Source organism: Pseudomonas sp. D2002 (assembly GCF_013385735.1).
Lineage (GTDB): Bacteria > Pseudomonadota > Gammaproteobacteria > Pseudomonadales > Pseudomonadaceae > Aquipseudomonas.
This window is the reverse complement of the sequence record NZ_JACAPL010000015.1, coordinates 226,199-283,869: the sequence shown is the minus strand read 5'-3', so window position 1 is coordinate 283,869 and position 57,671 is coordinate 226,199. Positions and strand designations below refer to the sequence as shown.

At 59.9% G+C, this 57,671-nt stretch carries 46 protein-coding genes (2 of these 46 running past the window's edge); 18 read left to right on the top strand and 28 right to left on the bottom strand.

Annotated features, from left to right (window positions below):
* On the top strand, window positions 1-1,933 hold the 3' portion of the coding sequence (locus HX783_RS26400) for a TonB-dependent receptor (RefSeq protein WP_177018812.1). 188 nt of this gene lie to the left of the window's left edge; 1,933 of the gene's 2,121 nt are visible here — the last part of the coding sequence; its start codon lies off the left edge, out of view; the stop codon is at window positions 1,931-1,933.
* Between the two features lie 301 nt (window positions 1,934-2,234).
* On the opposite strand, the gene HX783_RS26395 is transcribed toward HX783_RS26400, so the two are convergent.
* The 8 genes from HX783_RS26395 to HX783_RS26360 form a co-directional block, all read right to left on the bottom strand.
* A complete protein-coding gene (locus HX783_RS26395) occupies window positions 2,235-2,780 on the bottom strand; it encodes a DUF2058 domain-containing protein (protein ID WP_003230516.1) in 546 nt (181 codons plus the stop codon).
* 25 nt (window positions 2,781-2,805) lie between these two features.
* Window positions 2,806-3,639 (bottom strand): nucleoside triphosphate pyrophosphohydrolase, encoded by an 834-nt coding sequence (gene mazG, locus HX783_RS26390; RefSeq protein ID WP_159958730.1) that lies wholly within the window; start codon window positions 3,637-3,639, stop codon window positions 2,806-2,808.
* A 154-nt stretch (window positions 3,640-3,793) separates the two neighbouring features.
* The gene (relA, locus tag HX783_RS26385) at window positions 3,794-6,037 is read right to left on the bottom strand and encodes a GTP diphosphokinase (protein WP_159958732.1); all 2,244 of its coding nucleotides are present in this window, start codon (window positions 6,035-6,037) and stop codon (window positions 3,794-3,796) included.
* Window positions 6,038-6,174: 137 nt separating this feature from the next.
* Window positions 6,175-7,527: a 23S rRNA (uracil(1939)-C(5))-methyltransferase RlmD gene (gene rlmD / locus HX783_RS26380; RefSeq protein WP_177018811.1), complete on the bottom strand. Its 1,353-nt coding sequence runs from the start codon at window positions 7,525-7,527 to the stop codon at window positions 6,175-6,177.
* The gene (gene cysM / locus HX783_RS26375) at window positions 7,527-8,429 is read right to left on the bottom strand and encodes a cysteine synthase CysM (RefSeq protein ID WP_159958736.1); all 903 of its coding nucleotides are present in this window, start codon (window positions 8,427-8,429) and stop codon (window positions 7,527-7,529) included. The genes rlmD and cysM overlap by 1 nt, the downstream gene beginning before the upstream one ends.
* A gap of 107 nt (window positions 8,430-8,536) precedes the next feature.
* The gene (locus tag HX783_RS26370) at window positions 8,537-14,452 is read right to left on the bottom strand and encodes an NEL-type E3 ubiquitin ligase domain-containing protein (RefSeq protein ID WP_177018810.1); all 5,916 of its coding nucleotides are present in this window, start codon (window positions 14,450-14,452) and stop codon (window positions 8,537-8,539) included.
* A 71-nt stretch (window positions 14,453-14,523) separates the two neighbouring features.
* A complete protein-coding gene (locus tag HX783_RS26365) occupies window positions 14,524-15,114 on the bottom strand; it encodes a tRNA-uridine aminocarboxypropyltransferase (protein WP_177018809.1) in 591 nt (196 codons plus the stop codon).
* 6 nt (window positions 15,115-15,120) lie between these two features.
* Window positions 15,121-16,014: a LysR family transcriptional regulator gene (locus HX783_RS26360; RefSeq protein WP_027603788.1), complete on the bottom strand. Its 894-nt coding sequence runs from the start codon at window positions 16,012-16,014 to the stop codon at window positions 15,121-15,123.
* 160 nt (window positions 16,015-16,174) lie between these two features.
* On the opposite strand from HX783_RS26360, the gene speB reads away from it, so the two are divergent.
* From speB to HX783_RS26340, 4 genes are read left to right on the top strand one after another with little or no spacing between them, the layout of a single operon-like run.
* On the top strand, window positions 16,175-17,125 hold the full coding sequence (speB, locus tag HX783_RS26355) for an agmatinase (protein WP_003210733.1): 951 nt from the start codon (window positions 16,175-16,177) through the stop codon (window positions 17,123-17,125).
* The gene (locus HX783_RS26350) at window positions 17,125-17,547 is read left to right on the top strand and encodes a nuclear transport factor 2 family protein (RefSeq protein ID WP_159958742.1); all 423 of its coding nucleotides are present in this window, start codon (window positions 17,125-17,127) and stop codon (window positions 17,545-17,547) included. The genes speB and HX783_RS26350 overlap by 1 nt, the downstream gene beginning before the upstream one ends.
* Before the next feature lie 21 nt (window positions 17,548-17,568).
* Window positions 17,569-19,101, top strand: coding sequence for a cytosine permease (locus HX783_RS26345; protein WP_177018808.1), 1,533 nt, complete (start codon window positions 17,569-17,571; stop codon window positions 19,099-19,101).
* Between the two features lie 24 nt (window positions 19,102-19,125).
* Window positions 19,126-20,508, top strand: a complete 1,383-nt coding sequence (locus HX783_RS26340; protein ID WP_177018807.1) for a sodium:solute symporter — start codon at window positions 19,126-19,128, stop codon at window positions 20,506-20,508.
* A gap of 75 nt (window positions 20,509-20,583) precedes the next feature.
* Here the strand turns inward: HX783_RS26340 and HX783_RS26335 are convergent, their stop codons facing one another.
* The 3 genes from HX783_RS26335 to HX783_RS26330 form a co-directional block, all read right to left on the bottom strand.
* Window positions 20,584-22,686, bottom strand: a complete 2,103-nt coding sequence (locus HX783_RS26335; protein ID WP_177018806.1) for an FAD-dependent oxidoreductase — start codon at window positions 22,684-22,686, stop codon at window positions 20,584-20,586.
* 385 nt (window positions 22,687-23,071) lie between these two features.
* Entirely contained in the window at window positions 23,072-23,194 is a 123-nt protein-coding gene (locus tag HX783_RS30090) for a PA1414 family protein (RefSeq protein WP_256347311.1), read from the bottom strand.
* Window positions 23,195-23,335: 141 nt separating this feature from the next.
* A complete protein-coding gene (locus tag HX783_RS26330) occupies window positions 23,336-24,229 on the bottom strand; it encodes a LysR family transcriptional regulator (protein ID WP_177018805.1) in 894 nt (297 codons plus the stop codon).
* Between the two features lie 103 nt (window positions 24,230-24,332).
* Between HX783_RS26330 and HX783_RS26325 the strand changes: the two genes are divergently transcribed.
* Window positions 24,333-25,532, top strand: coding sequence for a YbfB/YjiJ family MFS transporter (locus HX783_RS26325; RefSeq protein WP_177018804.1), 1,200 nt, complete (start codon window positions 24,333-24,335; stop codon window positions 25,530-25,532).
* Here HX783_RS26325 and HX783_RS26320 read toward each other — a convergent pair.
* From HX783_RS26320 to HX783_RS26310, 3 genes are all read right to left on the bottom strand, one after another.
* The gene (locus HX783_RS26320; RefSeq protein ID WP_177018803.1) at window positions 25,444-26,886 is read right to left on the bottom strand and encodes an NCS1 family nucleobase:cation symporter-1; all 1,443 of its coding nucleotides are present in this window, start codon (window positions 26,884-26,886) and stop codon (window positions 25,444-25,446) included. The genes HX783_RS26325 and HX783_RS26320 overlap by 89 nt on opposite strands.
* A 198-nt stretch (window positions 26,887-27,084) precedes the next feature.
* Window positions 27,085-27,483: a DUF2177 family protein gene (locus HX783_RS26315; protein ID WP_177018802.1), complete on the bottom strand. Its 399-nt coding sequence runs from the start codon at window positions 27,481-27,483 to the stop codon at window positions 27,085-27,087.
* A 52-nt stretch (window positions 27,484-27,535) separates the two neighbouring features.
* Window positions 27,536-28,372: a S1 RNA-binding domain-containing protein gene (locus tag HX783_RS26310; protein WP_028617391.1), complete on the bottom strand. Its 837-nt coding sequence runs from the start codon at window positions 28,370-28,372 to the stop codon at window positions 27,536-27,538.
* Between the two features lie 323 nt (window positions 28,373-28,695).
* On the opposite strand from HX783_RS26310, the gene HX783_RS26305 reads away from it, so the two are divergent.
* The 3 genes from HX783_RS26305 to HX783_RS26295 all read left to right on the top strand — a co-directional run bounded on the left by HX783_RS26305 (window position 28,696) and on the right by HX783_RS26295 (window position 30,738).
* A complete protein-coding gene (locus tag HX783_RS26305) occupies window positions 28,696-28,875 on the top strand; it encodes a hypothetical protein (RefSeq protein WP_003193095.1) in 180 nt (59 codons plus the stop codon).
* Window positions 28,876-29,082: 207 nt separating this feature from the next.
* Window positions 29,083-29,805, top strand: a complete 723-nt coding sequence (locus HX783_RS26300; RefSeq protein ID WP_159958756.1) for a TorF family putative porin — start codon at window positions 29,083-29,085, stop codon at window positions 29,803-29,805.
* Between the two features lie 66 nt (window positions 29,806-29,871).
* A complete protein-coding gene (locus HX783_RS26295; RefSeq protein ID WP_177018801.1) occupies window positions 29,872-30,738 on the top strand; it encodes a DUF6279 family lipoprotein in 867 nt (288 codons plus the stop codon).
* Between the two features lie 112 nt (window positions 30,739-30,850).
* On the opposite strand, the gene HX783_RS26290 is transcribed toward HX783_RS26295, so the two are convergent.
* Complete coding sequence (locus HX783_RS26290) at window positions 30,851-31,240, bottom strand: transcriptional regulator (protein WP_177018800.1); 390 nt, start codon at window positions 31,238-31,240, stop codon at window positions 30,851-30,853.
* 154 nt (window positions 31,241-31,394) lie between these two features.
* On the opposite strand from HX783_RS26290, the gene HX783_RS26285 reads away from it, so the two are divergent.
* Window positions 31,395-31,670 (top strand): hypothetical protein, encoded by a 276-nt coding sequence (locus HX783_RS26285; protein ID WP_177018799.1) that lies wholly within the window; start codon window positions 31,395-31,397, stop codon window positions 31,668-31,670.
* A 48-nt stretch (window positions 31,671-31,718) separates the two neighbouring features.
* Here HX783_RS26285 and HX783_RS26280 read toward each other — a convergent pair whose 3' ends face one another.
* The gene (locus HX783_RS26280; RefSeq protein ID WP_053257387.1) at window positions 31,719-33,065 is read right to left on the bottom strand and encodes a DEAD/DEAH box helicase; all 1,347 of its coding nucleotides are present in this window, start codon (window positions 33,063-33,065) and stop codon (window positions 31,719-31,721) included.
* 193 nt (window positions 33,066-33,258) lie between these two features.
* Between HX783_RS26280 and HX783_RS26275 the strand changes: the two genes are divergently transcribed.
* A complete protein-coding gene (locus tag HX783_RS26275; RefSeq protein WP_177018798.1) occupies window positions 33,259-34,557 on the top strand; it encodes a mechanosensitive ion channel family protein in 1,299 nt (432 codons plus the stop codon).
* A gap of 110 nt (window positions 34,558-34,667) precedes the next feature.
* Here the strand turns inward: HX783_RS26275 and HX783_RS26270 are convergent, their stop codons facing one another.
* The 3 genes from HX783_RS26270 to HX783_RS26260 form a co-directional block, all read right to left on the bottom strand.
* Complete coding sequence (locus HX783_RS26270; RefSeq protein ID WP_177018797.1) at window positions 34,668-35,534, bottom strand: carboxylate/amino acid/amine transporter; 867 nt, start codon at window positions 35,532-35,534, stop codon at window positions 34,668-34,670.
* Between the two features lie 203 nt (window positions 35,535-35,737).
* A complete protein-coding gene (locus HX783_RS26265; protein ID WP_177018796.1) occupies window positions 35,738-36,337 on the bottom strand; it encodes an FMN-dependent NADH-azoreductase in 600 nt (199 codons plus the stop codon).
* 151 nt (window positions 36,338-36,488) lie between these two features.
* Window positions 36,489-36,803, bottom strand: coding sequence for a 3-phosphoglycerate kinase (locus HX783_RS26260; RefSeq protein ID WP_159958770.1), 315 nt, complete (start codon window positions 36,801-36,803; stop codon window positions 36,489-36,491).
* 49 nt (window positions 36,804-36,852) lie between these two features.
* On the opposite strand from HX783_RS26260, the gene HX783_RS26255 reads away from it, so the two are divergent.
* The 4 genes from HX783_RS26255 to HX783_RS26240 all read left to right on the top strand — a co-directional run bounded on the left by HX783_RS26255 (window position 36,853) and on the right by HX783_RS26240 (window position 41,076).
* Window positions 36,853-37,776, top strand: a complete 924-nt coding sequence (locus HX783_RS26255; RefSeq protein ID WP_177018795.1) for a LysR family transcriptional regulator — start codon at window positions 36,853-36,855, stop codon at window positions 37,774-37,776.
* 14 nt (window positions 37,777-37,790) lie between these two features.
* Entirely contained in the window at window positions 37,791-38,594 is an 804-nt protein-coding gene (locus HX783_RS26250; protein WP_177018794.1) for an alpha/beta fold hydrolase, read from the top strand.
* Window positions 38,595-38,597: 3 nt separating this feature from the next.
* On the top strand, window positions 38,598-39,161 hold the full coding sequence (locus tag HX783_RS26245) for a peptidylprolyl isomerase A (RefSeq protein WP_016979352.1): 564 nt from the start codon (window positions 38,598-38,600) through the stop codon (window positions 39,159-39,161).
* An 82-nt stretch (window positions 39,162-39,243) separates the two neighbouring features.
* On the top strand, window positions 39,244-41,076 hold the full coding sequence (locus HX783_RS26240; RefSeq protein WP_177018793.1) for an ABC transporter ATP-binding protein: 1,833 nt from the start codon (window positions 39,244-39,246) through the stop codon (window positions 41,074-41,076).
* A 354-nt stretch (window positions 41,077-41,430) separates the two neighbouring features.
* Here HX783_RS26240 and HX783_RS26235 read toward each other — a convergent pair whose 3' ends face one another.
* On the bottom strand, window positions 41,431-42,555 hold the full coding sequence (locus HX783_RS26235; RefSeq protein WP_177018792.1) for a GNAT family N-acetyltransferase: 1,125 nt from the start codon (window positions 42,553-42,555) through the stop codon (window positions 41,431-41,433).
* Window positions 42,556-42,837: 282 nt separating this feature from the next.
* Here HX783_RS26235 and HX783_RS26230 point away from each other — a divergent pair, with 282 nt between their 5' ends.
* Window positions 42,838-44,160: a putative porin gene (locus tag HX783_RS26230; RefSeq protein ID WP_159958780.1), complete on the top strand. Its 1,323-nt coding sequence runs from the start codon at window positions 42,838-42,840 to the stop codon at window positions 44,158-44,160.
* A gap of 119 nt (window positions 44,161-44,279) precedes the next feature.
* Here the strand turns inward: HX783_RS26230 and HX783_RS26225 are convergent, their stop codons facing one another.
* The 5 genes from HX783_RS26225 to aceK all read right to left on the bottom strand — a co-directional run bounded on the left by HX783_RS26225 (window position 44,280) and on the right by aceK (window position 52,428).
* The gene (locus HX783_RS26225; protein ID WP_177018791.1) at window positions 44,280-44,513 is read right to left on the bottom strand and encodes an anti-sigma factor; all 234 of its coding nucleotides are present in this window, start codon (window positions 44,511-44,513) and stop codon (window positions 44,280-44,282) included.
* The gene (locus HX783_RS26220) at window positions 44,507-45,121 is read right to left on the bottom strand and encodes an RNA polymerase sigma factor (protein WP_177018790.1); all 615 of its coding nucleotides are present in this window, start codon (window positions 45,119-45,121) and stop codon (window positions 44,507-44,509) included. Before HX783_RS26220 ends, HX783_RS26225 begins: the two co-directional genes overlap by 7 nt.
* A gap of 129 nt (window positions 45,122-45,250) precedes the next feature.
* Window positions 45,251-46,372 carry a beta-ketoacyl-ACP synthase III gene (locus HX783_RS26215; protein ID WP_177018789.1) on the bottom strand — a complete coding sequence of 374 codons (1,122 nt, stop codon included), beginning with the start codon at window positions 46,370-46,372 and terminating at the stop codon, window positions 45,251-45,253.
* 236 nt (window positions 46,373-46,608) lie between these two features.
* Window positions 46,609-50,520, bottom strand: coding sequence for an ATP-dependent RNA helicase HrpA (gene hrpA, locus HX783_RS26210; RefSeq protein ID WP_177018788.1), 3,912 nt, complete (start codon window positions 50,518-50,520; stop codon window positions 46,609-46,611).
* A 198-nt stretch (window positions 50,521-50,718) separates the two neighbouring features.
* Window positions 50,719-52,428, bottom strand: a complete 1,710-nt coding sequence (gene aceK, locus HX783_RS26205) for a bifunctional isocitrate dehydrogenase kinase/phosphatase (RefSeq protein WP_159958788.1) — start codon at window positions 52,426-52,428, stop codon at window positions 50,719-50,721.
* A 388-nt stretch (window positions 52,429-52,816) separates the two neighbouring features.
* On the opposite strand from aceK, the gene HX783_RS26200 reads away from it, so the two are divergent.
* Both HX783_RS26200 and HX783_RS26195 read left to right on the top strand, forming a co-directional pair.
* A complete protein-coding gene (locus HX783_RS26200; protein ID WP_177018787.1) occupies window positions 52,817-54,442 on the top strand; it encodes a methyl-accepting chemotaxis protein in 1,626 nt (541 codons plus the stop codon).
* 64 nt (window positions 54,443-54,506) lie between these two features.
* Window positions 54,507-55,403 (top strand): DMT family transporter, encoded by an 897-nt coding sequence (locus HX783_RS26195; RefSeq protein WP_177018786.1) that lies wholly within the window; start codon window positions 54,507-54,509, stop codon window positions 55,401-55,403.
* Window positions 55,404-55,463: 60 nt separating this feature from the next.
* On the opposite strand, the gene rfbC is transcribed toward HX783_RS26195, so the two are convergent.
* The 3 genes from rfbC to rfbD all read right to left on the bottom strand — a co-directional run.
* Window positions 55,464-56,009 (bottom strand): dTDP-4-dehydrorhamnose 3,5-epimerase, encoded by a 546-nt coding sequence (gene rfbC / locus HX783_RS26190; protein ID WP_177018785.1) that lies wholly within the window; start codon window positions 56,007-56,009, stop codon window positions 55,464-55,466.
* A 101-nt stretch (window positions 56,010-56,110) separates the two neighbouring features.
* Window positions 56,111-56,995, bottom strand: coding sequence for a glucose-1-phosphate thymidylyltransferase RfbA (gene rfbA / locus HX783_RS26185; protein WP_177018784.1), 885 nt, complete (start codon window positions 56,993-56,995; stop codon window positions 56,111-56,113).
* A gap of 2 nt (window positions 56,996-56,997) precedes the next feature.
* A protein-coding gene (rfbD, locus tag HX783_RS26180) for a dTDP-4-dehydrorhamnose reductase (RefSeq protein WP_177018783.1) crosses the window boundary here: on the bottom strand, window positions 56,998-57,671 show its 3' portion. It continues 223 nt past the right edge of the window; only the last 674 of its 897 coding nucleotides appear in the window; its start codon lies beyond the right edge, outside the window; it ends in the stop codon at window positions 56,998-57,000.

Sequence of the window (57,671 nt, the reverse complement as noted above, 5' to 3'; positions counted from 1 at the left end):
AGACCAGATCCGCCAGCAGACAGGTGCGGGACGCCGGGTTGCGGATATCCTCGGGCAATTGGTGCCGGGTATTGCGCCCTCCAGTGGTGGCATGAGCAACTTCGGCCAGACGCTTCGCGGGCGCAACACGCTGATCCTGATCGATGGCGTGTCCCAGAACGCCACGCGCGACAACTTCCGCCAGCTCAACAGCGTGGCACCGGAAAGCATCGAGCGTATCGAGGTTATCTCCGGCGCGAGCAGTGTCTACGGTGCAGGTGCGTCAGGCGGCATCATCAACATCATCACCAAGCGCAACAAAGGTGAAGACCTGGCCTTCAGCAGCAAAATCGGCATGACCGCCGGCAACAATTTCAGCCACAAAGGGTTCTCCTACGAGGGCTTCCAGAGCGCAACGGGCCGTCAAGGCCCTGTGGACTGGTACCTTTCGGGCAACTACGTGCAACGCAACGATCAGTTCGACGGCAACGGAAAACGCATTCCCCAGGACACGTCCCAGGGCAGCAACATGGACACCGACACCTATGACCTGCAAGGTCGCTTCGGCTACGAGCTGGATGACGACAAGAAGATCAGCCTGTCGCTGCAAGACTACAAAGACGAACAAGACACGCGTTACACCAAGGACCCACGTAACGCCGGTACCGCCGTCGCAGTCAAAGGCCTGGACCTGGACGACCAACCCTTCACCCACAACCAGGCGGTCAACCTTAACTACACCGACAAGGATTTCTACGGCCAGGGCCTGCAGGTCGAAAGTTACTGGCGGCGTGCCGACGCGTTGTTCTTCCCGGATCTGTCGCGTGGCCGCGCCGGGATATCCGACAACAACAGCGTGCAGGATGTCTACGGCCTGCGCGCGGCGATCGATACGCAAATGCCGGACATCGGCCCGGCCACCGGCAACCTGGTCTGGGGTGCCGACTATGACCATGAAACCTCACGCCAGCGCGGCGACCAATACCGCGTCAACGGCCTGACCTACACCAAGACCGGCACCACGTTCGAAATGGGCCCGGACATCGCCACCGCCACCAAGGCCATCTTTGGCCAATTGTCCTACGACATTGGTGACTGGACCCTGCGTGGCGGCGTACGCCGCGAGTGGATCCAGAGCGAGGTTTCCGACAGCATCGCTTATGGCGAGATCGTCCAGACCGGCAATCGCGCGACACTGCCGGGCGGCACGCTCAAGTACGATGACACCCTCTATAACCTCGGTGCTGTGTATCACCTGAGCGAAAACCAGGATGTGTTCGTCAACTTCAGCCAGGGCTTTTCCCTGCCGGATATCCAGCGCTTCCTGCGTGACGTGAACAGCAAGTACGACATTCAAAACCTGAATGCCCAGGCGCTGAAGGTCGACAGCTACGAGCTGGGCTGGCGTGGCAATTGGGACAAGTGGCTGGCCAACGTCACGGCGTATGAAAACACTTCGGACGTCACCCAGTTCTATGACGCCAATGACCGGGTACTGCGCCTGATCAATCAGAAAGAGCGTGTGCGCGGCATTGAAACCAGCCTGACGTACAACTTCACCGATCAATGGTCGGTAGGCGGTACTTACGCGTACGCCAAAGGCGAGACCCAGCAGAACGGCAAATGGATCGACCTGCCGGCCACACGTATCTCACCTGCCAAGACCACCGCCTTTGTCGGCTACGACCGTGGCGACTATAGCCTGCGCCTGCAAGGCATGCGCCTGGCTGACTATGACGCCGCGTTCAAAGACAACAACGGCCGCGACATCAAAGGCTACACGCTGGCCGACCTGTTGGGTTCGGTAAGGTTGCCGGTAGGTCGCCTCGAAGGTGCGGTGTACAACCTCACCAACCGCAACTACCAGAACATGTTCGCCCAGGCCAACGCGCGTGCGCCGTACCCGAATGCCGAAGGTCGTACCTTCAGCCTGAGTTACGCAGTGGATTGGTGATCGGCTGACGCTACTGGTTAAAACACAAACCCCGCCTTTTGAGCGGGGTTTGTTATTTTTGGGGGGGCTTCGCCCCCCCAACGCAGGGCAAACCTTAATGCCGTTCATTTAAGCAAACGCAATGCTTAAAGCAGCGAAGATCAAATGTGGGAGCGGGCTTGCCCGCGAAGACGTCGGCCCAGCAAGCATTGATATTGACTGACCCACCGCTTTCGCGGGCAAGCCCGCTCCCACAGGAGTTTTGCGCTTAACTGAACGGCATTAGGGCAAGCCTGCTTGCCTCGCTACTGTTTCTAGAGCCTTACCACATCAGATCATCCGGGATCTGGTAGGCAGCGTACGGATCATCCTCATCCGGCACTTGGCTTTCAGTCAGGATGTTGAGCTGCACGATACGCTCCGGCGCACGTTCCTGGATCTTCAGCGCCGCTTCACGCGGGATGACTTCGTAGCTGCCACCGTGATGCACGATCGCCAGGGAGCCGTTGCTCAGTTTGTTGCGCATCAAGGTGTTGACCGACAGGCGCTTGACCTTCTTGTCGTCGACAAAGTTGTAGTAGTCCTCGGTCGTCAGCTTGGGCAGGCGCGAGGTCTCGATCAATTGTTTGACCTGGGCCGTACGGGCCTTGGCCTCGGCTTTTTCCTGCTGCTGGCGGTTCAGCTCCTGATCGCGCTTGACCTTCTCGGCGTGCGCCTCGGCAGCCAAACGCGCCTGGGTGTCATCAACTTCGGCCTGGCCTTTATGGACCAGGCGCTGCTGCTTCTGCTTCTCTTTGCCGACCTGCTTGGCCTGCTTTTGGTTAACCAGACCTGCTTTGAGCAACTGGTCGCGAAGGGAAAGGCTCATGGTGCTTACTCACTTAGGCAACTGCTCAACCGCAGCTGGACACATTCTTTTCCTGACGTTTGGCTTCGCCCCACAGGGCGTCCAACGTTTCGAGGGTGCAATCTTCTATGGATTGGTGCGTGTCGCGCAATGCCTGTTCGATAAATCGGAAACGTCGTTCGAACTTGGCATTGGCGCCACGCAGCGCGGCTTCCGGGTCAACCTTGAGATGACGGGCCAGGTTGACCGCCGCAAACAGCAGGTCACCGACTTCATCGGCGATGGCCACCGAGTCGTTATCGGCCATGGCTTCGAGTACTTCATCCAGTTCTTCGCGCACGTTATCCACTACCGGCAAGGCGGCCGGCCAGTCGAAGCCGACCTGGCTGGCGCGCTTTTGCAATTTGGCGGCGCGCGACAGCGATGGCAAGGCCATGGGCACATCATCCAGCAGGGATAATTGCTGAGGCGCCTCGGACTTTTCCGCACGCTCTTCAGCCTTGATCTGCTCCCAGCGCGCCTTGACCTGCTCTTCGCTCAACTGCGGGATATCCAGCGGCGCGTAAAGATCGCCGGTAGGGAACACGTGGGGATGGCGACGGATCAGCTTGCGGGTGATGCTGTCGACCACCCCGGCAAATTCGAAGCGCCCTTCTTCCCGCGCCAGCTGGCTGTAATACACCACCTGAAACAGCAGGTCGCCGAGCTCACCTTGCAGGTGATCGAAGTCACCGCGCTCGATGGCGTCGGCGACTTCGTAGGCTTCTTCCAGGGTGTGCGGGACGATGGTGGCGTAGGTTTGCTTGATGTCCCACGGGCACCCGTATTGGGGATCGCGCAGGCGGTTCATCAGGTGCAGCAGGTCTTCAAGTGAATACATCAGTCTCTTTCCGCCGAGGTGAGAACGCTGAAGATCGAATGTGGGAGCGGGCTTGCTCGCGAATGCGGTGTATCAGTCAGTACATAGTTAACTGAACCACCGCTTTCGCGAGCAAGCCCGCTCCCACATTTTCAGTCCGCGTTCATCCAGCTACTCATGGGGTACGATTACGCCGCGTCTCAATGATGTTCGGCAACTGGGAAATGCGCCCCAGCAACCGCCCCAGTGCGTCCAACCCCGGAATCTCGATGGTCAGGGACATCAACGCAGTGTTGTCCTCTTTGTTCGAGCGGGTGTTGACCGCCAGCACGTTGATCCGCTCATTGAGCAGCACTTGCGACACGTCACGCAGCAAACCGGAGCGGTCGTAGGCGCGGATGATGATGTCCACCGGGTAGGTGAGCACCGGCACCGGGCCCCAACTAACCTGGATGATGCGCTCCGGCTCGCGCCCGCCCAGTTGCAGCACCGAGGCGCAATCCTGGCGGTGAATGCTCACGCCACGGCCTTGAGTGATGTAACCGACGATGGCATCCCCCGGCAACGGCTGGCAGCAACCGGCCATTTGCGTCATCAGGTTGCCCACACCCTGGATCTGGATATCGCCACGCTTGCCCGGTTTGTAGCCGGTGGCTTTGCGTGGGATCAGCTCCAGCTGCTCGCTGCCGCGCTCCGGCTCGACCAGCTGTTGCGCCAGGTTGACCAGCTGCGCCAGGCGCAAATCGCCGGCGCCGAGGGCGGCGAACATGTCTTCGGCGATCTTCATGTTGGCCTTTTCGGCCAGCTTGTCGAAGTCCACCTGTGGCAAGCCCAGGCGGGCCAATTCACGTTCGAGCAGGGTTTTACCGGCGGCGACGTTCTGGTCGCGCGCCTGCAATTTGAACCAGTGGACGATCTTCGCCCGTGCCCGCGATGTGGTGATGTAGCCCAGGTTCGGGTTCAGCCAGTCGCGGCTCGGCGTGCCGTGTTTACTGGTGATGATCTCGACCTGTTCACCGGTCTGCAGGCTGTAGTTGAGCGGCACGATGCGCCCGTTGATCTTGGCGCCCCGGCAGTTGTGGCCGATTTCGGTGTGCACGCGGTAGGCAAAATCCAGCGGCGTAGCGCCCTTGGGCAAGTCGATGGCGTGCCCGTCGGGGGTGAAGATATAGACGCGATCCGGCTCGATATCCACGCGCAGCTGTTCGGCCAGGCCGCCGATGTCGCCGAGTTCTTCGTGCCATTCCAGCACTTGGCGCAGCCAGGAGATTTTCTCTTCGTACTGGTTGGACCCGGCCTTGACGTCGGTGCCCTTGTAGCGCCAGTGCGCGCACACCCCAAGCTCAGCCTCTTCGTGCATGGCGTGGGTGCGAATCTGCACTTCCAGCACCTTGCCCTCGGGGCCGATCACCGCGGTGTGCAGCGAGCGATAGCCGTTTTCCTTGGGGTTGGCGATGTAGTCGTCGAACTCCTTGGGAATGTGCCGCCACAAGGTGTGCACGATACCCAGCGCGGTGTAGCAGTCGCGCATTTCCGGCACCAGCACGCGCACGGCGCGCACGTCGTAGATCTGGCTGAACGCCAGGCCCTTGCGCTGCATTTTGCGCCAGATCGAATAGATGTGTTTGGCCCGGCCGCTGATGTCGGCGTCGACGCCGGTGGCCTGCAACTCGGAACGCAGCTGGCCCATCACGTCGGTGATAAAGCGCTCACGGTCGAGCCGCCGCTCGTGCAGTAGCGTGGCAATCTGTTTGTATTGATCGGGTTCGAGGTAACGGAAGGACAAGTCCTCCAGCTCCCACTTGATATGGCCGATGCCCAGGCGGTGCGCCAGTGGCGCGTAGATATCGAAGACTTCGCGGGCGACACGGTTGCGCTTTTCGTCGTCGGCGGTCTTGACCGCACGGATCGCACAGGTGCGCTCGGCCAGCTTGATCAGCGCGACGCGCACGTCGTCGACCATGGCCACGAGCATTTTGCGCAGGTTCTCGACCTGGCCCTGGGTGCCCAGCACCATGGATTGGCGCGGGCTGAGGCTGGCGCTGATGGCGGCCATGCGCAGCACGCCGTCGATCAGCTTGGCGACCACAGCGCCGAAGCGCTGGCTGACCAGCGGCAACGCAATATGCCCTTCGCGTACGCCGCGATAGAGCACGGCGGCGATCAGCGAATCCTGGTCCAGCTTGAGATCGGCGAGGATCTCGGCGATTTCCAACCCGGTGCGAAAGCTTGAAGTGCCTTCCGCCCACAGGTTCTTGGCCGCATTGTTCTGTTGCTCGGACTCACGAGCGAACTCGCAAGCGGCCTTCAAGGCTTCACGGTCCAGTGCCGGGTCGACACTGACGGCATGATCCAGCCATGCCTCGAGATTGATACTGCCGTCGGTGTTGATCGGCTGGTGTGCTCTCACCTGTACCATCTTGCTTACCTTCCCTACGACGCACCTTTGATGCGCCAAAAATCATCGCTGACCTGCTTCATAACCTTAGGCTACGTACAACTCCCTGACAGGTCACGGCCCAGGAGACTACAGGCCAGTCGGATTAAACGGGCATCCTAGCCCGCTTCAAATAACGCCATGGCCTCGACATGAGCTGTCTGTGGAAACATGTCGAGGATCCCGGCACGTTTTAGCCGGTAGCCTTGCTTGACCAACTCAACCGTGTCCCGCGCCAGCGTGGCCGGGTTGCAGGACACATACACCAAGCGCTTCGCGCCCAGGGTGGCGAGCTTGCGCACAACCTCCAGGGCACCATCGCGGGGTGGGTCCAAGAGTACCGCAGAAAAGCCCTGTTTGGCCCATTCCGCGTCGGTCAAAGGCTGGGACAAATCGGCCTGAAAAAACTGCACGTTATGCAAATCGTTGCTGACGGCGTTCTGCGCCGCCCGGTCCACCATGGTCTGCACGCCTTCTACCGCGACCACTTCGCGCACCTGCTTGGCCAGCGGCAGGGCAAAGTTACCCAGCCCGCAAAACAGGTCCAGCACCCGCTCGTCTGGTTGTGGCGCCAGCCATTCCAGGGCCTGGGCAACCATCGCCGCGTTGACGCCGGCGTTGACCTGCACAAAATCGCCCGGCCGATAAGCCAGTTCCAAATCCCACTGCGCCAACCGATAACCCAAAGTCAAATCCGCGTCGACCGGCTCCGGCTGGCCCTCGCCATGCAGCCACAACTGGGCTTCATGGAAGGTGCAAAATTCTTTCAATACCTGCAGGTCCGCCTCGGACAACGGCGCCATATGCCGCAGCAACACCGCAATCGACGAGCCGCTGAACAGCTCCACGTGCCCCAGTGCCTGAGGTTTACTCAGGCGGCGCAACATGTTCGGCAAACGCTGCATGATCGGTTGCAAGGCCTGTACCAGCACCGGGCAATCATCGATGGCGACGATGTCCTGGCTGGCCACGGCGCGAAAACCGACCTCCAGTTTTTTCGCTTTGGCATCCCAGCGCACGGCCACGCGGGCGCGGCGTCGGTAACCGAACTCCGGACCACTCAAAGGTGCAGCCCACTCTTGCGGTTCGACACCGGCCACACGCGACAGTTGCTCGGCGAGCATGCGCTGTTTCAGGGCAAGTTGTTCGTCATGGGGCAAGTGCTGCACGCTGCAACCGCCGCAGCGGCCAACGTGGGCACAGGGTGCCGGGCGGCGCAGTTCGCTGGCCTTGAACACACGCTCGGTGCGTGCCTCGACCACTTTGCCGTGGGCGCCCAATACCCGCGCTTCGACCTCTTCGCCGGCCAGCGCGCCATTCACAAACCAGGTGCGGCCTTCGAAGAACACAATGCCACGACCGTCGTTGGCCAGGCGCTCAATGGTCAGGCGTTGTTTCTTGCCGACCGGAATCTGCGGGGCCCGGCTGCCGCCCGTCGGTTGGAAGCGCAGGCCTCTCTCGTGCTTGGCCATCAGTTGGGTTCATCGAAGATGCCGGTCGACAGGTAACGGTCGCCTCGGTCACAGATGATCGCGACGATCACCGCGTTTTCAACTTCTTTGGACAAACGCAACATACCGGCCACGGCGCCACCGGAGGACACGCCACAGAAGATGCCTTCTTCGCGCGCCAGACGGCGGGTGGTGTCTTCGGCTTCACGTTGGGCCATGTCGATGATGCGGTCCACGCGCGTCGCGTTGTAGATCTTCGGCAAATACTCTTCGGGCCAGCGGCGAATGCCGGGGATGGCCGCGCCTTCCATCGGTTGCAGGCCGACGATCTGGATCGCCGGGTTCTGCTCCTTGAGGTAGCGCGAGTTGCCCATGATGGTGCCGGTGGTGCCCATCGAGCTGACAAAATGGGTGATGGTGCCGTGGGTCTGGCGCCAGATCTCCGGGCCGGTGCTGGTGTAGTGCGCCTCGGGGTTGTCACCGTTGGCGAACTGGTCCAGCACCACGCCACGGCCTTCGGCAGCCATGCGCTCGGCGAGGTCGCGGGCGCCTTCCATGCCTTCTTCCTGGGTGACCAGGATCAGCTGGGCGCCATAGGCGGTCATTGCCGCCTTGCGTTCGGCGCTGCCGTTGTCGGGCATGATCAACACCATCTTGTACCCCTTGATCGCCGCGGCCATGGCCAGGGCGATGCCGGTGTTACCCGAGGTGGCTTCGATCAGGGTGTCGCCGGGCTTGATCTGCCCGCGCAGTTCGGCGCGGGTGATCATCGACAGCGCCGGGCGGTCCTTGACGGAGCCGGCCGGGTTGTTGCCTTCGAGCTTGAGCAACAGGGTATTGCTGGTTTCACCCGCCATGCGTTGCAAGCGGACCAGGGGCGTGTTGCCGACGCAATCGGCGATTGTAGGGTACTGCAAGGTCATGGCGTATTCGCAATCCAGACTGCGGGGGCGAACATCATACCGGGAAAGGCTGGCGGGCCATATCACGCAAAGTGTGGTGCTTATGGCTTAAAGGCATAAGCAGCCAGTCAGCTGTTCACGAAAGCCATCCATTCGTTGCGGGTCAACTCACGCACCAGACCGGTCTTGGCGTTGTTCATATGCACAGCGAGGGTTTCGATATAGTTTTTGTATTCGGCTTCGTTCATTTCGCCAGTCTCCACTTTGGCCGTGGCCAGTTCCAGCGCGCGATGGAATTGCTCGAGCGCTGCCTCAAAGCGCTGCGAATACTTGCGCTCCAGGAACGCCACCCAATATTCCCCATCCTCAAGTTTTGCCGGCCAGTTGAACTGCGATTCATCACGCAGAATACGTCGACGTAATTCATTCACGGAATCGGCGTCTGGCACGGCAGTCGCTGTGGCAAATCGCCCGGGCAGCGCAAGGGGCAAGTCGAGGCTGGCGGCCAGGGCCAGTCGAAAGGCCAGAATGTGCACACAGATTTCGCGATCGGTCGGCAGCTCCAACGCACCCTGCACGTAATAGCGGATGGAGGCCAAGCGCCGCAGCGCCCGGTAATAATTAATGAAGTCAGGGCCTGCATTGGCTACGTTTCCCGAGAGCATCTGCACCGGCAACATAGCCAGTTCGAGGTCATTGAGGCTCAACAGCCACCCATCGATCCCTCCGCTCATATCACCCAGGCGCTCCTCAAAAAGGATTCGGCGCAGCCGGCCATTATGATTGGCCGCCTCAATCAGATTCCAGACGCGCTGTGTAAGGTTCTGGCGCAAGGCTTGATGCTCCGGGGCAATCAACGGGGGATAAGACGACAGGTGCCACAACAGGTTGAAAAACCGATCGGCCATTCTCTCGCCCGCCAACAGTTGCCATTCAGCGCGCCATTGCGCCATTTCATTGAGCGGGACCGCCACCAGCCAACGCTCAACCGAAGGAAGCGGGAATTCGCCATTGCCCCACAAGCCAAAATAGATGTCTTGATAACCCGGTCGTCTACGGTAACTGCTGAGCCGTTGCAACGTTCCCGGGGAAAGATCGTTGCCCCGAAGATTCATGGCGCGGTGCACTGTTTCATGCAAGAAGAGATCGATCTGCGTAAGCACCTTGATAGCGTTGTCGCGCAAATCGAAGGTGCGAAGATTTTCCAGCGTCACCGCGCCCAGCGGCAAAACATTGATTTGTGTATTCCGCAGTTTGAGGACCCGCAATTGCTCCAGGCCATACAGGTTCAATCGTTGCCCCCGCCCCAAAGAGTTATGGGACAGGTCCAGCTTGATCAGGCGCGTCATGCTCTGCAGGTTACTGACATCCCAAAGATTTGGCCGAATCAGGTTGTTCGATAGATACAGCCGCTTCAAATACCAAAGCTGCGACACCTCGTGAGGGATGTGGACCAGACGATTACCGTCGAGATAAAGCGTGCGCAGCGCGGGAAAGCGTCGGAGGAAATGCCTCGGCAATGCTTGCAGTTGGTTATTGCTGAGGCTCAGTTGCATCACATGACCAAAGTGGGCATTTATCTCAGGCAACTCATTCAGGTTCAGGTCATCCAGAGACAGCTCGAACACCACGCCTCGCGTGGAATCCTCTTTGCGCCAGCAAGCCTGAATTCGCTCAGCGGCCTCGCGCCGCGCGGCCTGCTGAGCAGCCTCTGGCGCCTGCGCAGACCAACGTTCAAGCGCGCCCTTCAAAGCCGCTCGCTCCTGGAAAAGTGTATCAATGGCCGTGTCGCGCTCGCTCACGGAATCACTCAGGTTTTCCAGTATCTTAAACACTTCCTCATCAGTTTTAGACGGAAACAACTCACGCATACGCGCCACTTGCTGGCGATCCACCGGGCCCCACCCATCACCACCGCTCAACGGGTAACCCATCCGCCCGTCAGCCATACGGCGCGGCGGGTTGTACCAGGCAGGCCAGCCTATCCCCAGCAACGCGTCGACCGACTCCCCTTGGGGTTCCTGACGATGGCCGATCTCCTGCAACAACTCTTCGACTCCGCCCACGTGGGTGTAGCCCAACGCCTGGCGTTCCCGAGGCGGCAGCGCGGCTAACAAAACAGGCAGGAAAGCCCCAGGGCTTCCCACCGATTGCCGAGTGCCGTCCGTTTGAGGGGCGTACGCCTGATAATGACCGGCCACCGGCTCCAGCACGCGTTTGAGCGCTGCATCGACGGGGCCGATGCTGTCGAGCAGTCGCGCCTGCGCCCGCACTTCAACCCGCAAGTGCCGTGGCCAGCCGTCGATATCCGGCAAGGTGTGCAGGATCAACTTCGCACTGTCGTGGCTTGCTGCTGCGGGAAGAAACAGCCCCTCTAAAGCCCGGGCCCTGCGCAACTGCTTGAGCCACCAACGGATATAAGGGGTGAGGGTCAAGGGCACGCGGCCAGCCTCCAGGCTCTGCACCTCGTCGGCCGAGGCCTGATGTACCAGGCTCTCGGCTACCGTCGCCGTCAAGCCGATAAAGTGATGCTGCAGCCGCTGCGCCAGTGGGTCTGAAGAACGTTTATGACACAGCGCCTCGAAAAAATTCCGTTCCATCTGCGGCGGGTCTATTTCGACCTTGGACTCCAGCACCGTGACCTGATCGACGCGCGACGCTCCCGCCACCCCGACCAGCGCGTCGGCGGCCTCAGGCCCAAGCTCACCCAGCAGCTCAGCGTAAAAACCCTGCCCTTGCGCCACGCCCGCCTTGACCCGCTGCTGAATCGTGAACCGCTCAATCGTCTCTAACAGCAGCACGGGGGGGCGCTCATTACGCACATGCACCCGCCGCAGGATGCCCGGCGTCACCCCGCTGATGGTTTGGATCTGCGCAATGGCATCCGGCGACAACGAGCGCGTCACCGGCCCGAGGCGCCAAAACGGTTTCTGCCCATCCCACGTCAGCGGGTTTTCCCACTCGTGGCGCCAGGCGCCGACGCCGTTGCTGACCAATACCGGTGCGTAAGCATCTTCCAAAGAGGAATGACGAATTCGCCACGGCTCAAGTGTGCTCGCCCGGTCGACTTTGAAATACTGGCTATCCAGGAACAGGTAGCGATCCGGCCCCAGGCTGTAGAGGCCCAGAGCATCTGGCGCGGGCAGCCTACTCGGCATATCGGCGCTGCTGGCGTACTGCGCAATCTCGCGCTGGCGAGGATAAAACGAGCCATCGGCTGCGCGATTACGCAACAGGGCCTGGGCCACCTGGTAGCGGAACTCGGTGATTGCCTGTTGCTGATTCCACCCCAGTACAGAAAGACCCAGTTCGGAGATCTGGCTGACGATCGCCGCGTAAAAACTGTCGGCGCCGGTCACTGTGGCACCCACCCGGCGCTCTGTGGGGTCGTAAGGTGCAAATTGACCTTGATCCTGATCGATGACCACCAGCGTCCGGTCCTTTGGCCCCCGCAAACTATAAGGCACGGCTTGTCCCTTGGGGCTGACAACCAACGCCTGGCCGGTAAAGCCACGCAATACGCCAGCGGCGAACTCTGCGGCCCAGTGCTGCGTCTGTCGGTCGAACCGCCGCGGATGGAGGAGCCCATCGACAATGGCCTCGCGGCGCCCCACTTGATGGGCGGCACGTAATGCGCTGTAAAGTGCTTCGGGTTGCAGTTGCGAATGCAACAGTTGGGTTTGCTGGTGCGCCGACAGCGGGTGTTCACGCAACACCTCCAGTAACCGCGCCAGGCTCAATTGCGGGTGCAAAGCCTGTAGCTGTGTAATCACGGCGGGGGCGGGATGCGCTTGGCCGATACGGTCAGGCAACAGGTTGCGCACTGACGCGCCGGCGCCACTCGGCATTGCCCGGCTGGCATCGGCAAAGCGAGTGAGTGCGTCGAACAAATCGAATTTCAAGGTGTTGGCCAAGGCCGCGAGCTGCTGACGAATCGGTTGTTCGCCTGCGGGAAAAATAGCCGGCAACATGTCCACTATCGCCTGGGGTAAGTGCAGCGCAATGCGGCGTGGCGTGGCGTAGGCAAATTGATAGTTTTCCAACTGAGTCACGGTCACCACCTGCGTCGTTGGGCGGGTGGCGTCTTTGCTATAGCGTCGAATCTCCTGGCCTTGGTGGTTTTCAATGCTCAAGGCGGTGCCCACGGGCCAGGCCTCCAACTGGGTCAGCAAAGGTGCCAGGACCTGAACGGCACCGACGGGGCCGGGACCACGGGCATCCTCCCCGTCAATCACCCAGTCGATCAGCCTGTCGGCGTTGAACCGGTGCACGGCCTCGACCAGCGACGCTGACGGCGGCGCGCCTTCCCAGACCTGCTGCAAGGCGTCCCGCGACGTGCCGCTCGCGTCAAGCACAGCCTGCATATCCCGCGCCGCGGCGGGCTGGCTGCCAAGCATTCTTTCGAGCAGTTGAGGGTTCGTCAGCTGCTGGGCATCCGGGGCGGCATGACGCCGCTGGGACAGTTGGCGATACAACCGTTGGTGGCGACGCTGCACGCTCATGGCCAGGCGGGTATGCAGGCGCGCACTGATGAGTAAATCGGCCAGGTCGACAAACCCCTGGAGCAACTCATCTGGCTGACCTTGCAGCGCCTGGTGCCCACCGTCGATCAAGGCGCGCTCCATCGCCACAAACAGCGCGAACGCACGTACCCGCCCCAAGCCTTTCAACGCCCCTGGCACCGGGGTCAAGAGCAGCGTGATAATTTCACTGATCAGCGTCTGGGCAAGCTCGATCATGGTCGGCATAAAACCGGGAGTTTCGTTGGCCAGCTCTTTGAGGTTGTCTGCACAGCGCTGGACGTAGAAGTTGCTCAAGCTGACCAGGGGCACCTGTTGTACCGTTACACGCACATAACCGATTTTCTGGACTGTGCCGAGCGTGGGAATGGCTTGAGCCAACCGATAGAGCAGTCTGGCGAATGCCTCCGTAGCGCCCGCGAAGTCAGGCGGCGGCCCGGCCTTGACGATATTGATCAACCGCGCGCTGTCACGCAGCGACATGGCTTGATAAAGCCAGTCGACCTTGCCCTTGCGGTAAAAGCCGTGGAACGCAACGTAAAACTCTTCGCACGCCTCGCGGTGACTGTCATGGTGGCGCAGAGAGCCGCCGGGGCGGTTCGGGAAAAAACTGAAGGCTCCCGGGCAATCACTGACGGCAAAAACCAGATGCGGGATGCTCAGGTAGTCACCCGCAGGCTCACTCACGTATTGACCGGTCAGGCCTACGTGTTGAGGTATCCAGCTGGTGTTATCCACCCCATGGGGGATAAACAGCCGCATTTCCTCCACTCTCCCCCAGCGCACTTCACCCGCTAACGCGCGCTTCACTTGCTGATACTGGTGCCGGTCGACCCGACTGGCCGCCGTATCTCTAAGCGCTTCGATCAAGGCAAATTCGAGCTCGGCCGTCGCCAACGCCATGATGCCGCGCCCCAACGAACCGTTGGCCTGCAGTGCTCGTTGCAATTGCGTGTTGAGCTGCGCGCCAATATCGAGCCTGCGCACCAGTGCGATGAACTGGGCGGCAGTGGCGCTGACGCCGTCGTCCAGGTAACTGGCATCGGCAAGGCCTGTACGGCCAGGAAAGGTCCAACCGGTCAGGCCGTCGTAGTTCAAGCAGGCCGCATCCCACAAGGTCAGGCTGGCGACCTTTATCGCCCCCTCAGCAGCGCCGCGCTGTTCGCCGCCCGATGCTTTATAACGGGTGTAAATGCGCGTGACGGTGGGGTCGATATCCTGACCGGTCAGCTTCTTCAACTCAGCGCGCAGTTCGCTCCCTGCGCGTTGCTCAAATGCCTCGGTCAGTTGCTGGACAGCCTTCTCCAGGGAGTGCTGGGCATCGACCCAAGCCTTCTGCAGGCGCACGTACTCGAACGTTTCCTGTTCATTGAGCACACCAAAAAAACTGCCGAACTTCTCCCGCATGGCGTCCAGGCCTTGCAAAGCCGACCACTCGGGGGCAGCCATCAATACGGTTTGTTGCGCCGCTATGTATTCGCGCAGCGAGTCCTGCGGCGTACTGCTGGTAATCGGCTCGACCATTTCTGTGTTCCTGAAAAGGTCAGCCTATCGCGCGCCCTGCGTCTATTCGGGTAGTTATGTAGCGCTCGGCATCAGCCATGGTTTTTTTCGAAAACCCCAGGCCCCATTGCCGCTATCTGGCCTTCGATCAACGCGTCGAAAGGCGTGAGCAACGGCTCGAATGAAGCCGGTGCTTCCAGCACCTGCAATGCTTGCGCGATAGCCTCCACGGTGGATAAGGCGCCAGGCCCTGGCGCCTTGCGCAGTCGATAGCGCGACACGCTGTCGCCCGCCAGCATCACCCGTGGCAATGCAGCCAGTAAAGGATTGAGGTGCAGCAATTTGCGCGCCTTGCGCCAGGTGCCATCAGGCACCACCAACAACAGCGGTGCGTCGTCAGGCGCATAGGCTTGCAGAGGCTGGGCGTCGTCAGCAGGAAACAGCAGGCGCGCCTGATAACCAGGCGGGTTCAATAACGTCGCCAGGTCGTCGAACACTTCGCCCACCACCAGCTGCGCATTGTTCAACCCCAACGCCGCCAATCGCGCGGTGTTGAGTGCGTGGTTGACTTCACTCGGGTGCTGCAACAGCAACACGCGAGTACGGCTGTCGAGGCTGGGAATCAGCGCGCACAGGCAGTGAGTGGCAGGCCTGAGGCAACGGGAACACTGGGGTCTGGACATGGTTTTTCAGGCCTGATTGAGCTGGGCTTTGAGTAAGTCGCGAAAGGTTTGGATCAGCGGTTCACGGCTACGGCCACGGCGCATGATCATCGAGAACGGCGCCTGATAGCCGAAGGTTGCCGGCAGCAGCACGCGCAGGTCGCCCTTGTCGGCCCACGCCTGGGCGTAGTGCTCGGGCAGGTAGCCGATATAGGCGCCGGACAGCACCAGAATCAGCTGCGCCTCCATACTTTCCACGGTTGCCGCGCTGTGTTTGAAGCCGTGGCGCGCCAACTCGGCCTGGCTCCAGTAACCGCGCCCGACCATGCGTTGCTGGGTGATCACTTGTTCGGGAATACGCCGTTCGCTGAACAACGGGTGCCGGGTGCTGCAATACAGCCAGTGCTGCTCACGGTACAGCGGCATGTAGATCAGCCCGCTCATGCGGTTGGAAAAGGCGCCGATGGCCAAATCCAGGCGGTTGTCCTGCACGCCCAGTTGCAGCTCATAAGGGCTCATCACCGACAAATTCAGGTGCACCGCCGGGTGTTCCAGGCTGTACGCGCCGATCACTTCAGCAAAGGGCAGCGCCTTGTCGCTGACGGTGGAGTCGAGCACGCCGAGCTTAAGGGTGCCGCGCAACTCGCCTTTCAGCGCGGCGGCGTATTGCTCGAAACCTTCCAGCTCGCCCAGCAGGCGCAGGGTTTCCTGATGGAACAGCTCGCCTTTGCTGGTCAGGCTGAACCCACCACGCCCGCGATGGCACAACACCAGGCCCAAGGCCGATTCGAGCTGGCTCATGTAGGTGCTGATCGCCGAGGTCGACAGGTTGAGTTCATGTTGGGCGTTGGCGAACCCCTGGTGCCGCACGACGCTGACGAAGATGCGCAAGAGTTTCAGGTCGGGCAAGGCGTTGGCCATGGGGTCTCCGAGGAACACAGATTCCTACATTTGAGCTGAGTTTACCTCAGCCATTAGTTTAGAAAAATCTGAACTAAGTATTTGCCTCTGCCGATTCTTCCCGCCCGGGGCTTTTCGCAGAATCGGCCCCTAATAAACAAAACAACGATGAGGCAATCCCGTGGACAAGATTTTTCACCAACCACTGGGCGGCAACGAAATGCCGCGCTTCGCCGGCATCGCCACCATGATGCGACTCCCCCACTTGCAGTCAGCCAAAGGCCTGGATGCCGCCTTTGTCGGCGTGCCCCTGGACATCGGCACCTCGCTGCGCGCCGGCACCCGCTTCGGGCCGCGTGAAATCCGCGCCGAATCGGTGATGATCCGCCCTTACAACATGGCCACCGGCGCCGCGCCGTTTGACTCGTTGTCGGTTGCCGACATCGGCGATGTGGCGATCAATACCTTCAACCTGCTCGACGCCGTGCGCATCATCGAAGAAGCCTACGATGAGATCCTCGAGCACAATGTGATCCCAATGACCCTGGGCGGCGACCACACCATCACCCTGCCGATCCTGCGGGCGATCCACAAAAAACACGGCAAGGTCGGGCTGGTGCACATCGATGCCCACGCCGACGTCAACGACCATATGTTCGGCGAGAAAATCGCCCACGGCACCACCTTCCGCCGCGCGGTGGAAGAAGGCTTGCTCGATTGCGACCGCGTGGTGCAAATCGGCCTGCGCGCCCAGGGCTACACCGCCGAAGACTTCAACTGGAGCCGCAAACAGGGGTTCCGTGTGGTCCAGGCTGAAGAATGCTGGCACCACTCTCTCGCGCCACTGATGGCCGAAGTGCGCGAGAAAGTCGGCGGCGGCCCGGTGTACCTGAGCTTTGATATCGACGGTATCGACCCGGCCTGGGCACCCGGCACCGGCACACCGGAAATCGGCGGGCTGACCACCATCCAGGCCATCGAGATCATCCGTGGTTGCCAGGGCCTCGACCTGATTGGTTGCGATCTGGTAGAAGTTTCGCCGCCGTACGACACCACCGGCAACACCTCGCTGCTCGGCGCCAACCTGCTGTACGAGATGCTCTGCGTACTGCCCGGCGTGGCGCACCGCTGATGAGCGCGCACGAGGTGCTGCAAGCCGCGGCCGACCTGGTCTCGGCCTTCGCCCGCAATGACCGCGCCGCCTACTTCGGCGCGTTCACGGCGGATGCCAGCTTCGTGTTCTACACCCTCCCCCAGCCGTTGCTCAGCCGCGATGCCTACCAGGCAGTGTGGGACAGCTGGCGCCGGGACGAGGGGTTTGAGGTGCTGTCGTGCACCTCAAGCAACGCCGTTGTCAGCCTGCAGGGTGACGTGGCGATTTTTATTCATGACGTGGCCACCGAGCTGCGCATGAACGGGGAGCAATTTTTTAGCCAGGAGCGCGAGACCATTGTCTTTAAACGGCAAGGGGCAGACGCACAACAAGAACAAGGCCTGTGGCTGGCCTGTCACGAACATTTGTCCGCTATGCCGGAAGGGCTGCCGCCCCATTAGCCAATGTGATCGGAGCTGATCATGAATAATAAAAACAACGATAAAAGTATTCGAAAGATAGAAACCAACGGGGTCGAACAGATCCCGGACCACGAACGTACCGCCGGGCCCAAGGATCTGTTTCGTCTGATCTTCGGCGGTGCCAATACCTTTGCCACCGCCGTGCTGGGCTCATTCCCCGTGCTGTTCGGCTTGTCGTTCCAGGCCGGTGTCTGGGCGATTGTGCTGGGCGTGCTGGTGGGCGCGGTGATCCTGGCGCCGATGGGCCTGTTCGGGCCGATCAATGGCACCAACAACGCCGTGTCTTCCGGTGCGCACTTTGGTGTCCACGGGCGGATTGTCGGCTCGTTTCTGTCACTGCTGACGGCGATTGCCTTCTTCTCACTGTCGGTGTGGAGTTCAGGTGATGCACTGGTCGGTGGTGCGAAACGGCTGATCGGCCTGCCGGAAACCGACCTGACCCTGGGCCTGGCCTACGGTCTGTTCGCCCTGCTGGTGCTGACCGTGTGCATCTATGGCTTTCGCTTCATGCTATGGGTCAACCGCATCGCGGTGTGGGCAGCGAGCCTGCTGTTCCTGCTGGGTATCTTCGCCTTTGCACCGGCCTTCGACAGCCACTTCGCCGGCACTGTCGCGCTTGGCCAGACCGGCTTTTGGGCTGCCTTCATCGGCGCTGCGCTGGTGGCCATGAGCAACCCGATCTCTTTCGGTGCGTTCCTCGGCGACTGGTCGCGCTACATCCCGCGTGAGACGCCGAAAATGCGCATCATGCTGGCCGTCGTCCTGGCCCAGATCGCCACGTTGATCCCGTTCCTGTTCGGCTTGGCCACCGCGACCATCGTGGCGATCAAGGCACCGGACTACATCGCCGCGAACAACTACGTCGGCGGCTTGTTGGCCGTGGCACCGAGCTGGTTCTTCCTGCCGGTGTGCCTGATTGCGGTGATCGGCGGCATGTCAACTGGCACCACCTCGCTGTATGGCACGGGGCTGGACATGTCCAGCGTGTTCCCGCGCCTGCTGTCGCGGGTCAAGGCCACGCTGCTGATCGGGGTGATGTCGATTGCCTTCATCTTTATCGGACGTTTCGCCGCCAACCTGGTGCAGAGCGTGTCGACCTTCGCCGTGCTGATCATCACCTGCACCACGCCGTGGATGGTGATGATGATCATCGGCCTGATCGTGCGCCGCGGCTTCTATTGCCCGGATGACTTGCAGGTGTTCACCCGCGGTGAGACCGGCGGGCGCTACTGGTTCAGCCATGGCTGGAACTGGCGCGGGCTGGGGGCCTGGATCCCGAGTGCGTTGGTGGGCCTGTGCTTCGTCAACCTGCCGGGGCAGTTTGTCGGGCCGCTGGGCAACCTGGCCGATGGCATCGATATCAGCTTGCCGGTAACGCTGGGGCTGGCGTCGGTGGTGTACCTGAGCTTACTGCGCCTGTTTCCGGAACCAGCGGCTGTTTATGGCCCCCAGGGGCCGCTTCGCAGCCCAGCGGGAGCAAGCTCCCTCGCCACAGCAAGCTCCCTTCCTGCAGAAAGCGCCTCAATAGCCTAAAAAAATAATCGGAGACCCGCCGTCATGGCTTTGGATTTATTCGTCGTACTCATCTACGCCGCCGGCATGCTCGTGCTCGGCTATTACGGCATGCGCCGCGCCAAGACCCACGAAGACTACCTCGTCGCCGGTCGTAACCTGGGCCCGTCGCTGTACATGGGCACCATGGCTGCCACCGTGCTGGGCGGTGCGTCCACCGTCGGCACCGTGCGCCTGGGTTATGTCCACGGCATTTCCGGCTTCTGGCTGTGCGCCGCACTGGGTGCCGGGATCATCGCGCTGAACCTGTTCCTGGCCAAACCGCTGCTGAAGCTGAAGATCTTCACCGTCACCCAAGTCCTGGAAAAACGCTACAACCCCATGGCCCGTCAAGCGAGCGCAGTGATCATGCTGGCCTACGCGCTGATGATCGGCGTGACCTCGATCCTGGCCATCGGCACCGTGCTGCAAGTGCTGTTCGGCCTGCCGTTCTGGGTCTCGGTGTTGCTGGGCGGTGGCGTGGTGGTGGTGTATTCAACCATCGGCGGCATGTGGTCGCTGACGCTGACCGACATCGTGCAGTTCGTGATCAAGACCGTCGGCCTGATGTTTATCCTGCTGCCGATCTGCCTGTACCGCGTCGGCGGCTGGGACCAACTGGTGGCCAAGCTGCCGGCGTCGAATTTCAGCTTCACCGAAATCGGCTGGGACACGATCATCACCTACTTCATGATCTACTTTTTCGGCATCCTGATCGGCCAGGACATCTGGCAACGGGTGTTCACCGCACGTGACGAAAAGGTCGCCCAGTACGCAGGCACATTCGCCGGTTTCTACTGCATCCTCTACGGCCTGGCCTGCGCGTTGATCGGCATGGCGGCGCACGTACTGCTGCCGAACCTGGACAACGTCAACAACGCTTTCGCCGCCATCGTCAAAGCCTCGCTGCCGGACGGCATTCGCGGCCTGGTGATTGCCGCCGCACTGGCAGCGATGATGTCCACCGCCAGTGCCGGTTTACTCGCCGCCTCCACCGTACTAACCGAAGACCTGCTGCCGCGTCTGCGTGGCGGCAAGCAATCGAGCCTGAACATCAACCGCCTATTTACCCTGCTGACCGGCTTTGCCGTGCTGGGTATCGCGCTGGTGGTGAATGATGTGATCAGCGCCCTGACCCTGGCCTACAACCTGTTGGTGGGCGGCATGCTGATCCCACTGATGGGCGCGATTTTCTGGAAGCGCGCGACCACATCGGGGGCGATTGCGTCCATGACCTTGGGCTTCGTAACCGCGCTGGTGTTTATGTTCAAGGATGGTTTGGACGCGAACACGCCGATCTACTACAGCCTGGCGGTCGGGCTGGTGAGTTTTGTACTGGTGAGTATGTTGTCGCGCCGGCCGGAGGCGGTGGTGGCGCGAGCGATTTGAGCTATAAAAGAAGTTAAAGCGGTTTCTTCAGCGGGTGCGACGTCGGATGTCGTGCCCGTTTTTTTTGCTTCACCTTCAATCATCCCATAGCGTCGAAGTCGCAGGCGCTCTTGCCTGGATAATCTCCTGGACTAAAGAAGCCCACAACAATCCCTGGGTTGTGCCTGCAGCATAAGTTGCCCCAGCGACAATTCGGTTGTACGCGGACCAGTAAACGATTGAGAGTCCATCTGAAGTACCGGGTCTGGCACATTCGATAACCTGCAAGTCACCACGTTCGATTGCAGTACGGTAAGAAGTTGGAAAGTGCCGACAAAGAGCAGCCAGACAATCCGCCAATATTTGCGCCTTGTGTTCCGATGCCGAACCGGGTGGAACCTGTCCACCCGAAACGAGAATATGGTCGCCGTCCAAGCGACAATTCATCACACCGATAGGCAGATCGTACTGCAACTTGAGGCCGCGCATTTTCCTTCCCTCATTGCCCATAGCGCGTAACTTGAAAAACCAGCCAATGATCGCAACCGCTTCCGGTTCCTCTACTCCCATGGCAGTGACGACGAAGTGCTCTCTGCTCAGATCAGAAATTTGGACCGGACTCAGCTGCTGGGCCAGGAAATGAACCCCAGAGCGTTGCAAAAGCCTCACTATCTCCGCCATTAGATAGGTGAATTCCAGGTCGTACCCCGATACTTCAATCGCCCGAGTGATCCCGGGAATTGCATAATTTGCCTGGAGTTGCAGTTGACTCATCTCTGCACATTCACATCCCGGTTTACCACTTGGCCAGGGCCTGTTTTCAATATCCCGTTGATCGCGGATCGCGGCATCTACGCCACCGGTGTCGCCCAAATAGGCTCGTACGATCCGAGAGCGTGCGAATTGTTTCAGCGATGGGTTATCCGCCAGGAGCTTTTCAAATAACTCAATGCCCGCACGATTGCACTCAACGGCCAGAATCTGATTTCCGGGCGTCAGGTAATCGTTATGCAGCGGCTTTGCGGTCGTCTCCGTTGCCGACAGATGGCGCATGTTCACAGGCTTATGGCTGGCTCCATCGCTTTGCTGATTGGCTCCGTACACCGTGACCTGATAATTTGCCAGTCGAAACATCACGGCTTGAAGCAGGCCGTTTATTCCTCTGCCGATGATGGAAACGCGCGGCGCGCCTCTATCCGCGTGATGTGAGGGGATCGTCAGGCTGTGGGCAATTTTGCGGCCGACAAGGCCGCGCATGGCCATCAAACTCAGCTGAACCGAGACTGCATAGTCGAGGTCGCAATGGCAGGCTTCGGTGGTTGCCGCTTGCGTAGTCAGCGTCGCCGGATTTCGCCACGCTGAGACACTACACCCGAGCGCTTGAGTGCGAGCCCGAAACGCATTAAGTGTTGCAGGCCCGTAATCCAAAATAAGTTGTATGTTTTCAGCCGTTGCCAGCGCCTGCAAAGCATCATCGCTAAAGACATCCGGTTTGGCGACACAGACCAGGCGGGCTTTTCTGCGCAGGCACTGAATGAAGGTTTGATCAATACAATGAGCGGTTTCATCATTCAGCGCCAAACATAGGGCGAGAGCGTAAGTGCCTTCCAGCGCTTCAAGCCAGTTTTCGAAAAATGACACTCTAGCGTTGTGAAGTACATTCCCGCTGGTGTCTGGTCCTCGGCCTTTTCGAACTAACACCTTGATCCGGACATCCGGATCCCGATCAAGCAATATCCTAACTAAATCTTTTCCAACATTACCGTAGCCCAGCACACAAACATTGCGGGGTATCGAGCCATCCGCCAGCGTCAGCCAGTGCGCGATATAGTCAGCCACATGCGGTGCATTGACGCCAGGCGTATTGATGACGCGGATATTGTTGTTGTCACACAGGTCCCGTCGCACCTTATCCAGACTTGTGCCTCTACGGATTAAATAGAGTTCTCCAAAAGGATGAGAGATACGCCATTGATCAATGATATCGGCATCAATTGATTGATCGCCGACAATGATCGTTGATGGGCGCAGCAGCGCGATCTGCATGAGCAGAGCGTGCTTGGTTAGGGTTGGGGGAAGAAATACCACATTGCTGGGTGCATCGGCCTTCCAGCCTCTGGACACGGGTGCAATATGTAAAATATGTCCTGTTGTAGCAATGAGTGACGCGACGACTGGCGGAATGGAAGAGAGCATCATGGCTTATCTCCAGCACAGCTGACTTAGTTGCTCGGACATCTGGTTCTTCACATTAAAATGTTACAAACCTTAATGGCGCTAAACCTACGCTCATATTTTTAATTTTATAAGCCAGTCAGTTCCGACAAACCGGTAGTCCAATTCCGACACTTGCGAAATCTTAGTGACGCGCGGAAGCTCGTGTGATTTGAGAGAGGTCAGGATTTAAAGCGGTTTTGCTTCGGCAGATGCAGCGCTAAATGTCGTGGGCGCTTTTTCGCTTTGCACAAAAAAGTGGGAGCGGGCTTGCTCGCGAAGGCGGTGTACCAGTCAACTTTTTATTGACTAATACACCGCCTTCGCGAGCAAGCCCGCTCCCACATTTAAACTGTGGTCGGCCGAACGATTAGCGCCGACGTGGACGACGCTGCTCATCATCTGTGCGAATCGGCACAGGTTGCAGCGGTGGCTCGATCAAACCGAGCGCGACGCCAACGTCGTGGAGCCAGTTTTGAATTTTCTCTTTCATGGTTGTCCCCTTTGCGGGTAATGCGAGTCGGCGAGAGTTTTTCGCCTTTTCCTACAGTGATAGTAGCCCTAAGCCCTACGTAATGCTTGAACGAAAACACAACGAACTATTACTGAATTGATCCAAATCCAGACGGATCGTTCAAGCAATCGCGCGGGCGTCCTGCAAGAAATTGGCTTTACCTTCCTGCTGCAGGTCGATCCATGCGTTGAGGTTAGCGCCGAGCATACCCTTTCGCCACATCAGCCAGGTCGTTGCAGTAGCAAAAGGCCCTGTCAGGGGATGAACGGACACACTGCCCTTGCCTGGCAAGCTGTCGAGCATCGATTCGGACATCAATGCCACGCCGGATCCAGCAATGACGCAGGCAAGCATGCCCTGATAGGACTCAATCTCAATTGCTCGGCCCATCGCCACCCGCTCGTGAGAAAACCAGGTCTCCAACCGTGCGCGGTAGGCGCAACTGCGGCGAAAAGTGAAGACCGAGCGACCGGCAACATCCTGCGGCCCACGCACAGGCGGGTGATCAGCCTCGCAAATCAGCACCAGGCGTTCTTCGCACAGCGGCACGCCGTCCAACGTGGCGATGGTCAGCGGGCCGTCCACCAGCGCCGCGTCCAAACGACCGGTGATCAGCCCTTCCAGCAGTTCACCGCTGGGCGCCGACTGCACCTGCAGGTTCACCATCGGATAGGCCTTGTGATAACGCGCCAGCAGTTGGGGCAAATGAATCGCGGCGGTGCTGTACATGCTGCCAAGCACAAAGTCACCGGCCGGCTGCCCACCCTGCACGGCGCCGTGGGCTTCGTCGTGCAGTGCGATCAGACGCGTGCTGTAGTCCAGCAACACTTTGCCCGCAGGAGAAAGCTGCAAACGCTGGCGCTCGCGAACGAACAGCTCGACACCGAGCTGCTCTTCCATTTGCTTGAGCCGGGTCGACAAGTTCGACGGCACGCGGTGCAGGCGCTCGGCAGCACGGGTGATGGAGCCCTCTTCCGCGACAGCCTGGAAGATCCGCAATTGACTGAACTCCATACCTTTCTCCAAAACTGAACAAGTTACTCACTATTATTCATTTTTACAGAAAGTCAATTCACTTTAGCCTGAAGGTCTTCGCTTCCTTGCAGGAAACCTGAACATGTCACCGCTGATTCGCTTACTCGCCAGCTTTATCGCGCTCATGATGGCCATGGGCATAGGCCGCTTCGCCCTCACCCCGCAAATGCCGCATTTGCTCAGCGAGGGGCAGATCGACCTGACCGGCGCCGGGCTGATCGCCGCCGCCAACTACCTCGGTTACTTCGTCGGTGCAGTGGATTCGATTTTTGCGCGCAGCCACCACCACGTGCGGGGGCGCCTGTATGGCGGGCTATGGCTGTGCGTACTGCTGACTCTGGCGTCGTATTGGGCGCATGGGTTCTGGCCGCATTTGCTGTTGCGCTTTGGAACCGGCGTCGCGAGTGCCTGGGCGCTGGTGATGATCACCAGTTTGAGCCAGCCGCTGGCAATCGCTGCCGGGCGCCTGCGCTTGGGCGCGTTGGTGTTTGCCGGCCCGGGGCTGGGGATTCTGTTGACTGGCTTGCTGGCGCTGGGCTCCAACCTGCTGGGCCAGGACTCTGCCACCTTGTGGTTGGTGTATGGCGTGGTGGCGCTGGTGATGCTGCTGGCGATCCTGCCGTTTTTACCGAAACCGACCGCCACGCTTACCCACACCACCAGTGCGGGCAGCAACGGCAGCATTGCGCACCTGTGCTGGATTTACTTCCTGTATGGCCTGGGCTACATCATCCCGGCGACCTTTTTGTCGCAGATGGCCAGTGCGCAATTCAAGGGCGCCTGGCAGGCAGACCTGTTCTGGCCCTGCTTCGGGCTCGCCGCCGCACTGGGCGTGGTGGTGGCGAGCCTGCGCCGCAAAGACCCGAACACCACCCGCCGCTGGCTGATGACAACCTTGTGGCTGCAAGCGGGCGGAGTATTTGCCTGCCTACTGGGCAATGGCTGGGGCCTGGCGCTGGGCGTGTTGCTGTGCGGCGCGCCATTCCTGGCCTGCATGCAACTGGTGATGGCGCGCTTGCGTGAGGTGGCGCCCCACGGCTACCAGCGCAGTACCGGGTTGCTGACCGCCAGCTTTGCCATCGGCCAATTAAGCGGCCCGCTGCTGGCGTCGGTGAGCAGCCATCTCAGCGGTGGCCTGCAACCGGCACTGATCATCGCAGGTGCCGGCTTGTTACTCGCAGGTGCAGTGTTGCTCAACCGGCAACCATCGGCGTCGGGATGCGAACCTGCTCTCGCCGCGCCAGGACCAGGAAAAACAGCCCACCCAGGAAGCAGCCGGTAAACCAGGCAAAGTTAGCCATGCCCTGCAATGCCGGCGTGAAGGTGATCGCAACGCCCACCAGCGTCGCCGGCACCAAGGCTTTGACGGCCGTCCAGTTCACGCCGCCGTCGAAGTAATAGCGCCCGCTCGGGCTGTCATCGAACAGGGCATCCACGTCGATCTGCTGTTTTTTGATCAGGTAAAAGTCCACCAACAGGATCCCGAACAGCGGCCCGATAAAGGCGGCGAGAATATCCAGGGTGTAGTGAATCATCAGCGGATTGTTGAACAGGTTCCATGGGGTAATGAAGATCGACGCGACTGCCGCGATCATCCCACCGGCACGCCAGCTGATTTTGCTCGGCGCGACGTTGGCGAAGTCAAACGCAGGGGATACGAAGTTGGCGACAATGTTGATGCCGATGGTAGCCGTCACGAAGGCAAAGGCGCCAAGCAATACGGCCATGCTGTTGTCGATACGCGAAACGGTGGCAATCGGGTCGTGTAGCATTTCGCCAAACACCGGCAAGGTGCCCGACACGATGACGACGGTCACCAGCGAGAACGCCAGGAAATTTACCGGAAGGCCCCAGAAATTGCCGCGACGCACGTCGCGCATGCTGCGGCAGTAGCGGCTGAAATCGCCGAAATTCAGCGTCGGCCCGGAGAAATACGACACCACCAGCGCCGTTGCCACAATCACCTGACCAACAGCCTGCCAGCCCGACAGGGACTTTTCTGCCAGGGTAAAACTGATATTGGCCCAGCCGGCCTTCCACACAATCCAGCCTGCCAGGGCGAACATCACCGCGTAGACCACCGGCCCCGCCCAGTCGATAAAGCGTCGAATGGATTCCATGCCAGCCCAGAACACCGCAGCCTGCAACACCCACAAGCTGAGGAAACCAAACCAGCCCAAGTAAGACAAACCGGCAAAATGCGGTTCTGCATATACCGCCATTTGTGGGAAAAAGCGCAGCACCACGATGATCAAGGCACTCGAGGCCAGGTACGTCTGAATCCCATACCAGGCCACCGCGATCAAGCCGCGTATCACAGCCGGAATATTCGCCCCGAATACGCCAAAGGCCAGCCGGCAGATAACCGGATACGGCACCGCCGCTTGCTGACTCGGTTTGGCCACCAGATTGGCGATCAATTGCACGATGCAAATGCCCGCGAGCAACGCGATCAGCACCTGCCAGCTGGCCAGCCCGAGCGCAAACAGGCTGGCGGCGAAGACGTAACCGCCGACGCTGTGCACGTCGCTCATCCAGAAGGCGAAGATGTTGTACCAGGTCCACTTTTGCGGCAGTGGGCCCAGGTCCTGGTTGTACAGGCGCGGGCTGTAGCCTTTGGGCAATTGTTCGGTCATCGCTTGGCTCCTCGAAATACCGGCCTGCGCTGCCGTAACAGAATGCATACGGGAGGCGGCATGGTTTGTATACGAGGTGTTCAGCAGAATACGTGCCAATGGCACACAATCCCTCTGGAACGGCGCTCCAAAGGGATTGATAAGGGCTTATAGCCGGGTGCTACGCTCAGCAACGGTGCACATTAATCCTGTACACAATCAGCGTTGCACCCGATGTGCACACAGATAACCGACACTACAACACGCGGCCGTCAGGAACGTGCCCCAGGCCATGTCCATGACCGCCAAGCCAGCAGACCAGCCTTGCAGCGTGGCCCAGTTGCTCAAGTCATAGGTGCCATAGGCCACCAAGCCAAGCAGCGCACCCAGGCGCGCGGCCCGTTGCCAACTGCCGCTTGGCAGGACCACGAACACCACACAACCGATGACATACAGGAGGTAGAACAGCACGGCAGGCAGCAGCCGAGGCTGATCAAGCATCAGCGAGCCGAGCAGGGATTTGTAGGTCGGCCCCATGAGGACGCCGAGCCAGAGGCCGTCGAGCACCAAAAAGGCGAGCAAGGTGCCGAGGTAAGCGAACAGTGTTTTTTTGGTCATTCACGCAGCCTCTGCAGGAGCCTAATTGCTCCTACAGAAGAGCAAATCGCACTCAGCTTAGTTCAATGCGATCCGCGTGAATCACAATCTGACCTTGCTTGTAGAGCGCACCAATGGCCTTTTTGAAGTTGCCTTTGCTGACGCCGAACAAGTTGCTGATCACCGCCGGGTCGCTCTTATCGCTGACGGGCAGGCTGCCGTTGTTTTCGCGCAACTTGGCGAGGATCTTCGAATTCAGGCTGGAGGCCGCTTCCTGGCCGACCGGTTGCAGGCTCAGGCTGATATTGCCATCGGCGCGGATCTCTTTGATAAAGCCTTTCTCTTCCTTGCCCGGGCGCAGGAACTTGAACACTTCGTTCTTGTGGATCAGGCCCCAATGCTTGTTGTTGATGATCGCCTTGAAGCCCATGTCCGTAGCTTCGGCCACCAGCAGGTCGACTTCCTGGCCCACCTGGTAGTTGGCAGGCGTCTTGTCCAGGTAGCGGTCCAGCCGCGCGGTGGCGGTGATGCGCTTGGTGTGCTTGTCGAGATAGACGTGCACCACGCAGTATTCACCGGCGGTCAGCTGACGTTTTTCTTCCGAATACGGCAGCAATAAATCCTTTGGCAAACCCCAGTCGAGGAACACGCCAATGCTGTTAACCTCGACGACTTTCAAACTGGCGAATTCGCCGACTTGAACTTTCGGTTTTTCAGTCGTTGCGATAAGTTTGTCATCGCTGTCCAAGTAAATGAACACGTTCAGCCAGTCTTCATCTTCACTGGGAATATCTTTGGGGATATACCGATTCGGCAAGAGGATTTCGCCATCTTGCGCACCGTCCAGGTACAAACCAAAGTTAGTGTGTTTAACCACTTGCAAGCTGTTGTAGCGCCCGACTAAAGCCATTTCCAAATACCCTCGTTACGTGGGGCGCATTCTACCCGAGTTGCGCCTCGCACGCGCGCGCGCCTGAAAAATCGTGGCGTGGCGTGGCGATCCAATGGCACCGCCCCGCTCGTCTGATCAGAGCAATGAATTTTTCCCGAGGAGGCTGGCCGTTTACTCAAACGCTTTCGAGTTAAAACAGTAAGTTAGGGCGTTATTTCACTGACAAACTTTGGCTGATTCGAGCGCGCTCAATTATTCCTGAGGGATATTTGCCAAGCAATTGTCAAGTATTTCCTGTACGATGCCTGGCCAAGTTAATTTTCTACAGGTTAGTGGCCGCCATGCGCGTAAAAGCATCCAACAGCAAAGCAAAGCCAGCTCCAGCCGTTGAAACCAGCGAATCGATCAACAGCCAGATTGCTGCTTTCCTCAAGTCCGGCGGTGAAATCCAGCAAATTGCCAAGGGCGTGAGCGGCCAGACTTTCGGCCCGTCCAAGCAGATCAGCCTGGGCAAAAAGTAAAACTCGCGCAGTACATCTGGTCCCTCAGCGTCTTGTCCTCAAGGCGCTAGGACTAGAGACCAAAACCCCTCTCTGCATCATCCAGTATTGTGCTAATCGACGAACGGGCCTCACCTCCAGGCTTACGCCGGTATGCTTGCACACGTCTAGCACGGGCATCTGCCCGATTCTTCCTGTTACTGCTCCTCGCTTTTCATGGAGTGAAGCATGCTCAAGCCCTGCTTTTTTCTCATAGCTGCCCTTGCGGCAAGCCCCGTTGCCGAAGCGCAGATTTTTCAGCGTGAGCTGGGCGATTTCGACCTGAAGTTGGGCACGACGCCAAGCCGCAGCATGGCCCAGGGCCTGGTGAAGCCCACGTCCCCCGGCAGCGACTCGTTCCACGGTGGCCTGGACCTGAGCCATGACAGCGGTCTGTATTTCGGCCAGTTCTCACCGAACATGGGGTTATCCTCTGCCAATAACCTCGAAGTCGACTCCTATATGGGCTTCAAGCGCCCTTTCGACCAGACTTTGGGCTATGAAGTTGGTTTGATCCACTACAGCTATCCCAAGCTCAGCCCGCTGGACAGCCAGGAGTTCTACGGCGGCTTGAACCTGTTGGGCAATCGCTTCGGCGTCTCTTTCAGCAACGACCCCGATCGCCACGACAGCACCCTGTTCGCCGACCTTGGCGGCACGCAGCCTTTTGGCATCGGCGTCAGCATGAAGTACACCACCCACCAATTGGGCACCCCGGCCTCCGTAGAGGGCGGCGCCATCAGCACGTTCAGTGACTGGTCGGTACAATTCTCCCGCGCATGGAAGGGCATCGACCTGGACCTGATCTACAGCGACTCCAGCCTCAGCGGCGGTGACTGCTCGGCCTACTCCGGACACAACTCGCAATGCGATGGCCTGTTGACGTTGAAGGCCGCTCGGTCGTTTTATTGACGGGCTGAACTGTCGCACCCCGCGCAGGCTCACATGCATTAACCCCCTCTGCGCAAGGAATCGCCCATGCTGCGTCGGCTCAAACTAATGGTGGTATTGCTGACCCTGAGCCTGGTGCTCGCCGGCTGCAATCGCGTGGGCCTGGCCTACCGCAATCTGGATGTCATTATCCCCTGGACACTCAACGACTACCTGGACATGAACGCCGGGCAGAAGAGCTGGTTCAACGACACACTCAAGGAGCACCTGGCCTGGCACTGCACCACGCAATTGCCGGGCTACCTCGATTGGCTTGATCGCCTGCAACAGATGGTCGACAACAATCAGGTCACCGACGCCGCGTTGCAGGCCCGTACCGTCGAAGCCAAGCAAGCAATTGCCGAGGTGGCCCGCGAGATCACACCATCGGCCATTCAACTGCTGCAAGGTTTGGACGATCGGCAGGTCAAGGAAATGAGCGACGCTCTGGCCAAGGACTTACGCAAGCGCCAGGATGAATACCTCAAGCCGCCTCTGGAGCAGCAGATCAAGGAACGTGCCCAGCGCATGAGCAAACGTCTGGACGCCTGGATGGGCCCGCTCAGTGCCAGCCAGCAAAACCGCGTCACCGCCTGGTCTATTGCCCTGGGTGAACAAAACGAGCAGTGGATCGGCAACCGCGCCCGCTGGCAGACGCAGTTCATCGCCGCAGTGCAGCAGCGCAAAAACGCCGACTTCCCGCAGAAAATCCAGCAATTGCTGGTGGACCGTGAAAGCCTGTGGACGCCGGATTACAAGGTTGCCTATGCCCAGACGGAAGCGGCGGCACGCAGCCTGATTGTCGACTTGATGGCCGAAAGCACGGTGCAGCAGCGCATGAAGCTGACGCAGAAGATTGACGGTGTGCGCAGCGACTTCAAGGCACTCAAATGCCTTAAAGGTGCCGCCATCTAAAATGTGGGAGCGGGCTTGCTCGCGAATGCAGTGAATCAGTCACAAGATGTATCGACTGAAACTCCGCATTCGCGAGCAAGCCCGCTCCCACATGAGGTCTGTGGTGTATCTTTTAGGCAATCTGCGCCTTCGAGGCCACTCCATCAAACGTCGCCGGCTCCAGCGCATCCGCTTGGTCATCCAGCACCTCGCGCGGGTGATCATTGCCCGGAATGGAACTATCAATCAGCGCCAGTAGCTGCGCGCCGCGAGCGGTCAGGATGAAATTCTCACCATTACCGCCTTCTTCTTCCGGGCGCGATTCAATAAACCCACGCTTGAACAGTAGCGCCTCGTAATCTGCAGCGGTCTTTTTCAGCGTATCCAGGTTACCGGTGGATTCACCCGCCGTGGCCTTCTCAGCCGCCTCCTGCTCAGCGTATTTACGCGGGGCAAAGCTGCCTTCGCCGTTCTGCACTTCATGCAGCAGACGTTCGATCAAATCCCAGTTGTAAGTCGTCATCCTGATTCCTCCTGCAGGCCGGTGGAAAGTAGCCCGTCTAAAGGTGTGACATGCCTCGTCACTGGCCGTTCAGCTGAATAGACGGGCGTCATTTCTCTGAACTTTCCAGACGTTCGCCACCTCAATTGAACACTAATGCCAAGGAGGTCCGACCATGAAAACCCTGATAAACCTGGCCATCGCCGCCACGCTGCTGACTGCCCTGCCAGCCTGGGCGTGTACGCCTGGAGAAGCCACGGCGAAACGCGAACAACTGGCTCAGGAAGTGACCAAGCTCACGGAGCAAAACCCCACCAAAGCCAAAGAAATGAATGCAGAACTGCAAAAAATGGACATGGACACGACGGCTGCGGACTTGCCTGACAAATGCCAATTGATCGATCAGCGCCTGAAAGACCTCGAAAAAGCCGCCGCCGAAAGCAAAAACTGAAGGCATAAAAAAACCGGACATTGTCCGGTTTTTTCACATCGCCCTGCCTTACTCGGCAGCCGGTGCTTCTGGCTTGCGGCGCTTGAGCGGCGCCATGCCATCCTTGCTGACGAGCGACAGGTTGTCGGTCTTCGGCCGGTTGGCGATCTTGCGCTTGGTCGGCGACTTGGCACCGGCCTTTTTCTTGTCGCCCTTGGCGTCGACCTTTTTCTTCTTCACGCCAACTGCCTTGCCCGACGCCTTGACCTTCTTCGGCCCGGTGTAGGTGCCTTTGACTTCCTTGATGGTGCGGCGCTCGAACGACTGCTTGAGGTAGCGCTCGATGCTCGACATCAGGTTCCAGTCGCCGTGGCAGATCAGCGAGATCGCCAGGCCATCGTTGCCGGCACGCCCGGTACGGCCGATACGGTGCACGTATTCGTCGCCGCTGCGTGGCATGTCGAAGTTGATGACCATGTCCAGGCCATCCACGTCCAGGCCGCGCGCGGCGACGTCGGTGGCCACCAGGATCTTCACGCCGCCAGCCTTGAGGCGGTCGATGGCCAGTTTGCGGTCCTTCTGGTCTTTCTCACCGTGCAGGACGAACGCTTTGTAGTCCTGCGCCACCAGGCGACCGTAAATACGGTCAGCCGCCGCGCGGGTGTTGGTGAACACGATGGCCTTCTGATAGGTCTCGTTGGCCAACAGCCAGTTGAGGATCTGCTCTTTGTGCACATTGTGGTCGGCGGTGACGATCTGCTGACGCGTGGTCGCGTTCAGGTCGCTGACGTTGTTGACCTGCAAGTGCTCAGGGTTGTTCAGGACCTTGGCAACCATGTCGCGCAACGTCGACCCACCGGTGGTGGCGGAGAACAGCATGGTTTGCTGGCGATTCACGCATTCAGCCACCAGGCGCTGCACGTCATCGGCAAAGCCCATGTCGAGCATGCGGTCGGCTTCGTCGAGCACCAGCACTTCGACTTCCTTGAGGTCGAGGTTGCCGGCGTTGAGTTGTTCGATCATTCGCCCTGGCGTGCCGATCAGAATATCCGGCACCTTGCGCAGCATGGCGGCCTGGACTTTGAAGTCTTCACCGCCGGTGATCAGGCCGGACTTGATGAAGGTGAACTGCGAAAAGCGCTCCACTTCTTTCAAGGTCTGCTGGGCCAGCTCGCGGGTCGGCAGCAGGATCAGGGTTTTGATGCTGACGCGGACTTTGGCCGGGCCGATCAGGCGGTGCAAAATCGGCAGGACGAAAGCGGCGGTCTTGCCACTCCCGGTTTGAGCCGTCACCCGCAGGTCACGCCCTTCGAGCGCGAGCGGGATGGCCGCTGCTTGCACAGGCGTAGGCTCGACAAATTTAAGCTCGGCCACGGCTTTGAGCAGGCGTTCGTGCAGGGCGAATTGGGAAAACACGGGTGCTACCTCGAAGAAATACAAAATATCAGCTGCATAGGGTAACGGTTTCGGGCGTCCAAACCGAGTTTCTTTACGCGAACAGGGCTAATCAGCTGCTTTTTTGTCAGGATATTTGTCTACAACGTCAACTTTGACGCACTTAAATGCTCTAATCGCCCCGTGTTGTCTTACAGAAGAATCGGTTTCACCCATGGATATCAAACAGTTCTGGCTCAACGTCCAAGACCTTTGGGGCGCCCTCGATCAACACCCGATGCTGCATGCGAGCTTGGGTTTGCTGGTGTTGCTGGTGGTGGCCCTGCTCGTTGGGCGGGTCGCGCGCTACCTCATCCTTCACGCCGTCAAACTGCTCGGCCGGCAACCGGCGCTGCACTGGCTCAATGACCTGCGGCACAACAAAGTCTTCCACCGCCTGGCGCAGATGACGCCGTCACTGGTGATCCAGTTTGGCCTGTACCTGGTGCCGGACCTGAGCAAGACCGCCACCTTGTTTATCGGCAATGTGGCCCTGGCGTTCACCATCCTGTTCATGACACTGGCTGTGAGCGCCCTGCTCAACGCCCTGCTGGATATCTACGCGCGTACCGAACATGCGCGCACCCGCTCAATCAAGGGCTACGTGCAACTGGCCAAGATGGTGCTGTTCGTGTTTGCCGCGATCATTATCGTCGCCACCCTGATCGACCGTTCGCCACTGCTACTGCTCTCCGGTTTGGGTGCAATGTCGGCCGTGATCCTGTTGGTCTACAAGGACACGCTGCTGTCGTTCGTCGCCAGCGTGCAGCTGACCAGCAACGACATGCTGCGGGTCGGTGACTGGATCGAAATGCCCCAGGTCGGCGCCGACGGTGATGTGGTCGACATCACCTTGCACACGGTCAAGGTGCAGAACTTCGACAAGACCATCGTCTCCATTCCGACCTGGCGCCTGATGTCCGAGTCGTTCAAGAACTGGCGCGGCATGCAGGCCTCCGGTGGGCGTCGCATCAAACGCAGCCTGTACATCGACGCCAGCGGCGTGCGCTTCCTGCGCGACGACGAAGAAGTGCGCATGACCCAGGTGCACCTGCTCACCGACTACATCAGCCGCAAGCAATCCGAACTCAAGGCCTGGAACGAAGCCCAGGGTAACAGTGCGCAGCTGTCCGCCAACCGCCGCCGCATGACCAACCTCGGCACCTTCCGCGCCTACGCCCTGGCCTACCTGAAAAGCCACCCGGACATCCAGCCGAACATGACCTGCATGGTGCGCCAGATGCAAACCACCGCCCAAGGCGTGCCGCTGGAAATCTACTGCTTCACCCGCACCACGGCGTGGGCGGATTACGAACGGATCCAGGGGGATATTTTTGATTACCTGCTGGCGGTGTTGCCGGAGTTCGGCTTGAGCCTGTATCAGCAGCCGAGTGGCAATGACTTGCGCGCGGGGATGGTGCCGGCGGTGTTGGGGGCCAGTCACCTGCCGACCCTCGAACACGACTCCGTGTAACACCACCATTCCCCTTGTGGGAGCGGGCTTGCCCGCGATAGCGGTGTATCAGTCCATAAATGTGCAAACTGACACTGCGCCATCGCGGGCAAGCCCGCTCCCACATAGGTTCAGCGGTGGATCGCCTCCTTGCGCACACCCAACCGGCTGATCCACACCGCCCCCAGAATCACCAACCCACCCAACGCCAGTCTCCCCAGCGGCTCATGCTGATTCCAGATCAGCAAGTTCAGCAACAGCCCCACCGGCACATGCAGGTTGTTCATCACCGCAAGGGTGCCACCGTTGACCAGGCACGCGCCCTTGTTCCACCAATACATGCCGAGCGCGGTGCTGACCAACCCGAGGAACACCAGCACGCCCCATTGCAACGGTGCGTCGGGCAGGTAATTGGCCTTGCCGAACAGCAGGAATGCCGGCAGCACCACGATCAAGGCGCCCAGGTAGAAATAGCCGAAGCGCCGGTAGTGCGGCAAATCACTCGGATAGCGCGCCACCAGATGCTTGTACATCACCTGCCCGGCGGCGTAGGTGAAGTTGGCCAGTTGCAGCAGCAAAAAGCCGCCGAGGAAGTGCGGGGTGATCTGGTCGAAGCGGATCACTGCCGCGCCGCCCACCGCCACCAGCGCAGCAATCAGCGCCCAAGGGTTGAAGCGCCGGTTGAGGGCGTCTTCGATCAGGGTCACATGTAGCGGTGTAAGGATGGTGAATAGCAGCACTTCTGGCACGGTGAGTACACGAAAGCTCAAGTACAGGCACACGTAGGTCACACCAAACTGCAGCGCGCCGATCGCCAGCATGCCGCGCATAAACCTTGGTTCTACCGAGCGCCAACGGGTCAGCGGGATAAATACCAGGCCAGCCAACACCACGCGCACCAGTACGGCGAAGTAGCTGTCGACGTGGCCGGCGAGGTATTCGCCGATCAAGCTGAAGGAAAATGCCTGAATCAGGGTGACAACCAGTAAATAGCCCATGCGCGCCTCGTTTCGAATGGGCGCGACTTTAAGGGTTTTCGGCGTTTACTGAAACTCGGGGCAAAAAAAACCCGACCTCGCTATAGCGGCAGTCGGGCAGGAGCACTCAGGAGCAACAAGTGCAAAGGGAGGTTCGATACGCGTACTTGAAGGGTTTGCGTGGGGCGATATAAACACCACGCGATTATGTGACGATTAAACGATCACGCAACCTGTGCCAGCAGTGCTTTGGCGTGGTTGATGCCCTTCTCCTGGAAGTCGCCGCTCAGGTTCACGCCTTCGGCGTGAATGAAGGTGACATCGTGAATGCCGATAAAGGCCATGACCTGACGCAGGTACGGTTCCTGGTGATCGGAGCTGGCGCCGGTGTGAATACCGCCGCGCGCGGTCAGCACAATGGCGCGCTTGCCGGTCAACAAACCCTGAGGGCCGGTGGCGGTGTACTTGAAGGTCACACCAGCACGCAACACGTGATCCAGCCATGCTTTGAGGGTGCTGGGGATGGCGAAGTTGTACATCGGTGCGGCCATCACCAGCACGTCGGCAGCGAGTAATTCGTCGGTCAATTCGTTGGAGCGGTCCAGGGACGCCTGTTCGATGTCGCTGCGCTGGTCGGCGGGCTTCATCCAGCCGCCGAGCAGGTTGGCGTCCAAGTGCGGGACCGGGTTAAGGGCCACGTCGCGCACGGTGATCTGATCCGCCGGATGAGCGACCTGCCATTGGCCGATGAACTGTTGGGTCAGCTGGCGGGAGATTGAATCCTGCTGGCGGGCGCTGCTTTCGATGATCAGAACATTGGACATGGCTAGGTAGGCTCCATCTGTAAATGCTGTAAGGCGATGGAGTGAAGATTAAACAGAGCCAATTCGATAAAAAAGCGCAAAAAACTGCTACAACCCATCTAGAAATTTGTTTATAAGCGGAGTATTGCTGTGGGCATGCTCCGCTGCCGGCTTATTTTGGGGTGCAGGTCAGTGCGATACGCATTTTGATAATGGCGCGGCTGAAATTGACCGTGGTGTTGGTGGTTTTCCCCGCCGCAACCGTGACTTTGCGAGTGCGCGGGGCTTCCGGGCCGTTGGTAAAGCGCACCTTGCACTCCGCATCATTGGAGCCGTAGTTGGTCAGTTGGATCGAACTGATATTGCTGTCGACGTCCGACGCGCTGTAATCGATCTTCACGCCCTGAATGTCTTTCGTCACATCGGTGCTGAATGCAAACGCGCTCATCGGCAGCAGCGCCAGCAATACACAACAGAATTTTCTCATTCGGCAGTCTCCAATAAGGACCGCCAGCTTAGGACAAGAGGAGCTCATCTTGAAAGCGCCCCGCGTTACCCTCGATCAATGGCGCACGCTGCAAGCCGTGGTCGACCATGGCGGCTTCGCCCAGGCGGCTGAAGCGCTGCACCGCTCGCAATCCTCGGTGAGTTACACCGTGGCGCGCATGCAAGACCAGCTCGGCGTGCCGCTGCTGCGCATCGACGGGCGCAAAGCGGTACTCACCGAAGCCGGCGAAGTGCTGCTGCGCCGCTCGCGCCAACTGGTGAAAAACGCCAGCCAACTGGAAGACCTCGCCCACCATATGGAACAGGGCTGGGAGGCCGAAGTACGCCTGGTGGTGGATGCCGCTTACCCGAATGCACGCCTGGTGCGTGCCCTCACCGCCTTTATGCCGCAAAGCCGAGGCTGCCGCGTGCGCCTGCGCGAAGAAGTATTGTCGGGCGTGGAAGAGTTGTTGATGGACGGCATGGCTGACCTCGCGATCAGCGGGTTCATCATCCCTGGCTATCTGGGGACGGAAATGAGCGATGTGGAATTTATCGCCGTGGCCCACCCCGATCACTCGTTGCATCGCTTGAACCGCGAGCTGAGCTTCCAGGACCTGGAGAGCCAGATGCAGGTGGTGATCCGCGACTCCGGCCGCCAGCAGCCACGGGACGTGGGCTGGCTCGGTGCCGAACAGCGCTGGACCGTCGGCAGCCTGGCCACCGCCGCCGCCTTCGTCAGCAGCGGCCTGGGCTTTGCCTGGTTGCCCCGGCACCTGATCGAGCGTGAACTCAACGAAGGCCTGCTCAAGCAGCTACCCTTGGAAAAGGGCGGCAGCCGCAACCCAACGTTTTACCTGTACGCGAACAAGGACAAACCCCTGGGCCCAGCCACGCAGATTCTCGTGGAATTGCTGCGCACCTTCGACACCGCTCCCCTGGACGCGCCTTTCGCCGCGCCTGAGCAAGCCTGAAACGGAGTTCACCCATGGCCTGGTTCGACCATGAAGGCTGCAATCTGCATTACGAGGAATACGGCCACGGCAGCCCGCTGATCCTGATCCACGGCCTGGGCTCCAGCTGCCAGGATTGGGAGTTGCAGATTCCCGTGCTGGCCCGCCACTACCGCCTGATTGTGGTGGATGTGCGCGGTCATGGTCGCTCCGACAAACCGCGAGAACGCTACAGCATCAAGGGTTTCACCTTTGACCTGCTGGCTTTGATCGAACACCTGAACCTGCCGCCCGCCCATGTGGTGGGCTTGTCCATGGGCGGCATGATCGCCTTCCAATTGGCGGTGGACGAACCTCAACTGCTCAAGAGCCTGTGCATCGTCAACAGCGCGCCCGAGGTCAAGGTGCGCAGCGCCGATGACTATTGGCAGTGGGCCAAGCGCTGGAGCCTGGCGCGCGTACTCAGCCTGGCCACCATCGGCAAGGCGCTCGGCGATCGACTATTCCCCAAACCGCACCAGGCCGACCTGCGCCGCAAAATGGCCGAACGCTGGGCAAAAAACGACAAACGTGCTTATCTCGCCAGCTTCGACGCGATTGTGGGCTGGGGCGTACAGGAACAACTTTCGAAGATTTCCTGTCCAACCCTGGTCATCAGCGCCGACCACGACTACACGCCCGTGGCGCAGAAAGAAATCTATGTAAAACTGCTGCCCGATGCGCGGCTGGTGGTGATCGAAGATTCCCGCCACGCCACGCCCTTGGATCAACCCGAAGTCTTTAACGCTACCTTGCTCGATTTTCTAAAGACAGTCGAAACCACTACCCAGGATCACTGACCCATGCTGAAAAAAATCGCCTTCTTTGCCGGTTCCGTACTGTTTGCTGCCAACCTGATGGCTGCCGAGCCCGCCAAGGCACCTCACGTTCTGATCACCACCACCAACGGCGACATCGAAATCGAACTGGACCCGGTCAAGGCACCGATCAGCACCAAGAACTTCCTCGCCTACGTCGACAAGGGCTTCTACACCAACACGATTTTTCACCGCGTGATCCCGGGCTTCATGGTCCAGGGCGGCGGGTTCACCGCGCAAATGTCGCAAAAGCCAACCGAAGCGCCGATCAAGAACGAAGCCAGCAACGGCCTGCATAACGTACGTGGCACCCTGTCGATGGCACGCACCAATGACCCGAACTCGGCGACCAGCCAATTCTTCATCAACGTGGCCGACAATGCGTTCCTCGACCCAGGCCGCGACGCCGGTTACGCCGTGTTCGCCAAAGTGGTCAAAGGCATGGATGTGGTCGACGTGATCGTCAACTCGCAAACCACCACCAAGCAGGGCATGCAGAACGTGCCTATCGATCCTGTTGTGATCAAGTCGGCCAAGCGCATCGACTGAGGTCTGCAGGTAGCTCCGCGCGTGGCCCACAAGGCCACGCGCGCATTTGAACAGGAGAGCCCGCCAGGCGGGCGTCAACCTAATGCTCTATCGTCGTTTTGAACAACTGATCGACATTTTCCGCGCCGCGCCCAGCGACGCCCCGCCCGACAAAGTCCTGCCCTTCTACCTCTACTACCTGCGCCAAGTGTGGCCGAGCTTTGCCGCCTTGCTGGTGGTCGGCCTGATCGGCGCGCTGATCGAAGTGGCATTGTTCAGCTACCTGAGCCGCATCATCGACCTGGCCCAAGGCACGCCGCCCGCCGACTTCTTCCAGGTTCACAGCGCCGAGCTGATCTGGATGGCCGTGGTCGCCCTGCTGCTGCGCCCGATCTTCAACGGCCTGCATGACTTGCTGGTGCACCAGACCATCAACCCCGGCATGACCAGCCTGATCCGCTGGCAGAACCACAGCTACGTGCTCAAGCAGAGCCTGAATTTCTTCCAGAACGACTTCGCCGGGCGCATCGCCCAGCGCATCATGCAAACCGGCAACTCACTGCGCGACTCAGCGGTGGCGACGGCGGAGGCCATCTGGCACGTGTCGATCTACGCGATCAGTGCCCTGGTGCTGTTTGCCGAGGCCGACTGGCGGCTGATGATTCCGCTGATCACCTGGATCATCTGCTACAGCCTGGCCTTGCGTTACTTTGTGCCGCGCGTGAAAGAGCGCTCGGTAATTTCCTCCGAGGCGCGCTCCAAGTTGATGGGGCGTATCGTTGATGGCTACACCAACATCACCACCTTGAAGCTGTTCGCGCATACGCAGAATGAGCAGGAATACGCCAAGGAAGCGATCATCGAGCAGACCGAAAAAACCCAGCTGGCCGCCCGCGTGCTGACCAGCATGGACGTGACCATTGCCATCCTCAACGGCCTGCTGATCGTTACCACCACCGGCCTGGCGTTGTGGCTGTGGACGCAATCGTTGATCTCGGTCGGTGCGATTGCCCTGGCCACCGGCCTGGTAATTCGGATCGTCAACATGTCCGGCTGGATCATGTGGGTGGTCAACGGCATCTTCGAAAATATCGGCATGGTGCAGGACGGCCTGAAAACCATCGCTGCTCCGCTGGCAGTGACCGACCGTGAGAACGCCCCGCGCCTGAACGTGCCCCATGGCGAAGTGCGCTTCGAGCAGGTGGATTTTCACTATGGCAAGAAAAGCGGAATCATTGGTGGCTTGAACCTGAACATCAAAGCCGGGGAAAAGATCGGCCTGATCGGCCCGTCCGGCGCGGGCAAGTCAACCCTGGTCAACCTGCTGCTGCGCCTGTACGACCTGCAAGGCGGACGAATCCTGATCGACGGCCAGAACATCGCCGAGGTCGCCCAGGAAAGCCTGCGCGCACAGATCGGGATGATCACCCAGGACACTTCGCTGCTGCACCGTTCGATCCGCGACAACCTGCTGTACGGCAAGCCGGACGCCACCGATGAGGAACTCAACGCCGCCATCCACAAGGCCCGCGCCGACGAGTTCATCCCGCTGCTGTCGGACGCCGAAGGCCGCACCGGGCTGGATGCCCATGTGGGTGAGCGCGGGGTGAAACTCTCCGGCGGGCAACGCCAGCGCATCGCCATCGCACGGGTACTGCTCAAGGACGCGCCGATCCTGATCATGGACGAGGCCACCTCGGCGCTGGACTCGGAAGTCGAAGCGGCGATCCAGGAAAGCCTGGAAACCCTGATGCAAGGCAAGACCGTGATTGCGATTGCGCACCGGTTGTCGACCATCGCGCGGATGGACAGGCTGGTGGTGCTGGAAAAAGGCCAGATTGCCGAGACCGGCAGCCATGCCGAGCTGCTCGCCCATGGCGGGTTGTATGCGCGGTTGTGGCAGCACCAGACCGGGGGGTTTGTCGGCATCGACTGAGGCTTTCACGGTATACATCATTCAAAATGTGGGAGCGGGCTTGCTCGCGAATGCGGGGTATCAGTCAACATCTCCGGTGACTGACACAGCGCTTTCGCGAGCAAGCCCGCTCCCACATTTGATCGCATTTCATTAGCAGAATCAGCATTTCCCCCCAGCGCCCAAAGGGCCCTGGCGCTTTTTTATGGCCTGGACTTGCCCACAAAGCCTGCTTCAATCAAAGCAGTGCCCAGACGGGCGCTGAAGTAAATCTGCAGGGAGCATCATTGATTTACTGATCATCCTCGGCGCAATGATCGGCGGCGTGACCTATCGATGGCTGGGCAAGGAGGACTCGGCCTGAGGCAAACGGGTTCAGCCCTGCCGATAAGGCAGAGCTGCCCTCGCCTCTTCGGCATACGCCAGAATCCCCACGCGCTCGCGCTCGAGGAAATCCTCGACGGCATGTTTCAAGCCCGGATGGCGCAGGTAGTGCCATGAACGCGTGATCACCGGCTCAAACCCGCGAATCAACTTGTGCTCGCCTTGGGCGCCGGCGTCGAAGCGTTGCAGGCCGTGGGCGATGGCGTAGTCCATGCCCTGGTAGAAGCAGGTTTCGAAATGCAGGCGGTCGAATTCCGCCAGGCAACCCCAATAACGCCCGTAGAAGCTGTCGCCACCGATCAGGCTGAAGGCCATGGCTACCGGGCGTGTGCCTTGTTTGGCCAGGACCACGCGAATCGCCTCGGGCATGCGCTCGGCCAGCAAACTGAAAAACGCGCGGGTCAGGTACGGCGACTGGCGGCGCACGGCGTAGGTGTTGGCGTAGCAGGCGTAGACAAAATCCCACTGCGCTTCACTCAGCTCATGGCCTTGCAGCCATTCGAACTCGATGCCCTGCCCGGCGACTTGTTCGCGCTCTTTGCGCATCTGTTTACGCTTGCGCGAACTCAAGGCGTCGAGGAAGTCCTGGAAATCGCGATAGCCACGATTCTGCCAATGAAACTGGCAGCCCAACCGCTGCAGCCAGCCCGGCTGCGTCGCCAGTGCTGCGTCGGCCAACGGGTCGGTGAAGTTGATATGGGCACTGGAGAGCCCTTCGATTTCCAGGTAGCCGGGCAGGCTGTTCAGCAGCTCAAAACCGTCCTCGGCGTTCCGCGCCAATAAGCGCGGCCCACTGACCGGGCTGAACGGCACCGCCGTGAGCAACTTGGGGTAGTAGTCGATACCGGCGCGCTCGCAGGCATCCGCCCACCCGTGATCAAACACGTACTCGCCGTAGGAATGCCATTTGCGATAACTGGGCAATGCCGCCACCAGGCGATCGCCCTCCCAATGCAGCAAGTGCTCAGGCTGCCAGCCCGAATGCGGGCCCAGGCTGGCGCTGTCTTCCAGCGCACTCAGGAACGCATGCCGCACAAACGGCTGGGCCTGCGGCACAAGGGCATCCCAAACCTCTGGGGCGATTTCGGACAGGCTGTCCAGGCGTTGCAACGGCATCGGCATCCTCACTACATCGGGGCGTGAAAGCCTCGCGAGTATCGCTTATCGCCAGGCAATACACATCTTCAAATCGCGCGACAAGCCCCAAAACCAATAGTTCCATTTCTAAATATTTTGTCATCTACATGACATCACTTAGCCACTTCACCGTCATAAGTGATCGTGATACTGACGCCTGTTTTTAGAGCGCCTGGTTCTAGCAGGCGGCTATTTTCCGTCCGTCATCGGTCGGTTGTGTCCTGGATGGTTTGCCATCCCTCCTCACTTTCGGAGATTGATATGCGTCTTGCTTCCACTAAAACTGCGGCGGTCCTGTGCGGCGGCCTGTTACTGGCCCTGAGCGGTCAGGCCAGCGCTGCAGTCGACGCTAAATTGCTCGACATGCTCAAGGCCAACGGCCAGATCACCGCTGCGCAGTACACCGAACTGCAAGCGGAATTGGCCAAGGACCAGAAAGAAAAGCAGATCGCACAGCAAGCTCAACAAGAGACCAACGAGCAGATCGCGGCCACCGCGAAAAAAACCAACGAGTTGAGCAGCTTCGACCAGAAGCTGGCCTGGGCCGCCAAGACCCAGTTCAAGGGTGACGTGCGCTTCCGTCAGGAAACCGTGAAGATCCAGGGCGAATCCAACAACGGTGGCCGCGACAAGGACCGTCAGCGCATCCGTGCCCGCCTGGGCGCCTACACCGAGATCAACTCGCAGGTCGACACCGGCATTCGTATCGCCACCGGCAGCAGCGACGACGCGCGCTCCACCAACCAGGACCAGGACAACTATTTCGACAAGAAGTCGATCTGGCTGGACCTCGGCTACATCGACTACCACCCGGACCAGATCAAGAACCTGCACGTGATCGGCGGCAAGATGCTGCAGCCGTGGGTGAACATGGGCGACGTGATCTGGGACAGCGATATCAACCCGGAAGGCCTGGCACTGACCTACAAATACCCATTGGGCAGCAGCGCCGAGCTGTTCGGCAGCCTGGGTAACTACAACCTCAAGGACAACGTCGATGGCGACGGCGTGCAATTTCGCCACGACCTGCGCCTGACGTCCGGCCAGTTGGGCACGCGTTTCTCGGTCACCGACAACCTGAAAATGACCTTGGGCGGCAGCGTCTACGCCTACCAGAACGATAAGGACAGCCGTTGCACAACCACCACCACGCCTTGCGCACTGGCGGTCAATGGCAACTCGGCCGACAACCAATTCCGCCTGTATGAAGGGTTCGCCCAGGCTGACATCGGTGGCTTGGCAGTGCCGCTGGCGTTCTACGGCCAATACGTGAAAAACAACGATGCCGTGACCGACCAGGACACCGCCTGGCTGATCGGCGCCAAGTCCAAAGTGTTCGGCTTCAACCTGGACTACAACTACCGCGACATCCAGCGTAACGCCGTGGTCGGCGCCTTCACCGATTCGGATTTCGCCAACGGCACCACCGGTTCGCGCGGTCACAAGATGAAGGTCAGCTACGACATCGACAAGAACTTCGCCCTCGGTGCCACGTACTTCCTGACCAAGGCAGACTACGCCAGCCGCACGCAGCGTGACGCCAACACCAACACCTTGCAATTGGATGCTGAAGCCAAGTTCTAATGGGTGTGCAATAAACCTTGGGCCAGGACGGCCCGAGGTGGTTTCAACAGCCTTGCGTGGGCGGGTCGATCCCCATCATCCGTTCGACTCACCCACGCGAGTCTGCAATGTCCGCGCTTTTACTGATCTTTGAGCCGCTCGGCCACCAGCCGATCAGCCAATGCATCAGCATCCTTTACCGGTTCTTCCGGCATGATCTTCAACGTCGCCTGCAGCAGGCGCATCTGCCGGATAAATCGCCGGCAGTTAGGGCAAAACATCAAGTGATGACGCACCAGCAGACGCTCGCGAAAGGTCAATTGCCCATCGAGATAGTCACTGGAACGTGCCACTTGTTCTTTACAGGTCAACATTCGCCCGTTTCCTCAAAATGCTCCACCGTGGCGAAGACTTTAAGCCGTGCTCGATGCAACAGCACACGGACATTGGAGAGCGACAACGTCAGAAGATTACAGATTTCCTCCAACTCCAATCCCTGGCGTTCGCGCAGCACCAGCACGCTGCTTTGCAGCTCTGACAAACTCAGCAACGTATGTTCCAGGCATTTGCGCAACTCATCCTCGGTCAGCAGCGCTTCCGGGGTGTCCTGGTGCCAGGCGTAAGGTGCGACGGCCCAGTGGCCATCGTCGGGGACGAAGCGGTCATCACCAATGGTGCCGTGGGGCGAAGGCAAATCGTCGAGCAACACTTCCCGGCGATTCTGTTTGTAGCGGCCTTTGGCGGAGTTGGCGGTGATGGTCAGCAGCCAGGTTTTGAGGCTGGAGCGCCTTTCGAACTTGGCCAGGTTGCGCACCACCGACAGCCAGGCGTCCTGCACCACTTCATCGGCGTGACGCTGGCCGACGATAGCATAAGCCACTGCGCGCATGGCGCTCTGGTAGGTGGTGACCAATTCCTTGTAGGCCCGCTGCTCGCCCTTGAGCAACCGTTCAAGCAGGTGCGTGTCGTCCGCTGCTGCCATCGTTTACCTCAATCCTGCTGTGGAAATCCGCTACCTGTGGGAGCTGGCTTGCCTGCGATAGCGGCGGTGGCTGCACTATCGTCATCGCAGGCAAGCCAGCTCCCACATTGACCGCAATCTGCCTCGATATTAGCGTTTACGCAGGATCACGCTGCCGATCGAATAACCCGCGCCGAACGAGCTGAGCACTGCCACAGAACCTTTTGGCAAATCATCCTGATAGGTGTGGAATGCAATCACCGAGCCCGCCGAGCTGGTGTTGGCGTAGGTGTCGAGAATCACCGGTGCTTCTTCCACCGAGGCTTCGCGGCTCAGCAGCTTTTTCACGATCAGGTGGTTCATGCTCAGGTTGGCCTGGTGCAGCCAGAAGCGCTTCACGTCAGCGACGTTCAGCTGGTTTTCTTCCAGGTGCACGCCGATCAGTTCGGCAACCATCGGGCAGACGTCCCGGAATACCTTGCGGCCTTCCTGCACGAACAGCTTGTCGGGCGCGCCGATGCCCTCTTCCGCGGTGCGGTTGAGGAAGCCGAAGTTGTTGCGGATGTTGTTGGAGAACTTGGTCAGCAGTTTGGTGCTCACCACGTCGAACTGGTGCTCGGAGGTCGCCAGGTCGGCGCGTTCCAGGACCACTGCAGTGGCCGCGTCACCAAAGATGAAGTGGCTGTCACGGTCACGGAAATTCAGGTGCCCGGTGCAGACTTCCGGGTTGACCATCAGGATCGCCCGCGCCTGGCCCAGCTGGATGCTGTTGGCGGCGTTCTGAATACCGAAGGTTGCCGACGAGCAGGCCACGTTCATGTCAAAGCCGAAGCCTTGAATGCCCAGGGCTTCCTGCACTTCGATAGCGATGGCCGGGTAGGCGCGCTGCAGGTTGGAGCAGGCGACGATCACGCCATCGATGTCGGCGGCGGTCTTGCCGGCGCGCTGCAGGGCCTGTTCGGCAGCGCCGACGGCCATCTGGCAGAGCACCGACCACTCGTCATTGCTGCGCTCAGGCAAGCGCGGGGCCATGCGCTGCGGGTCGAGGATGCCGTCCTTGTCCATGACAAAACGGCTCTTGATGCCCGACGCCTTCTCGATAAAGGCCGCACTGGACTCGGTCAGTGCCTGCACTTCGCCACGTTCGATAGCGGCCGCGTTATCCGTATTGAACTGCTGCACATAGGTATTGAAAGACTGCACCAGCTCTTCGTTGGAGATGCTGTTGGCCGGGGTGTACAGGCCAGTGCCGCTGATGACGACGTTATGCACGGTCGTTCCTCTAAATCTGTCAGGCAGAAGATATTGGTACCGTCGTACCAAACTTTAAGTCGTTCGATTCCGTCCAGCGGTCATCAAACTGGCAACGCTTTATTCCTTCGCGCCGTGGCTGAGCAACAGCCCATTACGACGATCCCGGCATTTATAACCGCGAAGTTTGCCACAACCTCGGAGTTTTCGCGCCACTTCCCGGATAAACCCCACATACCCGGGTAGCCGCGAGGGCTTCAGGCCTCCACCTGGCTCCACTGCTTGCTCAAGCGCTTGTCGGAAATCGGCACTTTGGTGCCCAACTGCTGGGCAAACAATGACACCCGATATTCTTCCAGCCACCAGCGATACAGCTCCAGCTGCGGGTCGCGCTTGCCTTCTTGGGTGTGTTTGTTCAAGCGATTCTGGTACTGCGCCCAGAGGCCGCCCAGTTCTGTGCTCCACACGCGATCTTTCTGCACCTGGCTTGGCAGTTTTTCCAGGCGCAACTCAATGGCCTTGAGGAAGCGCGGCAGTTCCTTGAACCACTGCGCCGGGGTTTCCCGCACAAAACCGGGATACACCAGGTTGCTGAGTTGCTGCTTGATATCGTTCAAGGCTACCGCCTGGGCCAGGTCGATCTTGCCCTTGAAGCGCTTCTGCAAGCCATGCCATAGCTTCAGCACGTCCAGGGTCAGGCGCGCCAGGCGCTCGGCGTGTTCGGTCCAGCTGCCACGCTTGCGTTCGGCCAATGCGGCCAGGCCAGCACCGTCGCGCGGCAGGCTCGCCTCGCCTTCCAGTACGCAGCTGTCGAGGCTGGCCAGCAGAATGTCTTCCACCAGCGCGTCGATGCGCCCCAGCTCGCGGTACATCAGGCCCAACTCGGTCAACCCCGGCAACTTGCCACGCAGGAATTTCGCCGGCTCCGCCAATTGCTGCATCAGCAGGCGTTGCAAGGCGCGGCGGTGCTGGAACTCGGCCTCGGCGGCGGTCGAGAAACGCCCTTCCTTGACCGTACCGTTTTCTTCAACCAGCGCCGGGTAAACCGTCATCGACAGGCCCGCGATCTTTTGCTGGGTTTTCTCGGCCACCGCCGCAAACACCTTGGCCTCCACCGGCTGCTGGCTTTTGGCGGTTTGCGGCACGGCCAACGCGGCCTGGCTGGCTTCGGCGAAGCGTGCGGTCAGTTCAGCCAAGTCGCGACCTTCGCCGAGGAACTTGCCCTGGCCGTCGACCACTTCCAGGTTCATCTTCAGGTGGTTTTCCACCTGCTGCGCCGCCTCGGCCCAGGCTTCATCACTGACCCGCGCGCCGGTCATGCGCAGCAGTTCGCGCCCCAGCGCCTGGGGCAACGAACCCTGGCCGAACTCAATACGTTGCAGCGCCGCCTTGACGAAATCCGGCACCGGCACAAAGTTTTTGCGCAGCGCCTTCGGCAAGTTGCGCACCAGCGCGATGCACTTGGCTTCGATCACACCCGGCACCAGCCACTCCAGGCGCTCCGGCGGCAACGCCGGCAACAGCGGCGCCGGCACGCGCAGGGTCACACCGTCGCGCGGGTGGTTGGGCTCGAAGTGGTAGCTCAGCGCCAATTCCAGGTCGCCCAGGTGCAAGGTGTCCGGGTAATGCAGGGCCGTGACTTCGCTGGCCTCGCGGGCCAGCACGTCTTCTTCGCGCATGATCAGCAGTTGCGGGTCTTTCTGGCTGTTGACCTTGTACCAGCTGTCGAAGGTGGCGGTCTGGTGGATCTCCGCCGGCAAGCGCGCGTCGTAGAAGGCGTAGAGGGTTTCTTCGTCCGCCAGGATGTCCCGACGCCGCGCCTTGGCTTCCAGCTCATCGAGTTGTTCCAGCAGCTGCTGATTGGCCGTCAGGCACTTGGCCCGGGACTGAATCTCGCCACGCACCAGGCCTTCGCGGATAAACAGCTCGCGCGACACCACCGGGTCAATCGGCCCGTAATGCACAGGGCGGCGCCCCACCACAATCAGCCCGAACAGGGTGATCTGCTCAAACGCCACCACTTGGCCGCGCTTCTTCTCCCAGTGCGGTTCGAAGTGGTTTTTCTTGATCAGGTGCCCCGCCAGCGGCTCGATCCAATCGGCATCGATCTTGGCGACCATGCGCGCATACAGCTTGGTGGTTTCCACCAGCTCAGCGGTCATCAGCCATTGCGGGCGTTTTTTGCCGATGCCCGAGGACGGGTGAATCCAGAAGCGCCGCTGACGCGCGCCGAGGTAATCGCCGTCTTCGGTTTTCTGGCCGATCTGGCTCAACAGGCCGGACAACACCGCCTTGTGCAACTTGGCAAAATCCGCCGGCTCTTTATTCACCGTCAACTGCATGTCGCGGCAGATCAGGCTGAGCTGGCGATGGGAATCACGCCACTCACGCAGGCGCAGGTAATTCAGGAAGTTCTTGCGGCACCAGTTGCGCAGCGGGCTGGCGGTCAGTTCCTGGCGTTGTTCTTCAAACCCGCGCCACAGATTCACCAGCCCGGCGAAGTCGGAGTCGGCATCTTTCCACTGCGCATGGGCCTGGTCGGCGGCCTGCTGGCGCTCAGGCGGGCGTTCGCGCGGGTCCTGGATCGACATCGCGCTGGCGACAATCAGCACTTCCTGCAAGCTGCCGAGTTTGGCGGCTTCGAGCAGCATGCGGCCCATGCGCGGGTCCACCGGCAGGCGCGCCAGCTGGCGGCCCAGCGGCGTAAGCTGGCTATTACGGTCCACCGCGGAGAGCTCTTGCAGCAGGTTGAAACCGTCGCTGATGGCCTTGCCATCCGGCGGTTCGATAAACGGGAAGTCGGTGATTTCGCCAAGGCGCAGGTGCAGCATCTGCAGGATCACAGCGGCGAGGTTGGTGCGCAGGATTTCCGGGTCGGTAAATTCCGGGCGGCCGATAAAATCTTCTTCGCTGTACAAGCGGATGCAAATGCCCGGCTCGACCCGCCCACACCGGCCTTTACGCTGGTTGGCGCTGGCCTGGGAAATCGCTTCGATCGGCAGGCGCTGCACCTTGGCGCGGTAGCTGTAGCGGCTGATGCGCGCGGTGCCGCTGTCGATCACATAACGAATGCCCGGCACGGTCAGCGAGGTTTCGGCGACGTTGGTCGCCAGCACCACGCGGCGGCCCGGGTGGGACTGGAAAATGCGCTGCTGTTCGGCCGGTGACAGGCGCGCGTACAGCGGCAGAATTTCGGTGTGCTTGAGCTGGGCCTTGCGCAACATGTCAGCGGCGTCGCGAATCTCGCGCTCGCCCGGCAAGAACACCAGCACATCGCCGGGGCTGCGGCGTTCGCTGCGCTCATAGGCAGCGATTTCATCGAGGGTGGCAAGGATCGCCTGGTCGACAGTCAAGTCGTCCTCGACGCGGTTGCCCTCTTCGTCCTGTTCCAGGGTCAGCGGGCGATACCAGGTGTCCACCGGGAAGGTGCGGCCCGAAACCTCGACAATCGGCGCGTCGTCGAAGTGCTTGGAAAAACGCTCCAGGTCGATGGTCGCCGAGGTGATGATGACTTTCAGGTCGGGGCGACGCGGCAGCAGGGTTTTCAGGTAGCCGAGCAGGAAGTCGATGTTCAGGCTGCGTTCGTGGGCTTCGTCGACGATGATCGTGTCGTAGCGTTCCAGGTAACGGTCGTTCTGGGTTTCCGCCAGCAGGATGCCGTCGGTCATCAGCTTGATCAGGGTATTGGAATCACTCTGGTCTTCGAAGCGCACCTGATAGCCGACCAGCGCGCCCAACGGCGTAGCCAGTTCTTCGGCGACACGGCTGGCAACGCTGCGCGCGGCGATCCGGCGTGGCTGGGTGTGACCGATCAGGCCGTGTTGGCCGCGACCGATTTCCAGGCAGATTTTCGGCAACTGGGTGGTTTTACCCGAGCCGGTTTCGCCGGCGATGATCAGCACCTGGTGCTTGAGCAGCGCGTCCTTGATTTCGTCGCGCTTGGCGGCGATCGGCAGGCTGTCGTCGTAGCGAATCACCGGCAGGCTGGCACGCCGCGCCGTGACCTGGGCGCAGGACGCCTGCATGCGCGTGACCCACTGCGCCAGCTTCTCCTCGTCGGGTTTCTTGCGCAGCTCGAGCAACTGGCGCCGCAAGCGGTGGCGGTCGGCGAGCATGGCGTGATCGAGGTTTTTCAGCAGTTGGTCGATGGTGGGCGCTTGGTCGGTCATCAGGTACTTACGAGGGCGTCTATTTATGCACGGCCTGCAAGTGTGGCAGAAAAGCAGCTTATCTGGCAGACGGCGATATAAATGTGGGAGCGGGCTTGCTCGCGAATGCGGTGTGTCAGTCACCTTATTTATCAACTGGCACACCGCTTTCGCGAGCAAGTCGAACCGTCGCACCGCCGCTCCCACAGGAATATGCGTTTACAGCGGGTCTTTGCGCCGATACGGAAACACATCAATAACCTTGCCGGCGCGAATCGCCTCCTGCAGGCCCTTCCAGTAGTCGGCGTTGTACAACTCGCCATGCAGCTCGTCGAACAGCTTGCGCTGGCCGGCGTCGGCGAACAGGAACGGCGGAAATTCTTCGGGGAACACATCCAGCGGGCCGATCGAGTACCAGGGCTCCGAGGCCATTTCATCCTCGGGCGTGCGCGGTGCGGGGATGTGGCGGAAGTTGGCCTCGGTGAGAAAGCAGATTTCGTCGTAGTCATAGAACACCACACGACCGTGGCGGGTGACGCCGAAGTTCTTCAGCAGCATGTCGCCGGGGAAGATATTCGCCGCCGCCAGTTGCTTGATCGCCAAACCGTAATCCTCCAGGGCTTCGCGCACTTGGGCGGGGTTGGCGTTGTCGAGGTAGAGGTTGAGCGGGGTCATGCGCCGTTCGGTCCAGCAGTGGCGGATCAGCACGGTGTCGCCCTCCACTTCTACTGTGCCAGCGGCGACTTCCAACAGTTCAGCCAGGCATTCGGGTTCGAATTTGCTCAAGGGAAAGCGAAAATCAGCGAACTCCTGGGTGTCGGCCATGCGCCCGACGCGGTCAACGCTTTTGACCAGGCGATACTTCTCGATCACGGTGGCGCGGTTGACGTTTTTCGACGGTGAAAAGCGATCCTTGATGATCTTGAACACGGTGTTGAAGCCCGGCAGCGTGAACACGCTCATGACCATGCCGCGCACGCCGGGCGCCATGATGAACTGATCATCGGTGGTGGCCAGGTGGTTGATCAGCGCGCGGTAGAACTCCGACTTGCCGTGCTTGTAGAAGCCGATAGAGGTGTACAGCTCGGCAATGTGCTTGCCGGGCAAGATGCGCCGCAGAAAGCCGATGAACTCCGCCGGCACCGGCACATCGACCATAAAGTAGGAACGGGTGAACGAGAAGATGATCGACACGTCGGCTTCGTCGGTGATCAGCGCGTCGATCTGGATGCCACGCCCTTCACGGTGCAGCAGCGGGATCACCAGGGGCCATTGCTCGTCGCGGGTGTAGATGCGCCCGACCAGATAAGCGCCTTTATTGCGGTAGAGCACTGAGGAAAACAGCTCGACGTTAAGGTCCGGGTCTTTGCACACCCAGTCCGGCAGGTTCTCGCGCAGCTGGGCTTCGAGGCGGCGCAGGTCGGCCGCCAGGTCCGCATAGGGCTCGCTGAAGGCGTAATCGGCAAAGATCTGCGCAAGCATCGCCGCCAGCTCGCCCGCCGGCTTATACACACGGGTTTGCGCCGCGCGCGCGCGGCGCAGGCTCGGCCGCGTGGTGTGGATGAACATGCAGCCATCGCTGATCAGGTCATGGCTGAACAGGCCGCAGAAGATCGAGTTGTACCAGGTCTCAGACAATTCATCGTCGAGGCGCACGTCGATCAAGCCGATATACGCGCTCTTGACCAACGGCCACACGTCGACGTCCAGCAACGCAGCCTCGTCAATGCCAGCCCGCAGGCGCGCCGTCACTTGCGCGACTTTTTCTTCATACAAGTTGATACGCGCCGCCGATGCCGCTTGCCCCTGTTGCCATTGCGCCTGCTCAAACCGTTCGCGAGCGCCCATGGTGATCTGGCGAAAATGCTCACGGTAATCGTCGAAGCCGTCGAGGATCATGCGAGCGATAGCAAGGGCGGATTGCGACATGCGGAAACCTCGAACGGGTGGCTGGAAGCCTTGAGCTTAGCCAGTGAACGCAGGCAGGAGAAGGACGATTTTTCGGGCCGCGTTGTACAACTTTGTGCAAATCGTACATTTACTTTCAATTTTCACAATTCGACCATTCGGTCAATAAACGCACCCTGAAGTCGCACCGACATTAGCCGAAGGCCCGCAATGCCGTGGCCTGACGCTACCACCAGGAAAAACTCGGTTCTTTGTGAATTCACAGCTTATGTAACTGAATTGATACACCGTAAGGGAAACCCCGATTACCACCTTAGTGGCACTTTGATATATAGCGCGCCCTCTCCCACCCTAACAAGGTCTGAAGACCGATCCGGGAACAGGTTCTATTCGCCTAAGGAGCATTGAGATGTCATTGAGGAATATGCGGATCGGTCTGCGCGCCAGTCTGAGTTTTGGGGTTTTGGCCAGCATGCTGGTGATCGTCGGGATGTTTGGCCTGGGCCAGATGGCCAAGTTGCGGGAAAGCGCGCTGATCATCGAAGAATCGTGGATGCCGAGCATCGAGAATATCCACGACGCCGCAGCTTACGTCGCCAGCATTCGCTTGGAAGCGTTGCGCGTGGCAACCACCGATGAGTCACGCATTCGCGACAACAGCAAAAGCCTGATCACCCGCCAGAGTACCGAGCTGCAAAGCCTGCTGAAAAGCCACGAAGGCCTGACCAGTGGCGATGACGAAGCCGAGCTGTTGAAAAAACTTAAAGGCAACGTGGCGACCTACCTGACCATCGTCGGCCAGATGGTTGCGCTGGTGGACAAGGACCAGCAACAAGACGCCATCGACCTGCTCACCAGCCGCCTTGCGCCCCAGGGCTCTGTGCTGAACCAGAGCCTGGAAGACATCATCACCTTCAACCAGAAAGGCGTCGAGGACGCGGCAGACGCGGCCGCACAGATGTACTCCAACGCGCAATGGGTGGTGGGCCTGATCATCGTCAGTGCACTGATCGCCACGCTATTGCTGGCCTGGCTGCTGACCCGCAGCATCACCACGCCGATTGGCCAGGCGTTGGCGGTGGCGCGCAGCATTGCCGCTGGCGACTTGAGCCAGCCGATTGTGGTCAGCGGGCATGACGAGCCGGCGCAGTTGCTGACCGCCCTGGCCGCCATGCAGGAACAGCTGCAAACCACCATTCGCGGCATCAGCGAATCGTCGCAGCAACTGGCCTCCGCCGCCGAAGAGATGAGCTCGGTGATGGAGCAGAGCACCCGTGGCCTGCAGGCGCAGAACGATGAAATCGAACAAGCCGCGACCGCCGTGAACGAAATGAGCGCGGCGGTGGATGAAGTCGCGGGCAATGCGGTGTCCAGCGCCGAAGCCTCCAAGGCCTCCGACGAAGACAGCAAGCACGGCCACTACCAGATCAGCGAAACCATCAGCTCCATCCAGAACCTGGTGGACGAAGTGCTCGGTGCCTCGAACAAGGCCGAAGGCCTGGCGGTGCAGGCCCAGGACATCAGCAAAGTGCTGGAAGTGATCCGTGGCATCGCCGGGCAAACCAACCTGCTGGCACTCAACGCGGCCATCGAAGCCGCCCGCGCAGGCGAAGCCGGGCGTGGCTTTGCGGTGGTCGCCGATGAAGTGCGTTCGCTGGCGCAGCGCACCCAGGACTCCACCGAAGAAATCGAGCAGATGATCACTGGGATCCAGCAAGGCACCCAGGTCACCGTCGACGCCCTCAACAGCAGCGCCGAACACGCCGGCCAGACCTTGCAACGGGCCAACAGCGCGGGCAGCGCGCTGGAGAAAATCACCGCGGCTATTTCGCAGATCAGCGAGCGCAACCTGGTAATCGCCAGCGCCGCCGAGCAACAGGCGCTGGTCGCCCGTGACGTTGACCGCAGCCTGGTGAACATTCGCGACCTGTCGACCCAAACCGCCGCCGGTGCCACGCAAACATCGGCGGCCAGCCAGGAGCTGTCCCGCCTGGCGGTGGACCTCAACGGCCTGGTGACGCGGTTTGTCCTGTAATTAGCGATTGTGTCGAGCAGGCCCCTGGGCAACACTCGCCGCCTTATTGATGGAGGCGTGTTTTGTGAGACCTGTCGACACCCTGTACCTGTTGGGGCTGGCTGCCATCTGGGGCGCGAGCTTCCTGTTCATGCGCATTATCGCGCCGGAAATCGGCACGGTGCCGACCGCGTTTTTTCGCGTGTCGATTGCCGCCGCCGGTTTGCTGGTGATCCTCACGCTGATGCGCGTGAATTGGGATTTCCAGGGCAAATTCAAGACCGTCCTGCTGCTGGGCGTGATCAACTCCGGGATTCCCGCGACTATGTATTCAGTCGCCGCCCAAGTGCTGCCGGCGGGCTACTCGGCCATCTTCAACGCCACTACGCCGTTGATGGGCGTGTTGATTGGCGGGTTGTTTTTCAACGAACGCCTGACGCCGTCGAAAATCGCCGGGGTCAGCCTGGGCTTGTTCGGCGTGGGCGTACTGACCCGTGCCGGGCCGGTGGCGTTTGATCTGGAATTGCTGATGGGCGCCCTGGCCTGCCTGTTGGCCACCACCTGTTATGGCTTCGCCGGTTTTCTCGCGCGGCGTTGGCTGGATCAACGCGGCGGGCTGGACAGCCGGCTCGCAGCGCTGGGCAGCATGCTTGGCGCCACGCTGTTTCTGTTGCCGTTTTTTGCCTACAGCGCGATCAGCCATCCGCCTGCGAGCTGGGGTGGCTGGCAGGTGTGGGCGTCATTGCTCGGGCTGGGGCTGCTGTGCACGGCCTTTGCCTACATCCTGTACTTCCGCCTGCTGTCGTCCATCGGGCCGGTCAAGTCGATGACAGTGACATTTATGATCCCGCCGTTCGGCGTGTTGTGGGGCGCGTTGCTGCTGGATGAGCCGTTGTCGATGGCGCATGTGTATGGCGGGGTGTTAATTGCGGGGGCGTTGTGGCTGGTGCTGCGGCCGGGGAAACTGGCCAAGGCGCTGTAGGCGATAACGCCCACACCCAGACCGGTGTGGGCTCGCTGTAATGCCTGACAGGCAGGTCAATCAATCGAAGGTTTCAGCCTGGGCAAAACGGACGGCATTGGTATCTTTGGCCGACAGCGTAGGCGGCGCGGAAATCGGCCACTCGACGGCCACGTCAGGGTCATTCCAGGCAAGGCTGCGCTCATGCTCAGGCGCCCAGTAATCGGTGGTTTTGTACAGAAACTCAGCACTGTCAGACAGCACGACGAAGCCGTGGGCAAACCCTTCGGGTATCCAAAGCTGGGCGCGGTTGCTTTCACTGAGGTACGTACCCGCCCACTGGCCGTAGGTGGGCGAGCTTTTACGCAGGTCCACGGCCACGTCAAAGACTTCGCCCTGTATCACGCGCACCAGCTTTCCCTGGGGCTGCTTGATCTGATAATGCAGGCCGCGCAGCACGCCTTTGGCCGATTTGGAGTGGTTGTCCTGTACGAAATGGACTGGCCTTCCAACAGACTCCTCGAAAACCCTCTGATTGAAACTTTCGAAGAAAAACCCGCGCTCGTCCCCGAAAACTTTCGGTTCAAACAGAATAACGTCCGGGATAACGAGGGATGTGGCTCTCATCTTTAGGGTGTCTCCAACAGGTTATCGGGCCAGTTTGGCGGCGCTACGGGTCGACTGAACCTTAAGGCAGCGACACGGGGCGCCGCGTTCCACACAGGCCTTCAAAAAATCTTGTCGTGCAGCAAACGCTTGAGGTATTGGCCATAACCATTTTTGGAAAGCGGCACCGCAAGCCTCTCCAACTGTTCGGCATCAATCCACTTCTGGCGAAACGCAATTTCTTCAGGGCAAGCCACTTTAAGCCCCTGACGATGCTCAAGCGTTGCAATGAAGTGGCTGGCCTGCAGCAGCGAGTCATGGGTGCCGGTGTCCAGCCATGCGTAGCCACGCCCCATAATCTCAACCGACAGCTTGCCGCGCTCCATATACAGACGGTTGAGATCGGTGATCTCCAGTTCGCCACGCGGTGAAGGCTTGATGCTCTTGGCCATTTCAACCACGTCCTGGTCATAGAAATACAGACCGGTGACCGCGTAGTTCGACTTGGGTTGCAGCGGCTTCTCTTCCAGGCTGATCGCCTTGCCCTGGGCATCGAATTCCACCACGCCATAACGCTCCGGATCGGTCACGTGGTAGGCGAAGACACTGGCGCCGTCCTCACGCAGCATGGCGTTCTTGAGCAGCTCATTAAAATCATGGCCGTGGTAGATGTTGTCACCCAGCACCAGGGCAGACAGGTCATTACCGATGAAGTCCTCCCCGATGATAAACGCCTGGGCCAGACCATCCGGAGACGCCTGTACAGCGTAGGAAATGTTCAAGCCCCAGTTGCCGCCATCGCCCAGAAGTTGCTCGAAGCGCGGGGTGTCCTGTGGCGTGGAAATGATCAGAATGTCGCGAATACCCGCCAGCATCAGCGTGGTCAGCGGGTAGTAGATCATCGGTTTGTCGTAAACCGGCAGCAACTGTTTGGAAATAGCCAAGGTTGCAGGGTGCAGGCGCGTGCCCGAACCACCGGCCAAAATAATTCCTTTGCGTTTTTGCATAGTCATTTCTCTAGAATTTCTTTAAGCATCCGTGCCACACCGTCCTGCCAGTCAGGCAAGCGCAGTGAGAAGGCATTCTGCAGTTTTTGAGTATTGAGTCTGGAGTTGCCAGGACGTTTGGCCGGTGTGGGATAAGCGGCCGTGGTTATCGCGCCGACGGCGGCTGAAGGAACTTTGAGCACCACGCCTGCCGCCTGCGCCTGCTCGAGTACGAAGCGGGCGTAGCGGTGCCAGGTGGTCTCGCCGGCTGCCGCGAGATGGTAGATGCCGTGCAATTGAGGGTTCAAACGCGCCGCACGGATGGCGTGTGCGGTGACGTCCGCCAGCAGGTCCGCACCCGTGGGGGCACCGAACTGGTCGTCGATCACATTCAGGCTGTCACGTTCGGCGGCCAGGCGCAGCATGGTTTTGGCGAAGTTATTACCGCGCGCCGCGTACACCCAACTGGTGCGCAGGATCAGGTGCGCGCAACCCGCGTCCTGAATCGCCTGCTCACCTTGCAGCTTGGTCGCGCCATACACGCTCAACGGGCCCACCGGGTCGCTTTCCTGCCAGGGTGCATTACCTTTGCCGTCGAACACGTAGTCCGTGGAATAGTGCAACAGCAAGGCATTCAGCTTGCGGGCTTCTGTTGCCAGCACCGCCGGGGCCTCAGCGTTAATACGCAACGCTTGAT

Excerpts from the sequence above, each read along its gene's own strand:
- HX783_RS26360 (WP_027603788.1), bottom strand. The coding sequence starts at position 16,014 with ATGGCCAACGCCTTGCCCGACCTGAAACTCTTGCGCATCTTCGTCAGC.
- hrpA (WP_177018788.1), bottom strand. The coding sequence starts at position 50,520 with ATGACCGACCAAGCGCCCACCATCGACCAACTGCTGAAAAACCTCGAT.
- HX783_RS26230 (WP_159958780.1), top strand. The coding sequence starts at position 42,838 with ATGCGTCTTGCTTCCACTAAAACTGCGGCGGTCCTGTGCGGCGGCCTG.
- HX783_RS26270 (WP_177018797.1), bottom strand. The coding sequence starts at position 35,534 with ATGGGCTATTTACTGGTTGTCACCCTGATTCAGGCATTTTCCTTCAGC.
- HX783_RS26245 (WP_016979352.1), top strand. The coding sequence starts at position 38,598 with ATGCTGAAAAAAATCGCCTTCTTTGCCGGTTCCGTACTGTTTGCTGCC.
- HX783_RS26300 (WP_159958756.1), top strand. The coding sequence starts at position 29,083 with ATGCTCAAGCCCTGCTTTTTTCTCATAGCTGCCCTTGCGGCAAGCCCC.
- HX783_RS26305 (WP_003193095.1), top strand. The coding sequence starts at position 28,696 with ATGCGCGTAAAAGCATCCAACAGCAAAGCAAAGCCAGCTCCAGCCGTT.
- cysM (WP_159958736.1), bottom strand. The coding sequence starts at position 8,429 with ATGACCTTGCAGTACCCTACAATCGCCGATTGCGTCGGCAACACGCCC.
- HX783_RS30090 (WP_256347311.1), bottom strand. The coding sequence starts at position 23,194 with ATGAAAGAGAAAATTCAAAACTGGCTCCACGACGTTGGCGTCGCGCTC.
- HX783_RS26310 (WP_028617391.1), bottom strand. The coding sequence starts at position 28,372 with ATGGCTTTAGTCGGGCGCTACAACAGCTTGCAAGTGGTTAAACACACT.
- mazG (WP_159958730.1), bottom strand. The coding sequence starts at position 3,639 with ATGTATTCACTTGAAGACCTGCTGCACCTGATGAACCGCCTGCGCGAT.
- HX783_RS26295 (WP_177018801.1), top strand. The coding sequence starts at position 29,872 with ATGCTGCGTCGGCTCAAACTAATGGTGGTATTGCTGACCCTGAGCCTG.
- HX783_RS26260 (WP_159958770.1), bottom strand. The coding sequence starts at position 36,803 with ATGAGAAAATTCTGTTGTGTATTGCTGGCGCTGCTGCCGATGAGCGCG.
- HX783_RS26225 (WP_177018791.1), bottom strand. The coding sequence starts at position 44,513 with ATGTTGACCTGTAAAGAACAAGTGGCACGTTCCAGTGACTATCTCGAT.
- relA (WP_159958732.1), bottom strand. The coding sequence starts at position 6,037 with ATGGTACAGGTGAGAGCACACCAGCCGATCAACACCGACGGCAGTATC.
- HX783_RS26395 (WP_003230516.1), bottom strand. The coding sequence starts at position 2,780 with ATGAGCCTTTCCCTTCGCGACCAGTTGCTCAAAGCAGGTCTGGTTAAC.
- HX783_RS26265 (WP_177018796.1), bottom strand. The coding sequence starts at position 36,337 with ATGTCCAATGTTCTGATCATCGAAAGCAGCGCCCGCCAGCAGGATTCA.
- HX783_RS26285 (WP_177018799.1), top strand. The coding sequence starts at position 31,395 with ATGAAAACCCTGATAAACCTGGCCATCGCCGCCACGCTGCTGACTGCC.
- HX783_RS26335 (WP_177018806.1), bottom strand. The coding sequence starts at position 22,686 with ATGATGCTCTCTTCCATTCCGCCAGTCGTCGCGTCACTCATTGCTACA.
- rfbA (WP_177018784.1), bottom strand. The coding sequence starts at position 56,995 with ATGCAAAAACGCAAAGGAATTATTTTGGCCGGTGGTTCGGGCACGCGC.
- HX783_RS26330 (WP_177018805.1), bottom strand. The coding sequence starts at position 24,229 with ATGGAGTTCAGTCAATTGCGGATCTTCCAGGCTGTCGCGGAAGAGGGC.
- HX783_RS26220 (WP_177018790.1), bottom strand. The coding sequence starts at position 45,121 with ATGGCAGCAGCGGACGACACGCACCTGCTTGAACGGTTGCTCAAGGGC.
- HX783_RS26340 (WP_177018807.1), top strand. The coding sequence starts at position 19,126 with ATGGCTTTGGATTTATTCGTCGTACTCATCTACGCCGCCGGCATGCTC.
- HX783_RS26345 (WP_177018808.1), top strand. The coding sequence starts at position 17,569 with ATGAATAATAAAAACAACGATAAAAGTATTCGAAAGATAGAAACCAAC.
- HX783_RS26350 (WP_159958742.1), top strand. The coding sequence starts at position 17,125 with ATGAGCGCGCACGAGGTGCTGCAAGCCGCGGCCGACCTGGTCTCGGCC.
- HX783_RS26250 (WP_177018794.1), top strand. The coding sequence starts at position 37,791 with ATGGCCTGGTTCGACCATGAAGGCTGCAATCTGCATTACGAGGAATAC.
- HX783_RS26290 (WP_177018800.1), bottom strand. The coding sequence starts at position 31,240 with ATGACGACTTACAACTGGGATTTGATCGAACGTCTGCTGCATGAAGTG.
- rlmD (WP_177018811.1), bottom strand. The coding sequence starts at position 7,527 with ATGGCCAAGCACGAGAGAGGCCTGCGCTTCCAACCGACGGGCGGCAGC.
- HX783_RS26365 (WP_177018809.1), bottom strand. The coding sequence starts at position 15,114 with ATGTCCAGACCCCAGTGTTCCCGTTGCCTCAGGCCTGCCACTCACTGC.
- HX783_RS26320 (WP_177018803.1), bottom strand. The coding sequence starts at position 26,886 with ATGACCGAACAATTGCCCAAAGGCTACAGCCCGCGCCTGTACAACCAG.
- HX783_RS26325 (WP_177018804.1), top strand. The coding sequence starts at position 24,333 with ATGTCACCGCTGATTCGCTTACTCGCCAGCTTTATCGCGCTCATGATG.
- HX783_RS26200 (WP_177018787.1), top strand. The coding sequence starts at position 52,817 with ATGTCATTGAGGAATATGCGGATCGGTCTGCGCGCCAGTCTGAGTTTT.
- HX783_RS26275 (WP_177018798.1), top strand. The coding sequence starts at position 33,259 with ATGGATATCAAACAGTTCTGGCTCAACGTCCAAGACCTTTGGGGCGCC.
- HX783_RS26370 (WP_177018810.1), bottom strand. The coding sequence starts at position 14,452 with ATGGTCGAGCCGATTACCAGCAGTACGCCGCAGGACTCGCTGCGCGAA.
- rfbC (WP_177018785.1), bottom strand. The coding sequence starts at position 56,009 with ATGAGAGCCACATCCCTCGTTATCCCGGACGTTATTCTGTTTGAACCG.
- HX783_RS26240 (WP_177018793.1), top strand. The coding sequence starts at position 39,244 with ATGCTCTATCGTCGTTTTGAACAACTGATCGACATTTTCCGCGCCGCG.
- aceK (WP_159958788.1), bottom strand. The coding sequence starts at position 52,428 with ATGTCGCAATCCGCCCTTGCTATCGCTCGCATGATCCTCGACGGCTTC.
- HX783_RS26315 (WP_177018802.1), bottom strand. The coding sequence starts at position 27,483 with ATGACCAAAAAAACACTGTTCGCTTACCTCGGCACCTTGCTCGCCTTT.
- HX783_RS26235 (WP_177018792.1), bottom strand. The coding sequence starts at position 42,555 with ATGCCGTTGCAACGCCTGGACAGCCTGTCCGAAATCGCCCCAGAGGTT.